The sequence below is a fragment of the Kitasatospora purpeofusca genome (assembly GCF_036010405.1).
In the GTDB taxonomy this organism is placed as follows: Bacteria; Actinomycetota; Actinomycetes; order Streptomycetales; family Streptomycetaceae; genus Kitasatospora; species Kitasatospora purpeofusca.
The window spans coordinates 626163-682365 of sequence record NZ_CP108561.1 but is presented as its reverse complement, the minus strand read 5'-3'; the positions used below and the strand labels follow the sequence as shown (position 1 = coordinate 682365).

The 56203-nt window shown below is 74.9% G+C and carries 51 protein-coding genes and 1 riboswitch (2 of these 52 only partly in view); of the genes, 31 read left to right on the top strand and 20 right to left on the bottom strand.

Annotated elements, in window-relative coordinates; translation table 11 throughout:
- On the bottom strand, positions 1 to 217 hold the beginning of the coding sequence (locus tag OG715_RS03130) for a right-handed parallel beta-helix repeat-containing protein (protein WP_327063940.1). It extends 1091 nt beyond the left edge of the window; only the first 217 of its 1308 coding nucleotides appear in the window; it begins with the start codon at positions 215 to 217; its stop codon lies off the left edge, out of view.
- 58 nt (positions 218 to 275) lie between these two features.
- On the opposite strand from OG715_RS03130, the gene OG715_RS03125 reads away from it, so the two are divergent.
- The 3 genes from OG715_RS03125 to OG715_RS03115 all read left to right on the top strand — a co-directional run bounded on the left by OG715_RS03125 (position 276) and on the right by OG715_RS03115 (position 3370).
- A complete protein-coding gene (locus OG715_RS03125) occupies positions 276 to 1529 on the top strand; it encodes a Dyp-type peroxidase (protein ID WP_327063939.1) in 1254 nt (417 codons plus the stop codon).
- A 120-nt stretch (positions 1530 to 1649) separates the two neighbouring features.
- Entirely contained in the window at positions 1650 to 2786 is a 1137-nt protein-coding gene (locus OG715_RS03120) for an AAA family ATPase (protein ID WP_327063938.1), read from the top strand.
- Between the two features lie 68 nt (positions 2787 to 2854).
- A complete protein-coding gene (locus OG715_RS03115; protein ID WP_327064219.1) occupies positions 2855 to 3370 on the top strand; it encodes a tetratricopeptide repeat protein in 516 nt (171 codons plus the stop codon).
- 24 nt (positions 3371 to 3394) lie between these two features.
- On the opposite strand, the gene OG715_RS03110 is transcribed toward OG715_RS03115, so the two are convergent.
- Positions 3395 to 4537, bottom strand: coding sequence for a GDSL-type esterase/lipase family protein (locus OG715_RS03110; RefSeq protein WP_327064218.1), 1143 nt, complete (start codon positions 4535 to 4537; stop codon positions 3395 to 3397).
- Between the two features lie 151 nt (positions 4538 to 4688).
- Positions 4689 to 5636: a molybdopterin-dependent oxidoreductase gene (locus OG715_RS03105; RefSeq protein WP_327063937.1), complete on the bottom strand. Its 948-nt coding sequence runs from the start codon at positions 5634 to 5636 to the stop codon at positions 4689 to 4691.
- Positions 5637 to 5812: 176 nt separating this feature from the next.
- On the opposite strand from OG715_RS03105, the gene OG715_RS03100 reads away from it, so the two are divergent.
- Positions 5813 to 6583: a TIGR04222 domain-containing membrane protein gene (locus OG715_RS03100; RefSeq protein ID WP_327063936.1), complete on the top strand. Its 771-nt coding sequence runs from the start codon at positions 5813 to 5815 to the stop codon at positions 6581 to 6583.
- Between the two features lie 67 nt (positions 6584 to 6650).
- On the opposite strand, the gene wrbA is transcribed toward OG715_RS03100, so the two are convergent.
- Together wrbA and OG715_RS03090 are read right to left on the bottom strand one after the other, a co-directional pair.
- Positions 6651 to 7319, bottom strand: a complete 669-nt coding sequence (gene wrbA, locus OG715_RS03095) for an NAD(P)H:quinone oxidoreductase (protein ID WP_327063935.1) — start codon at positions 7317 to 7319, stop codon at positions 6651 to 6653.
- A gap of 147 nt (positions 7320 to 7466) precedes the next feature.
- The gene (locus OG715_RS03090; protein ID WP_327063934.1) at positions 7467 to 7763 is read right to left on the bottom strand and encodes a hypothetical protein; all 297 of its coding nucleotides are present in this window, start codon (positions 7761 to 7763) and stop codon (positions 7467 to 7469) included.
- A gap of 153 nt (positions 7764 to 7916) precedes the next feature.
- Here OG715_RS03090 and OG715_RS03085 point away from each other — a divergent pair, with 153 nt between their 5' ends.
- The 5 genes from OG715_RS03085 to OG715_RS03065 all read left to right on the top strand — a co-directional run bounded on the left by OG715_RS03085 (position 7917) and on the right by OG715_RS03065 (position 12485).
- Positions 7917 to 8648, top strand: a complete 732-nt coding sequence (locus OG715_RS03085; protein ID WP_327063933.1) for a sulfite exporter TauE/SafE family protein — start codon at positions 7917 to 7919, stop codon at positions 8646 to 8648.
- A gap of 282 nt (positions 8649 to 8930) precedes the next feature.
- Positions 8931 to 9830: a hypothetical protein gene (locus OG715_RS03080; RefSeq protein ID WP_327063932.1), complete on the top strand. Its 900-nt coding sequence runs from the start codon at positions 8931 to 8933 to the stop codon at positions 9828 to 9830.
- A 78-nt stretch (positions 9831 to 9908) separates the two neighbouring features.
- Positions 9909 to 10274: a DUF5990 family protein gene (locus OG715_RS03075; RefSeq protein WP_327063931.1), complete on the top strand. Its 366-nt coding sequence runs from the start codon at positions 9909 to 9911 to the stop codon at positions 10272 to 10274.
- A gap of 63 nt (positions 10275 to 10337) precedes the next feature.
- On the top strand, positions 10338 to 10799 hold the full coding sequence (locus tag OG715_RS03070; RefSeq protein ID WP_327063930.1) for a hypothetical protein: 462 nt from the start codon (positions 10338 to 10340) through the stop codon (positions 10797 to 10799).
- A gap of 111 nt (positions 10800 to 10910) precedes the next feature.
- Complete coding sequence (locus OG715_RS03065; protein WP_327063929.1) at positions 10911 to 12485, top strand: multicopper oxidase family protein; 1575 nt, start codon at positions 10911 to 10913, stop codon at positions 12483 to 12485.
- A 54-nt stretch (positions 12486 to 12539) separates the two neighbouring features.
- On the opposite strand, the gene OG715_RS03060 is transcribed toward OG715_RS03065, so the two are convergent.
- Positions 12540 to 14663: a HelD family protein gene (locus tag OG715_RS03060; RefSeq protein ID WP_327063928.1), complete on the bottom strand. Its 2124-nt coding sequence runs from the start codon at positions 14661 to 14663 to the stop codon at positions 12540 to 12542.
- 271 nt (positions 14664 to 14934) lie between these two features.
- The gene (locus tag OG715_RS03055; protein ID WP_327063927.1) at positions 14935 to 15630 is read right to left on the bottom strand and encodes an RDD family protein; all 696 of its coding nucleotides are present in this window, start codon (positions 15628 to 15630) and stop codon (positions 14935 to 14937) included.
- A gap of 200 nt (positions 15631 to 15830) precedes the next feature.
- Here OG715_RS03055 and OG715_RS03050 point away from each other — a divergent pair, with 200 nt between their 5' ends.
- The gene (locus OG715_RS03050; protein ID WP_327063926.1) at positions 15831 to 16304 is read left to right on the top strand and encodes a GreA/GreB family elongation factor; all 474 of its coding nucleotides are present in this window, start codon (positions 15831 to 15833) and stop codon (positions 16302 to 16304) included.
- A gap of 265 nt (positions 16305 to 16569) precedes the next feature.
- Complete coding sequence (locus tag OG715_RS03045) at positions 16570 to 17244, top strand: DUF4360 domain-containing protein (protein WP_327063925.1); 675 nt, start codon at positions 16570 to 16572, stop codon at positions 17242 to 17244.
- Between the two features lie 83 nt (positions 17245 to 17327).
- Here OG715_RS03045 and OG715_RS03040 read toward each other — a convergent pair whose 3' ends face one another.
- On the bottom strand, positions 17328 to 18266 hold the full coding sequence (locus tag OG715_RS03040) for a helix-turn-helix domain-containing protein (protein WP_327063924.1): 939 nt from the start codon (positions 18264 to 18266) through the stop codon (positions 17328 to 17330).
- Between the two features lie 255 nt (positions 18267 to 18521).
- Here OG715_RS03040 and OG715_RS03035 point away from each other — a divergent pair, with 255 nt between their 5' ends.
- Positions 18522 to 18935, top strand: coding sequence for a (R)-mandelonitrile lyase (locus OG715_RS03035; protein WP_327063923.1), 414 nt, complete (start codon positions 18522 to 18524; stop codon positions 18933 to 18935).
- 52 nt (positions 18936 to 18987) lie between these two features.
- On the opposite strand, the gene OG715_RS03030 is transcribed toward OG715_RS03035, so the two are convergent.
- The 3 genes from OG715_RS03030 to OG715_RS03020 all read right to left on the bottom strand — a co-directional run bounded on the left by OG715_RS03030 (position 18988) and on the right by OG715_RS03020 (position 21382).
- A complete protein-coding gene (locus tag OG715_RS03030) occupies positions 18988 to 19668 on the bottom strand; it encodes a hypothetical protein (protein WP_327063922.1) in 681 nt (226 codons plus the stop codon).
- Between the two features lie 273 nt (positions 19669 to 19941).
- Complete coding sequence (locus OG715_RS03025; RefSeq protein ID WP_327063921.1) at positions 19942 to 20643, bottom strand: CPCC family cysteine-rich protein; 702 nt, start codon at positions 20641 to 20643, stop codon at positions 19942 to 19944.
- A gap of 85 nt (positions 20644 to 20728) precedes the next feature.
- The gene (locus tag OG715_RS03020) at positions 20729 to 21382 is read right to left on the bottom strand and encodes a GOLPH3/VPS74 family protein (RefSeq protein WP_327063920.1); all 654 of its coding nucleotides are present in this window, start codon (positions 21380 to 21382) and stop codon (positions 20729 to 20731) included.
- Positions 21383 to 21709: 327 nt separating this feature from the next.
- Here OG715_RS03020 and OG715_RS03015 point away from each other — a divergent pair, with 327 nt between their 5' ends.
- The 5 genes from OG715_RS03015 (at position 21710) to OG715_RS02995 (ending at position 26645) form a co-directional block, all read left to right on the top strand.
- A complete protein-coding gene (locus OG715_RS03015; protein ID WP_327063919.1) occupies positions 21710 to 22954 on the top strand; it encodes a hypothetical protein in 1245 nt (414 codons plus the stop codon).
- Positions 22955 to 23209: 255 nt separating this feature from the next.
- Positions 23210 to 23656, top strand: coding sequence for a BlaI/MecI/CopY family transcriptional regulator (locus OG715_RS03010; RefSeq protein ID WP_327063918.1), 447 nt, complete (start codon positions 23210 to 23212; stop codon positions 23654 to 23656).
- Positions 23653 to 24594, top strand: a complete 942-nt coding sequence (locus tag OG715_RS03005) for a M48 family metalloprotease (protein WP_327063917.1) — start codon at positions 23653 to 23655, stop codon at positions 24592 to 24594. Before OG715_RS03010 ends, OG715_RS03005 begins: the two co-directional genes overlap by 4 nt.
- A 196-nt stretch (positions 24595 to 24790) precedes the next feature.
- Positions 24791 to 25306 carry a MarR family winged helix-turn-helix transcriptional regulator gene (locus OG715_RS03000; RefSeq protein ID WP_327063916.1) on the top strand — a complete coding sequence of 172 codons (516 nt, stop codon included), beginning with the start codon at positions 24791 to 24793 and terminating at the stop codon, positions 25304 to 25306.
- Positions 25307 to 25466: 160 nt separating this feature from the next.
- Positions 25467 to 26645 (top strand): copper resistance D family protein, encoded by a 1179-nt coding sequence (locus OG715_RS02995; RefSeq protein ID WP_327063915.1) that lies wholly within the window; start codon positions 25467 to 25469, stop codon positions 26643 to 26645.
- Positions 26646 to 27057: 412 nt separating this feature from the next.
- Here the strand turns inward: OG715_RS02995 and efeU are convergent, their stop codons facing one another.
- Complete coding sequence (efeU, locus tag OG715_RS02990) at positions 27058 to 27924, bottom strand: iron uptake transporter permease EfeU (protein ID WP_266277057.1); 867 nt, start codon at positions 27922 to 27924, stop codon at positions 27058 to 27060.
- Between the two features lie 40 nt (positions 27925 to 27964).
- Positions 27965 to 29104 (bottom strand): iron uptake system protein EfeO, encoded by a 1140-nt coding sequence (efeO, locus tag OG715_RS02985; protein ID WP_327063914.1) that lies wholly within the window; start codon positions 29102 to 29104, stop codon positions 27965 to 27967.
- Positions 29105 to 29483: 379 nt separating this feature from the next.
- Between efeO and OG715_RS02980 the strand changes: the two genes are divergently transcribed.
- From OG715_RS02980 to OG715_RS02970, 3 genes are all read left to right on the top strand, one after another.
- On the top strand, positions 29484 to 32321 hold the full coding sequence (locus tag OG715_RS02980; protein WP_327063913.1) for a M4 family metallopeptidase: 2838 nt from the start codon (positions 29484 to 29486) through the stop codon (positions 32319 to 32321).
- A gap of 377 nt (positions 32322 to 32698) precedes the next feature.
- Positions 32699 to 32819, top strand: a riboswitch (cobalamin riboswitch).
- A 107-nt stretch (positions 32820 to 32926) separates the two neighbouring features.
- A complete protein-coding gene (locus OG715_RS02975) occupies positions 32927 to 34048 on the top strand; it encodes a prenyltransferase/squalene oxidase repeat-containing protein (RefSeq protein ID WP_327063912.1) in 1122 nt (373 codons plus the stop codon).
- 55 nt (positions 34049 to 34103) lie between these two features.
- Positions 34104 to 34574, top strand: coding sequence for a flagellar hook-length control protein FliK (locus OG715_RS02970; protein ID WP_327063911.1), 471 nt, complete (start codon positions 34104 to 34106; stop codon positions 34572 to 34574).
- A gap of 88 nt (positions 34575 to 34662) precedes the next feature.
- On the opposite strand, the gene OG715_RS02965 is transcribed toward OG715_RS02970, so the two are convergent.
- Positions 34663 to 35355 carry a hypothetical protein gene (locus OG715_RS02965; protein ID WP_327063910.1) on the bottom strand — a complete coding sequence of 231 codons (693 nt, stop codon included), beginning with the start codon at positions 35353 to 35355 and terminating at the stop codon, positions 34663 to 34665.
- 158 nt (positions 35356 to 35513) lie between these two features.
- Positions 35514 to 36599, bottom strand: coding sequence for an NAD(P)-dependent oxidoreductase (locus tag OG715_RS02960; RefSeq protein WP_327063909.1), 1086 nt, complete (start codon positions 36597 to 36599; stop codon positions 35514 to 35516).
- A gap of 546 nt (positions 36600 to 37145) precedes the next feature.
- On the opposite strand from OG715_RS02960, the gene OG715_RS02955 reads away from it, so the two are divergent.
- From OG715_RS02955 to OG715_RS02940, 5 genes are all read left to right on the top strand, one after another.
- Positions 37146 to 38165 (top strand): SigB/SigF/SigG family RNA polymerase sigma factor, encoded by a 1020-nt coding sequence (locus OG715_RS02955; RefSeq protein WP_327063908.1) that lies wholly within the window; start codon positions 37146 to 37148, stop codon positions 38163 to 38165.
- A 264-nt stretch (positions 38166 to 38429) separates the two neighbouring features.
- Positions 38430 to 38627, top strand: a complete 198-nt coding sequence (locus tag OG715_RS02950) for an STAS domain-containing protein (RefSeq protein ID WP_327063907.1) — start codon at positions 38430 to 38432, stop codon at positions 38625 to 38627.
- Positions 38624 to 38809 carry an STAS domain-containing protein gene (locus tag OG715_RS42350; protein WP_407661085.1) on the top strand — a complete coding sequence of 62 codons (186 nt, stop codon included), beginning with the start codon at positions 38624 to 38626 and terminating at the stop codon, positions 38807 to 38809. Before OG715_RS02950 ends, OG715_RS42350 begins: the two co-directional genes overlap by 4 nt.
- On the top strand, positions 38806 to 38928 hold the full coding sequence (locus OG715_RS02945) for a hypothetical protein (RefSeq protein WP_327063906.1): 123 nt from the start codon (positions 38806 to 38808) through the stop codon (positions 38926 to 38928). Before OG715_RS42350 ends, OG715_RS02945 begins: the two co-directional genes overlap by 4 nt.
- Before the next feature lie 225 nt (positions 38929 to 39153).
- On the top strand, positions 39154 to 39426 hold the full coding sequence (locus tag OG715_RS02940) for a hypothetical protein (RefSeq protein ID WP_327063905.1): 273 nt from the start codon (positions 39154 to 39156) through the stop codon (positions 39424 to 39426).
- A gap of 121 nt (positions 39427 to 39547) precedes the next feature.
- On the opposite strand, the gene OG715_RS02935 is transcribed toward OG715_RS02940, so the two are convergent.
- Positions 39548 to 39772, bottom strand: a complete 225-nt coding sequence (locus tag OG715_RS02935; protein ID WP_266309204.1) for a hypothetical protein — start codon at positions 39770 to 39772, stop codon at positions 39548 to 39550.
- A 349-nt stretch (positions 39773 to 40121) separates the two neighbouring features.
- Here OG715_RS02935 and OG715_RS02930 point away from each other — a divergent pair, with 349 nt between their 5' ends.
- Positions 40122 to 40601: a hypothetical protein gene (locus OG715_RS02930; RefSeq protein ID WP_327063904.1), complete on the top strand. Its 480-nt coding sequence runs from the start codon at positions 40122 to 40124 to the stop codon at positions 40599 to 40601.
- Positions 40602 to 40968: 367 nt separating this feature from the next.
- Positions 40969 to 41769 (top strand): VOC family protein, encoded by an 801-nt coding sequence (locus OG715_RS02925; RefSeq protein ID WP_327064217.1) that lies wholly within the window; start codon positions 40969 to 40971, stop codon positions 41767 to 41769.
- A gap of 172 nt (positions 41770 to 41941) precedes the next feature.
- Here the strand turns inward: OG715_RS02925 and OG715_RS02920 are convergent, their stop codons facing one another.
- Entirely contained in the window at positions 41942 to 42793 is an 852-nt protein-coding gene (locus tag OG715_RS02920; RefSeq protein WP_327063903.1) for a DUF6328 family protein, read from the bottom strand.
- A gap of 209 nt (positions 42794 to 43002) precedes the next feature.
- Between OG715_RS02920 and OG715_RS02915 the strand changes: the two genes are divergently transcribed.
- Together OG715_RS02915 and OG715_RS02910 are read left to right on the top strand one after the other, a co-directional pair.
- Positions 43003 to 43515 (top strand): STAS domain-containing protein, encoded by a 513-nt coding sequence (locus OG715_RS02915; protein WP_327063902.1) that lies wholly within the window; start codon positions 43003 to 43005, stop codon positions 43513 to 43515.
- Positions 43515 to 43979: an ATP-binding protein gene (locus OG715_RS02910; protein WP_327063901.1), complete on the top strand. Its 465-nt coding sequence runs from the start codon at positions 43515 to 43517 to the stop codon at positions 43977 to 43979. Before OG715_RS02915 ends, OG715_RS02910 begins: the two co-directional genes overlap by 1 nt.
- Before the next feature lie 10 nt (positions 43980 to 43989).
- Here OG715_RS02910 and OG715_RS02905 read toward each other — a convergent pair whose 3' ends face one another.
- From OG715_RS02905 to OG715_RS02895, 3 genes are all read right to left on the bottom strand, one after another.
- Entirely contained in the window at positions 43990 to 44934 is a 945-nt protein-coding gene (locus OG715_RS02905) for an ABC transporter ATP-binding protein (RefSeq protein ID WP_327063900.1), read from the bottom strand.
- A gap of 143 nt (positions 44935 to 45077) precedes the next feature.
- The gene (locus OG715_RS02900; RefSeq protein WP_327063899.1) at positions 45078 to 47909 is read right to left on the bottom strand and encodes a hypothetical protein; all 2832 of its coding nucleotides are present in this window, start codon (positions 47907 to 47909) and stop codon (positions 45078 to 45080) included.
- A gap of 169 nt (positions 47910 to 48078) precedes the next feature.
- A complete protein-coding gene (locus OG715_RS02895) occupies positions 48079 to 51441 on the bottom strand; it encodes an FtsX-like permease family protein (RefSeq protein WP_327063898.1) in 3363 nt (1120 codons plus the stop codon).
- A 927-nt stretch (positions 51442 to 52368) separates the two neighbouring features.
- Between OG715_RS02895 and OG715_RS02890 the strand changes: the two genes are divergently transcribed.
- On the top strand, positions 52369 to 56058 hold the full coding sequence (locus OG715_RS02890; RefSeq protein ID WP_327063897.1) for a HAMP domain-containing protein: 3690 nt from the start codon (positions 52369 to 52371) through the stop codon (positions 56056 to 56058).
- Positions 56055 to 56203, top strand: the 5' end (the start) of a protein-coding gene (locus tag OG715_RS02885) for a SpoIIE family protein phosphatase (protein WP_327063896.1). 2257 nt of this gene lie beyond the right edge of the window; the window shows 149 of its 2406 coding nt (coding positions 1–149); its start codon is at positions 56055 to 56057; its stop codon lies off the right edge, out of view. The genes OG715_RS02890 and OG715_RS02885 overlap by 4 nt, the downstream gene beginning before the upstream one ends.

Here is a 56203-nt window from a genome sequence, read left to right as displayed (position 1 = left end):
TGGCGACGCGCACGCTCTCGCGGTAGGTGCCCGGGCCGATCAGCACCGTGTCGCCGTCGCGCGCGACGTCCACGGCCCGCTGGACGGTGGGGAAGTCCTCCGGTACCCGGACCACGTTCCCGGCCGGGTGCGCGGCGTCGCCGGAGCCGGAACCGCTGGAGGAGCACCCGGTGACCGTCCCGGCGGCCAGCGCCGCCACCACTACCGCAAGAGTCAACTGACGAACACGAAACGTGATTTGCATAGGACGTGTTCTATCGTCTCCAATAGGGCGCATGCCCACCGAACCGGAGAACGCGCCGCCGTCGGATCCGCCCGCCGGTTCGCCCCCCGGTCCGCTTGCGAGCGCTCCCGGACGGCGCCGGGCCCTGCTGACGGCCGGGGCGGTGCTGGCCGCCGGCCTCGGCGCGGCGGTCGGTGAACTCGCTCACGGCGGCTCCCTGTTCGGCGGTTCTACCGGCTCGGGCCGGACCCCTGACGCCGCGCCGCCGACGGAGGCCGCGATCCCCTTCCACGGGGCCCGCCAGTCCGGCCTGACCGGCCCTCAACTCCCGTCGACCAGGCTGCTCGCCTTCGACCTCCCGCCGAACTCCCCGGCCGCCGAGCGGGCTTCCCTCCGCACCCTGCTCGCCGACTGGACCGGTCTGCTCTCCGCCACGGCGGCCGGCACGTCCCCGGACCCGCGACTGCGCGGCGACGACGGCCCGCCCCGCACCGCCTCATTGGTCGGCCTCGGCCCGGCCCTCGCCGCCAGGCTGGCCCTCGCCGTCCCCGGCGGACTGGCCGAGCCGCCCGCCTTCCCCGGCGACCGCCTCGACCCGGCACGCGGCGGCGGCGACCTGCTGCTCCAGCTCTCCGCCGCCGACCCCTGGACGCTCGCCGTCCTCACCGAACTCGCCGCCGAGGCCGCCCGGTCCGCCGGTGCCGTGCCCCGCTGGTCGCAGTCCGGCTTCCTGCCCCCGACCCGCCCGGGCGCCACCCCGCGCAACCTGTTCGGCTTCAAGGACGGCACCGCCAACCCGGACGAGGACGCCGCCCGGCAATGGGTCTGGGGCCCGCCAGGCCCGCACGAGAACGCCACCGTGCTGGTCTACCGGCGGATCCGGATGGACACCGCCGCCTTCGCCGCCCTCCCCGCGGAACGGCAGGAGGCCGCGATGGGCCGCCGCGCCATCGACGGCGCCCCACTGACCGGCGCCGCCGAGCACGACGAGCCCGACCTCTACGCCAAGCACCCGGACGGCGCCTACGTCATCCCGGCCACCGCCCACGTCCGGCTCACCGGCCCCCGCCTCGACGGCGGTGCCCGGATGCTCCGGCGCGGCTACGGCTACGACGACGCCCCGGACGACCGGGGGCTGCTCTTCGCCGCCTTCGTGCGCGACACGGCCCAGTTCACCCGCGTCCAGAGCCGCCTGGCCGAGCGCGACGCCCTCAATCCCTTCCTCACCCACACCGCCTCCGCCGTCGCGTACGTCCTGCCCGGCGCCCCGCCGGGTTCCGTTCTCGGCGCACAGCTGCTCGACTGACGGTCCGTCACGGGTTTCGCCGGGGGGCCTGGCGGGGATCTCGCCGTTCTCCGGTCGACGAGTCACCGGTGCGCCAGGATGTAGGCCGACGAACGCGCCTGTCGGGGTTGGGAGTTGTGAGTGGGCGGCGAGCAGGAACAGGCGGTCGGCGCGGTCGGCGCGGGCGACCGGGCGGACAACCGGCTGACCGGCGGCACCGTGCACGGCCACGTCGTCCAGGCCGGCCGGGCCGACATCACCCTGCGGATGTCCGATCCGGCCGCACCGGCCCCCGTGGCGGTGACCGTCGCCCCGCCCCTGGGGCTGCGCGACCCCGGCCGACCACTGCGCGGCCGCGAGGAGACCCTGGAACGCCTGGAGGCCGAACTCGCCGCCGAGCCGGGCGCCGAGGGCCGGCTGCTGGCGCTGTGCGGCATGGGCGGCTGCGGCAAGACCGCCATCGCCCTGGAGGTCGCCGCCCGCCGGAGCGCCGCCGGTTGCCGGGTGTGGTGGGTCGAGGCGCGCAACGGTCCGGCCCTGGAGGCAGCCCTGCGCGCCGTCGCCCGCCAGGCCGGTGCGACGCAGGAGGAACTGGAGCGCGGTGACACCGCCGACCTCCTCTGGTCCCGGCTGGCCCGCCTGGACACGCCGTGGCTGCTGGTCGTCGACAACGCCGACGACCCCGCCCTGCTCGACGGCCCCGGCACGCTGAGCGCCGGTACGGGCTGGATCCGGCCCGCCACCGGCCCCGGCGCCGTCCTGGTCACCACCCGCGACAGCACCCGGGCCACCTGGGGCCAGGTCGCCCGGCTCCACCTGCTGCGGCCGCTGACCGGCGGCCGGCTCGACGCCGCCGCCCGGATCCTGCGCGACCACGCCTCGCGAGCGCGGGCACCCCCGACGAGGCGCACACGCTCGCGGCCCGCCTGGGCGGCCTCCCGCTCGCCCTGCGGCTGGCCGGCACCTATCTCGACCAGGCGAACCGGACCCCGCCGCCGTTCCGGGCCCCCGCCACCCCGACCACGTACACCGGCTACCTGCGGGCCTGGGAGGAGGGCCTGGACCGGCTGGAGCCGGGACACGCCCTCGCCCGGACCTGGGCGATGTCCGTCGCCCTGCTCGAACAGCGCGGCCACGGCCACGCCCGCGCCCTGCTCGAACTCCTCGCCGCCTTCGCCGACGCCGACCTCCCCTACACCCACCTCCTCTCCCCCGACCGCCTCACCGGGGCCGGACCGCTCGCCGCCCTCGACGGCCCGGCGATCTGGCAGCACCTGACCGCCCTCGCGGGGCTGGGCCTGGTCGAGCTGCTGGAACCGGTGCCCGGCACCCCCGCGGTGCTGCGGATGCACCCTCTCGTGCGGGACGCCTCGCGCACGCCTGGGACGGTGCCTGTTGCCAACGGAATCGTGACTGCGGCGGCGCTCGCCGACGGGCTCAAGGACGGAATGGACTCCGAGGTCACGGCCGCCCTGCGGTCGCTCGCCCCGCACATCCTGGATGCCTTCGAGCAGGCCGACCTCGCCGGCCTCGACGAGTCGGCCCTGTTGGAGCTCACACTGGCCGTGAATGTGGCCGGCCGTCAGCTGCTGACCGACGGTCTCCACGCCCGGGCCCGGTCAGTGCTCGGTGCCGTGCGCGCCGTCGAGTGCGAATATGTCGAACCCGCTCACCCCTACACCTTCATCACTCGGCACAACCTCGCCGTGGTCCTGCGCGACCAGGGAGAGCTGACAGCGGCCCGCGAGGAGTTGGAGGCCGTCCTCGCTGTCGAGACCGAGCGACTGGGTGCCGACCACCCCGACACACAGATCACCCGCCGGAGCCTCGACGGCGTCCTGAGGTTGCTCGAAGGACACTAGCCACGCGGTGGCCCGCGTCTGCGGTCAGCTGCGGAACGGACCCCGGTCGGCGAAGGCGTGGCGCGCGAACCGTTCTCCCATCCGGCGGTACGCGGCTGCGGACGGGTGCAGCCCGTCGGGAAGGTCGTCCACCTCGGCGGGGCCGAGCAGTTCGCGTCCGTCGAGGTAGTGCAGGTGGGGGTCGCGGGCCCGCCGGGCCGCCACGATCCTGGCCAGCTCGTCACGGACCACCTGGAGCGACAGCGCCCCGAGGGCCACCTCGGCCGGGTCCCCGAGCGCCGTGATCCTCCCGTCCCGGCCCACCGAGGTCGGGCCGGGACACCCGTCGAGTGCCGGGCAGCTCACCGGTGAGACCACCAGCAGCGGAGTGTCCGGGTGCCCGTCGCGGATCGTGTCCAGGAACCCGTGCACCGCCGGGCCGAAGGTGCGCAGCCGGAAGGTGGCCCGGGCCACGATGTTGACGCCCGTCTCAAGACTGATCAGGTCGGCGGGCAGGTCGCGGATCGTCCGGGCGACGTAGGGGTCCAGCATGTCGTTGCCCGGCTGGCTGAGGTTGGTCACCTCCGCGCCGCCGAGCGACGCCGCCACCACCGGCCAGGTGCCGGTGGGGCCGTCGGCTTCGAGGCAGTGGCTGATGGAGCTTCCGTGGTGCACCCACCGGGGCCGGCCGTCGGGCAGGGGCGCCAGGACCTCGCCGTCGGCGCGGAGCGCCACCAGTTCGGTGGGAGTCTGCTGCGGCAGCCACAGCTCGACGTCCTTCATCCCGGCCGGCAGGGCGTCGAAACGTGCCGTTGCCGGCTCGCCCGGTACCAGCCGCTGTGCGCCGCCGGGGCCCGCCATCCGCACCACGTGGCCCAACGGTGCCCGCTGCCGCGCGACCAGGGCACCGTCCACCCTCAGTTCGAGCATCCCGGTCGGCCGGGGCTCCGGGGCACCGTCGAGCTGCCCCGTGGAGGTGAGCACCACGAATTCGAGCACCCGTGCGTCGGTGCGGAACACCAACCGCACCCCCGAAGGCATCACCGTGCCTCCGAAGACCGTTGGATCCTGGTACTGCTCCTTGGTCCATGCCGGCAGTCGGCGCGGCATCACTCCCACAGGTGTCGCCTCCAGGTCCAGCGCACCCCGGATCTCGACCGGCCCGTCCACCAGCGGATAGTCCCGCATCGCCACTGTCACCGCTCCTCGGCTCTGCCCGTCCGGCCGGGCAGGTGCTCGACCGGGACCAACGGGCTTCTCCCCGACCCTACGTACGGTGGCCGCAGTTGTCGCGGCCGCTGTGTCGGCGGCACGTTCGGGCCCGGGACCCAACGGGGATTCAGCGGGCCACCACCTCGATCCCGTGCACGGCGTTCCGCGCGCCGCCGGGCGGCTGGACGCGGCCCCGGGCGTCGGTGGCCCGGCAGCGGATCAGGTGCCGGCCCGGGGCGAGCGCGCAGGGCAGGGTGAAGCGCTGCCAGACCGGCTGCGGGCCGCGCGACTCCAGCCGGGCCGGGCGCCAGCCGTCGTCGTCGACGGCGACCTCCACCGCGACCACCGGGTCGAAGCCCCAGGCCCGTCCGGTCACCTGGAACGGCCCGGCCGGGACGGCGTCCCCGTCGCGCGCCCCGACCAGCCTGCTGTTGACCTCGACCTCCCGCACCGGCCGGGCGGCGCCGCCGCCCGGCGGGACCCGGGTGTACAGCCGGGTGGTGAAGAGGTGATCGGGCCGGTGGTCGGCCAGGACGACGCGGGTCAGCCACTTGACCGAGTTGGTGCCGAAGAACCGGGGCACCACCGCGCGCAGCGGGAAGCCGTGCTCCGTCGGCAGTGGCGCGCCGTTCACGGTGTCGGCGAGCAGCACCTCCGTGCGGGCCAGGTCCAGCGGCAGGTCCTTGAGGTAGGCCAGGCCCTGCTCGCCGGCGAACGCGCCCCGGTCGGCGCCCTCCAGCCAGATGTGACGGGCCTGCGGGCGCACACCCGCCAGGTCCAGTACGGCGGACAGTGGCACCCCGGACCAGGCCAGGTTGGCGACGGCCCGGGTCGGTACGTCGGGGTGGGAGGGGTGGCCGAAGCACTCGTGGAAGGCGGTGAGGTCCGTGCGCGGCAGTGCGCCCAGCGCCGGGAGGTCCAGCCGCAGCGGCCGGTCCACCAGGCCCTCGACGCTCAGTGTCCAGGCGTCGGCGTCGAGTTGGGGCGGCGGCCCGAGATGGCTGCGGCGGAAGACCTGGCCGACGGGGGTGAGGAAGGCGTCGGGAATGCTCGGATCGACGGGTGCTGCCTGCACGCGGGCTCCGTACGTCGTCGGGCGGCCCGGGAGGACCGGAAGGGCGGAATGCTCCACCCCCGAACGGTCCGTGTACCCCTGCGGCCGCCCGCCGATGCGGAACCGGGCCCGATACTCTTTCGGGCGTTCGGTGCCGACAGGTGCGCCGGCGGACGGACGGGGCGGGGGTGGTGGCCGTGCGCGGACCGGGGGACCGGCCGGCGGGCCGGCGGGCGGGGGAACTCGAGGAACTGACGCTCCACGAGTTCGCCCTGCTGGCCGGCGGGGCCTGGCGGGTCGCCGAGACGGCGCTGGCCCGGATGCTCCTGGACGCCAGGGTGGAGATCGACCGGCACGGGACGGTCCGGGTCGTCCGTCCCCGCCCCCGCGACGAGGTGGAGGCCGTGCTGCTCGCCGCGCTGGGCCCGTCGGGCACCGGGTGGCTCGGCGCCCCGCGCGCGGCCTTCGGCACCAGCGCGCCGGCCTGCCGGCTGGAGGACGGCCTGCGCGACCGGGGTCTGATCGTCGGTGGCACCACCGGCCCCGAGCGGGGACGTCCACTGCTGCTGCGGACCTGGCTGGTCGTCCCGCTGCTGGTCCTTCTCGCGGTCGGTACCGTCCGGGTCGCCGCGGCCGCCGGAGCGGACCCCGGCCCGGCCTTCCTGCTCGCCGCCCTCGTACCTCTTCTGGTGGCCTTCGTCCTGAGCCGCTTCGGCACGCCCCCTGACCCGCCGGGCCCCTACTGGCGCCCGGCCGCCCGGGTCGAGCCCCTGCTCGCCGCCCTCCGTACCGGCGCGCCCCTCCCACCGGGTTGGCGGCTCTCCCCGGACGCGCTCGCCCCGGCCGGCCGCATCATCTGGGCCGCCGTCGCCGTCGACGGCGTCCCCGCCCTCGGGCGGCACCACCTCACCAGCGCGTTCCACGGGGCCCGCTCCCGCCCACCGCGTCCGCGCCGCGACCCGTCCTGAGATCCGGACCCGGTGGGGCCGCCGCCCGGCGGCGGCCCCGTACGTCCCGGAGGTCTCCGTGGGCCGGTCAGCCGCTGTGGGTGGGGAGTTTGCTGTCGGCGTCGTCGGGGGCGTCGACGGAGGCGAGGGCCTGGGTGCCCGCCTGGAGGCGGAGCGTGGTGCGGGCCAGGCGCTCGCCCTGGTAGCGGGCTGCGGCCAGGATGGAGGCTTCGGGGCCGCCCTCGGCGTCGCCGGTCGCGGCGGTGCCGTACGGGTTGCCGCCGGCCGCGAACACGAGCGGGTCGGTGTAGCCGGGCGGGACGATCAGTGCGCCCCAGTGGTAGAAGACGTTGGACAGCGACAGGATGGTGGCCTCGGCGCCGCCGTGCCGGTTGTACGCGGCGGTGAAGACCGTCACCGGCTTGTCGGCCAGCTGCCCCGCCTGCCAGAGCCCGCTGGCCTGGTCGATGAACTGCTTGAGCTGCGCCGCCGGCGCGCCGAAGCGCGAGGGTGTGCCGAACGCGTAGGCGTCGGCCCACTCCAGGTCGTCCAGGGTGGCCTCTTCCAGGGCCGCGGTGGCGTCGGCGTGCTGCCGCCAGAGCGGATTGCTGTCGATGGCCTTGTCGGGCGCCAGTTCGGCGACCCGCCGCAGCCGGACCTCGGCCCCGGTCGAGGCCGCTCCTTCGACGACCGCCTGCGCGAGCGCGTGCACGGTACCGGTGGCGCTGTAGTGGATGACTGCGACCTTTACGGTCATGTCCCTGTCCTCGCCTGTCAATTGATGATCGGTTGTGCGGATCATGTTATGGGCAGAGCAAGATCACCGGGGTGGGAGCAGGGGGGTCGTTTTTGTCGATCGCCGTCCGGCCCGCAGGTCCGAGCGGATTGCCGGCCGGTCGCCGGTTCAGGTCCCGCAGGCCGGGAGCAGCAGCAGGCGCTCGGGGTCGAACGGCACCCAGGTCGGAGCCTCGCCCCGGCCCATCGCCCGGACCCGGCACCAGGCCCGCTCGCCGACCGACGGCCGCCACCAGCCGTTGATCCGGCCGACCGTCCAACTGCCGTCCGCCCGGTTGATCTGCACCGGCTGGTACTCCGGCTCGACCTCGTGCTCCGGCGGCTGCCACCCGGCTCCGCCGGCCGGGCCGGTGATGGGGCGGACGGTGGGGCGGGTGCGAGTGTCGTGGTGCGGACGGTCTGCCATGTCTCCCCCTGCTGGCTGCTGCCGGCTGCGGCGCGGGTCGTCGGAATGACTCTACAGACCTGTAGTAGTTCGTGGGGGTCCAACACCGGACCCGGTGCACGGTGCCCGGCCGGGCATACGGTTGGGTGGCTGCACACGGGTGAAGGGGGAGACGTGGCTGACGGCTGGGTTGCCGCGGTGCTGCTGGGGCTGTTGGTGCTGGTGGGGTCGTCCGTACAGCGACTGGCGGGCATGGGCTTCGCGCTCGTCTGCGGACCGGCACTGGTCCTGCTGCTGGGGCCGGGCGACGGGGTGACGCTCTCCAACTGCGCGGCCTGCGCCATCAGCGCCGTCGGCCTGGCCGGCAGTTGGCGGCAGGTCCGGCTCGGCCGGATGCTGCCCCTGATGGCGGCGGCCGGCTGCACCGTCCCGATGGGAGCCTGGGTCGCGGACCGGATACCGCCGCCGACCCTGCTGATCGGCATCGGACTGCTGGTCACTGCGGCGGCCCTGCTGGTCATCCGCGGAGTCCGGGCCTCCTCGCTGCGCGGCCTCCGAGGCGCGGTGGCGGCCGGCGCGGCGAGCGGGTTCATGAACTCCGCCGCCGGCGTCGGCGGCCCGGCCGTGTCGCTCTACGCGGTCAACACCGGCTGGACCGCCCGCGAGTTCGTGCCCAACGCGCAACTGTACGGAGTGGTCGTGAACGTCTTCTCGATCGCCGCCAAGGGCGTGCCCCACCTGGCCGCCCCCGCCTGGTCCACGACCGCCGCCGGCATCGCCCTGGGCGCCGTCGTCGGCCGCTCACTCTCCGACCGCGTGACCGAACGCCCTGCCCGCCTCGTGGTCCTGACCCTCGCCCTGGCCGGCGGCCTGGTCGCCCTCGCCAAGGGTCTCTGGGGGCTCTGACCCTCAGGGGACTCATAATCCCTTGGTCGATTTCGTTTCCCGTCCAACCATGTAAAGATCGTCAGCTGTCGCTGCGGCGGCGAGACCACGGCTCAGGGAGTCCGAGTCACGGATCGTGGCGAGTGGCCTCAGTCTCACCCCACTGCCTGGGGCAGGACTGCGCGTCGGCAACTCTGTCCCCCAGTGCGGTGTCCGACCCTGCCTCTACGGTGGCCACGTCACCGCAGGAGGCCGCAGGCGCGCCGACAGCTCCAGCGTCCGGTGACGGCTAGGAGGAGAAACATGGCGCAGTTCACGTTCCCGAGAAGCACCTGGACGCTCAACCGCCGCCGGGGAACGGCCGCCGCCCTCAGCCTGGGCCTCTGGACGGCTCTCCTGGGACTGACGACGTACGGCGCCTCGCCACGGATCTGGGTTGCTGGCGTTCTGTGGCCCGTCGTCGTGATGTTCGTCCTCGAACTGCTCCCACGTCGGGCGCGCCGCCCAATCAACTGGACCCTTGGCTGGCTCCCCCCGTTCATCTGGGGGCTCTTCGGTGCAGTGCTGGTCTACGAGGTCGTAGCGAGGAGGCAGCCGAACGATGAAGGGGCCGGTGGAGGTGCTGTGATGGGGATCGCACTGGTCCTGTGGTTGAGCGCACCCCACATGGAACCGTGGAAGGACTGGCGCGCTTCGCTGCGCTCGCGCGTCCTTCGCTCCACCGGCTCCCACGTGATCTGCATGAGCCTGTTCGTTGCCGGCTTCCTGTGGATGCTCCGCGCGCAGCCGGCTGTCCCCCCGGCGACCCGGCTCGGGCTCATCGTCACCCTATCTACTGCCACCGTCGCGTTCGCCATCAGAGCGAAGGCTCGCGCTCACAAGATCTGCACCGCCACGGCGAAGCTCGCCGAGCAACTTGCCGACGACTGCCGAGCCCTGGCTGCGGGGGCTGAGTCGGACCTCGACCGGATGCGTCAGCAGAGCCGGGACCTCGACCGTTACCTGCGCGCGCCGATTCCCACTTCCTTCAAGATCTTCGGGCTCACCCTCCTCCCGGCTCAGGCTCGCACTGAACTCGTCCACGACATGCTCCTTGGTCCCTCGGAGCATCCCTACCGTCCCCCGCAGCGGTGGACCGAGGCGGCCGAGGACCTCGACCGGCTGGCCGGAAGCCTTGCCCGCTGGACAGACCCCGTGGTCTAGAGGACAGGCCACGTCGACGCAACCTGCACGAAGGGGTGGGGCCCGCGCGCATCACGGGCCCCGCCTCCACCCGGTGAGTTGCTGGACCTCCACCCCGGTGACGCGGCCTCGGCCGTGTGGACGCTGGAGTGCACGGCGAGTCCGCTGGCGGAGGGCATCGACGTCAAGGGCCCCTATGTGCAGGGGCGGCCCGGGCAGCGCTTCGTCTACCTGGTGTGGGGGAACGTCGACCCGGACGGGCAGTTCACCATGTTCCGGCGGGCGAAGCTCATGTTCGACGGGGTGGACGGGCAGGTCCTCGCCGAGGCGGTGGCCGCCGGGCGGCTGGTCGCCCGGCTCGGGCTGACGGACGTCAAGGGGCTGCCGCTGCGCGCGGCGGTCCGTCCGCCCCTGGTGACCTGGTCGGCGGAGAGCGCGACCGGAGCCGGCGCGGGGCGGGCCTGACCGTCGTGGCGGGTCCGTAGGTCTTACGGCGCGCATATACCGGGGTGGGGTATGGTGACCGCCATGTGCCGCCCGGACGCCGAAACCTCCCCCCACGGGCCCGCCGCCCGTACCGGGGCGGCCGGGCGTTCGTACCGGACCCACCAGCGGTGGACGGGGGCGGCCGTCCTGGTGCTCCTGCTGACGGCCCTCGGGCTGATCGGCCACCACACCCTGCCGGCGGGCACGATGCCGGCTTCGCACGCTCCTGCCGTCATGGCGCACGGCGTGGCGGCACACGCCACGTCTGCAGGGGCCACCGCTGCGCCCGTCGTCACCGACCCCGTCCGGGCCTGCGCCGAACACCGGGTCTGCTCCTCGACAGTGCCCGCGCGCGGAGCGGCCCTCGCCGCCCCGCCCGCCGCCACCCTCGCCGCACCCGGTCACCCCGACCCGGCGCCCCGCCCGGCGCTCGCCCACCCCGGCCTGCCCTGGCCGGGCGCACCGCCCCCCGACCTCGACGTCCTCTCCGTCGCGCGCAAATAGGCGCCCCTCGGCGGCCGGGAGCCGGAACTCCGGCCCCTCGCCGCCGGGCGGACCCGTCCACCGGCACGGGCGACCACCGTGCCACCACGCGCACACACCCGAGAGACCTCGATGCCCGAGTTCACCGTCAACCGTCGTTCCCTCCTGCTCGCGGGCCTCGGCGCCGCCGGCGCCGGCCTGCTCGCCGCCTGTTCGGACAGTCCCGCGCCGCCGCCGCTCGTCGACCCCTCCGGCAGCCCCGTCGCCCGGGCGGAGGCCGCCCGCGGCGGCACCGGCCGGGAACGCCCCGTGACCGTCACCGCGACGGCCGACACCGTCGACCTGGGCGGCGGGGCCACCGCCCGGACCTGGACCTTCGGCTCCCTGCCGGGCACCCCGGTCCGCACCACGGCCGGGGACACCCTGGTCGCCACGCTCAACAACCACCTGCCCGACCCGACCTCGCTCCACTGGCACGGTCTGGCGCTGCGCAACGACATGGACGGTGTGCCCCCGGTCACCATGCGTCCGGTCCCGCCGGGCGGCAGCTTCACCTACCGCTTCGTCACTGACCGGCCGGGCACCTACTGGTTCCATCCGCACGTCGGCGTCCAGCTCGACCGGGGCCTGTACGCGCCGCTGATCGTCGAGGACCCGAGGGAGCCGCTCGGCTACGACGAGGAGTGGGTGGTCGTGCTGGACGACTGGCTGGACGGCGTCACCGGCACGCCCGACCAGGCCTTCGCCGAACTCCGCAAGGGGATGGGCGGCGGCGGTGGCTCCGGCGGCCACGACATGGGCGGCCACAACATGCCCGGCAGCGGCAGCGGGAACAGCACCAGCGGCAACGGCAAGGCCGCCGGTGCCGGGCCGTTCATGCTCATGGGTGCCACCAGTGCGCTGCTCGGCGGCGACGCCGGGGACGTCCGTCACCCGCACCACCTGGTGAACGGCCGGATCGCCGCCGACCCCGAGGTGTACCGGTCGGCGCCGGGCCGGCGGGTGCGGCTGCGGATCGTCAACGCGGGCGCCGACACCGCCTACCGCCTCGCGCTGGGCGGCCACCGGCTGACCGTGACCCACACCGACGGCTACCCGGTGCGCCACGAGGAGGTGGACGCCCTGCTGGTCGGGATGGGCGAGCGCTACGACGTCCTGGTCACCCTCCAGGACGGCGTCTTCCCGCTGACCGCGCTCGCCGAGGGCAAGGACGCCGCCGGACGCGCCCTGGTCAGCACGGGCGCGGGCGAGGCGCCCGCCCCCGCGTTCCGCCCCGCCGAGCTGGACGGCCGGATCCTCGCCGCCACCGATCTGCGGGCGGCGGAGGAGGTCGGGCTGCCGAAGCGGACGCCCGACCGCACCCATCGGATCGAACTGACGGGCGGCATGGCCGAGTACGACTGGGCGCTGAACGGGCGCCGCTTCGACATGGCGGACCCGGCCGCGCGCCCCTTCCCCGTCGGCAGCGGTGAGCGGGTGCGGCTGGAGTTCGTGAACCGGACCGACATGTGGCATCCGATGCACCTGCACGGCCACACCTTCCAGGTGGGTGGCGACGGCCCGCGCAAGGACACCGTGATCGTGCTTCCCGGGCGGACGGTGGTCTGCGACTTCGAGGCGGACAACCCGGGGCAGTGGATGACGCACTGTCACAACGCCTACCACGGCGAGGCCGGGATGATGGCGCTGCTCGCCTACCGCGCCTGACCGGGGACGGGGACCCCGGGGGCGGCGGGCCGCCGGCCCGCCGCCCCCTCCGGGTCAGTCCTCCCGCACCACGATCGTGCACAGGCGCTTGGTGGCCCGGGTGAGCGCGACATACAGGTCGCGGTCGCCGCCGGGCCGGGCCGAGGCGATCGCGTCGGGGTCGAGCACGACGGCCGTGTCGAACTCCAGGCCCCGCGCCTCGGAGGCCGGGACCAGCCGGGCGAGCCGGTCCGCGCCCGCCGCCGCCAGCACGTCCACCGAGCCGTCCGGGCAGACCACGCCGATGAGTTCGCCGGGGTGGGCGGCCGACTGCTCGCGCAGTTCGGCGAGCAGGGTGTCCGTCAGCCCGGCGGGCGAGGCGTCGCGGCTGCGGGGCTCCTCGCCGTGCCGGATCGAGCCGATCGGGGCCTGGTCCGGCGCGATCCGGGCCAGCAGCTCGCGGGTGGTGGCGAGGATCTCCTCGGTGGTCCGGTAGCTGACGGTCAGTGTGCGCAGGTCGAAGCGGCCCCCGAGGTGCGGATCCAGCGCCTCGTGCCAGCCGCGCGCGGTGGTGGCCGGGCCGGCCTGGGCGAAGTCGCCGACCAGGGTCATCGACCGGGCCGGGCACCGGCGCAGGACCGTCCGCCACTGGAGCGCGGTGAACTCCTGCGCCTCGTCCACCACCACATGGCCGAAGGTCCGGGCCGGCGGGCCGTCCAGCAGGGCGGCCGCCTCGTCCAGCAGCGGCAGGTCCGCGTCGGTCCACGGCGAACCCGGGGTCCGCAGCAGGACGCGGTGCTCCTCGGCGGTGAACCCCGGCAGGCGCGCGGCCAGTGTCCCGAGGTCCCCGAGCAGGGCGTCCACCACCGCGTCGGGCGTCAGGTGCGGCCACAGCTCCTCGACCTTGCGCTCGACCAGGTCGTCGTCGAGCAGGGCGGCCCGCATCGCGTCCGCGTCGAACTCCGCCCCGCCGGCCACCGGATCGGCCTCGATGCCCAGGTTGCGCAGGTCCGCCGCCGTGGCCCGGTCGAGGTCGAGGCCGGTCAGCTCGGCCACCTCGGCGTCGATCCGCTCCAGCGTCTCGGCGGCCCCTCGGGCGAGGTCCCTGGTCACCGCGTCGACCAGCATCTCCTTGAACAGTCCGCGGGCCCGGTGGTGCGGGAGACCGCCCAGCAGTGCGGCGTCACGGGTCCGGGCGACCTCCGCCTCGCCCAGACGGACGTCGTCCTGCCCGACCCGCACGGCGAACTCCCCGCCGGGTGCCTGCCGTTCGCGCACCGTCGCCGCCAGCGCCCCGACCAGCGCGCCGTCGCCCTTGAGTCTGGCCGCCTCCGGCCGCTCGACGGCGGCACCGGGAGCCGCCGGAGCCCGCGATCCCGTCCCGTTCCCCCAGCCCGGTGCGGCCAGTTCGGCGCAGGTCGCGAGGACGACCTCGCTCTCGCCGAGCGAGGGCAGCACCTGCGAGATGTACTCCAGGAAGCGGGCGTTGGGACCCAGCACCAGCACGCCCCGCTCGGCGGCCTTCGGGAAGGCGTAGAGCACGTAGGCGGCGCGGTGCAGCGCGACCACCGTCTTTCCGGTGCCGGGACCGCCCTGGACCACGGTGACACCGCGGTGCTGGGAGCGGACGATCGCGTCCTGCTCGGTCTGGAGGGTGGCCACCGCGGTGCCCATCCGGCCGGTGCGGCGGGCCTCCAGCGCGGCCGCGAGCGGGCCGTCGCCGACCACGTCCTCCGCGGTGGGCTCGGAGCCGTCGAGCAGTTCGTCGCTCACCCCGACCACCGTGCGCTCCGTCAGCCGCAGGTGGCGTCGTCGTCGCAGGCCCATCGGGTGCACGGATGTCGCCTCGTAGAACGCGCGGGCGGCGTCGGCCCGCCAGTCGACCAGGGCGGGCAGCTCGTCCTCGTCGCGCTGGAGGCTCAGCCGGCCGATCCGCAGCGCCGTGCCGTCCACCAGGTCGATCCGGCCGAACACCAGGCCGCCCTCGGCCCCTTCGAGACGCCGCACCTCCCGGGCGAGCTGTTCGGCGGCCAGGTCCCTCTCGTACGCCCCGGTGGTGCCGTCCGCCTTCGCGGCGAGTGTCCCGACGAGCCGGGCCCGGGTGTCGGCGAGGCGTTCGTCGAACAGCGCGACGACGGCGGCCACCTCCGCCCGCTCCAGCTCCACTTGGTGTACCACGTTGTCCTCGACCTGCGGCAAGGCAGCGCTCCTCTCGGGTTCGGCCTGTCACTATGCGAGGACGCGCGGGGAATGTAAATGTTGACGTTCCGGCTCGAATTGTGTCCACGGGCCGTCTCCGGGCCCGGCGGTCCGACGCCGTGTCACCTCTTCGGAGGCTCCTCGGAACGTGCCGGTGCCGGTGCCGGGTCCGGCATCGCAACCGGGACCGGACGTCGGGCGGGCCACCGGCCGAGGACCGGACCGGCGTCCGTCCCGACGTCCGGCCGGGGGCGTTCGCGGGAGGCCGGGCTCAGGACTCCTTGACCACCACGGTCTTCGCCGCCTTGTCGTGCAGGGCCTGCTGGAGCGGCTTGTCCCACAGCGGGAACAGGACGTTGACGAGCGCGAAGAGGGAGCCGATGCAGTAGACCGCGTTGGGCAGGGTGTACACGGCCGCGCGGATCAGCAGCGAGTTCTCGGCCGGCTTCCCGCCGTGCCCGAGGTCCACGACCCGCAGCTTCATCACCTTCTTGCCGACCGTCTGGCCGCCCTGGGTGAGCAGCATCGCGGCCTCGTAGCCGAAGGAGAGCAGGCCCGCCACGACGTAGTAGAGGATCGAGGCGCCGAGGACCACGAAGACCAGCACGGTCGGGACGATGAGCACGGCGACGTCGATCAGCCGGGCGACCAGGCGCTCCCCGATCGGCGCGAGCTGGCGCGTCCCCGGCACCGGGGCGCCGCCGTACCCGCCGGGCTGGCCGAGCCAGTGCGGCAGGCCGGCCTGCGGCTGCTGGCCGTAGGGCTGCTGCGGGGGAACGCCGTAGCCGGGCTGGCCGTACGGGGCCTCCTGCTTGTACGCCTGCTGGTCGTACGGGGCCTGCTGGCCGTAGGGCGGCTGCTGGCCGGCCGGGGGCTGCTGTCCGTAGGGGTTCTGCTGTCCGTAGGGGTTGGACCCGTCGTACGGGTTCTCGTTCTGGCCGTACCCGGTGGGGCCGTTGGTGCTCATCCTGGCTGGTTCCCTGCCTCGGAAGTGGTGGTACGGCTGTTCTACCGATCATCGGACGGGTGCGGGAAGACGGACGGGCAAGTCGTTACCGATCAGGGGCGACCTTGTCGCCGAGCCGAGCACCGAGGAGTCCTGTTATGTTCGGATTGCCGGAATCAGCCTGCGCCGCCCGATCGGGCGGCTCGACCAGGGAGGCCGGAATGACCGGTGCACCCGAACCCATCAGCGACGCCGGCCGTGCCGTGCTGGAGCGGGACCTGGCCGACTTGCGCACGGAACGCGAGGCCGTCGCCGCCACGCTGCGGGGCGGTGAGGAGGTCGGCGACCGGGCCGACCAGGCCGACGAACTGCAACGGGCCGACGTCCTCGACCGGTTGGACGACAGGATCACCGTGATCGAGGGCCGACTGCGCGAGGCGGCGGTCGCGGGCGCGCCGAGCACCGAGACGGTCGGCGTCGGCAGCACGGTGACCCTGCGCTTCCAGGACGCCGCCGAGTTGACCGTCCGGATCGGCGAACTGGCCGAGGAGCTGGACCCGGAGCTGGTGACCGACGACAGTCCGCTCGGTCAGGTCCTGCTCGGCCGCAGGGTCGGCGAGACCGTCGAGTACGACGCTCCCGGCGGTCGGACCAGCGCTGAGGTGCTGTCGATCGGCGGCGACGCCGGAGCGTGACGACGGCTCCTCCCGCGAGGAGTCGGTCCGGCGGGTGTCCGTGCGGGTGTGCGGAGGGCCCGGCGGGCGCGCGGTCGGCGTGCGCTCCGGGGCGCATGGCGCGCGCCGGGCCGGGGGGGCCCGCCAGGGCGCCCCGGTGTGCGCCCCGCCGCGCCGCTGTACGGGGCCGGGAGTGCATGCTGACATGGACGCGTCAAGCTCGTCGGTGGTCCCGCACGAGGGGGTGCGCGGCCAGGAGCCGACGGGCGAGAGGGAGGAATCGCCCATGTCCCTTCGCACCCTGTCCGCCGGCACCGCCGCCGCAGCGCTGCTCGGCACGGCCCTCGTCGGTTCGGTCGGTACCGCCGGCACCGCCTTCGCCACCGGGTGGGACACCCCGCCGCCGGACAAGATCGTCATCTCCGTCGCCACCGTGAACGGTTCCGGCTGCCCGGCCGGGACGGCCGCGGTCGCCGTGTCCCCGGACAACACCGCGTTCACCGTCACCTACAGCAACTACGTGGCCCAGGTCGGCCTCGGCTCCAAGCCGACGGACTTCCGCAAGAACTGTCAGCTCAACCTGAACGTGCACGTTCCGCAGGGCTTCACCTACGCCGTCGCCGCCGCCGACTACCGGGGCTTCGCCCACCTGGAGAAGGGGGCGACCGCCGTCCAGCGCGCCAACTACTACTTCCAGGGCTCGCCGCAGACCACCTACTCCAGCCACAGCTTCACCGGCGCGCTCGACGACAGCTGGCAGGCGACCGACACCGTCGCGGTCGAGGCCCTGGTCTGGGCGCCGTGCGGCGAACTGCGCAACTTCAACATCAACACCGAGCTGCGGGCGGCCGCCGGCAGCTCGGACCCGACCAAGACCACCAGCTTCATGACGATGGACTCCACCGACGGCAGCATCAACACCGTCTACCACTTCGCGTGGAAGCGCTGCCCCCAGGGCTGACCCGGGCAGTCGCCGCCGCCCCGGCCGGGCACTCCGGCCGGGGCGGCGGCCGTACTGCTGCCCGGGCCGGCGGGCGGTGCGGCTCAGGCCGGCCCGGGTGCGCCGTGGGGGGTGCCGGCGGTCGGGTCGGTACTCGAATCGGCGACCGGGTCGGTGACTTGGTCGGCGGCCGGTCCCGGGGGAGCGGCGGCAGTGCGCGCGGCGAGCGTGTGCAACCGGTGTTCGGAGGCACTGCCGGGCTCGGCGGTCCAGACCACGATGTGCTGGTCCGGCGCCGTGGCACTGGTCAGGGTGTCCCAGTCCAGGGCGAGGTCACCGACCAGAGGGTGCCGGAACCGCTTGTTCCCGGAGGCGTGGACGGCGACCTCCCGGGCCTGCCACCAGCGCTGGAAGTCGACGTGGTCGGCCATCCGCCCGAGCAGGCGGTGCAGTCGCGGGTCGTCCGGGCGACGGGCCGTGTGCATCCGCAGATGGGCCACGCAGGCACGGGCGCCGTCCGCCCAGTCGCGGTAACGGGACCGCAGCACGGGGTCGTTGAAGAGCAGCCACACGTAGTTGCGGTCCCGGACGGGGTGGCGGCCGAAGTCGGTGAGCAGGGCGGCGGCCGCCGGGTTCCAGGCGAGCACGTCCATGGTGCGGGTGAGGACGAGGGCCGGTCCGGTGGCGAGCTGGGCGAGCAGCCGGCGGTTGTGCTCGGTGACCTCCGCCGTGGCGCGCGCCGGGGGTTCGGCCGGCGGCCGTCCGGCCAGGCCGAGCAGGTAGGCCCGCTGGTCGGAGGAGAGGCGCAGGGCCCGGGCGAGGGCCTCCAGCACGGGGGTGGAGGCGGGCATCCGGCCCTGCTCGATGCGGGTGTAGTAGTCGGTGCTGATCGAGGCCAGCCGCGCGACCTCCGCGCGCCGCAGCCCCGCGACCCGCCTCGGCGCGCCGTCGGACGGCAGCCCGACCTGCTGGGGGGTCAGCTCGGCCCGGCGGGTGCGGAGGAACGCCCCGAGTTCCTTCGGGCGGCCGCCTGAGGTGCTCATGGCCCCCAGTGTGGCAGCGGTGGCCGTTGGTGGGGCGGGATCGGCAGCGAGAAGCGTGCCCGCGCACCGGTGCCTGCGGCAAGTCCGCTGGGAGGGAGAGTTTTCTCCCCCGGAGAAATCCGCGCGTGACGGAAGTGTCCCCTTTTCGGCGGCCGTGCGGCGTGCGAGCGTCATGGCGCGACCGGCGGCGGGTGTGGACGACGGCGGTGCGAACGGCGGAGTTCCTTCGGCACGCCCCTTCTGGAGAACATGATCATGGAGTTCGCGCAGCCCCCGGCCACCGGCAGGGCCCCGGCCGAGTGGTTCACCGGCGAGGTGTGGTGGGACGTCGTCCACCCCGGCGGGGCGCCGTCCCGGAAGCGCGCCAACCTGGTCCGCTTCGCGCCCGGGGCACGCACCCACTGGCACTCCCACGCGCTGGGCCAGAGCCTGCACGTGGTCTCCGGGACCGCCCTGATCGGCACCCGCGACGGCGTGCTCTTCGCGGCCCGGCCGGGCGAACTGGTGGTCTGCCCGCCGGGGGAGGAGCACTGGCACGGCGCGGCGCCGGACGGCTCCATGGAACACCTGGCGACGTGGGAGGGCACCGAGGACGGCAGTCCGGAGACGACCTGGCTGGAGCCGGTCACCGAGGAGCAGTACACCTTCGCCCTCGGCACGCCTGCCTGAGCTCCGCGCCGCCCGAACCGTGCGCGCCCGAGCTCCGCGAGTGGTGCCCCGCTCAGCCCGCGAGCTGGCCCGGCCGGCCCGGGACCCACAGCGGCACCGGGGCGGTGGGCGCCATGTGCCGGGCGGCGTGCTCGTCGAGAACGGCCAGCGCCCGGTCCCGGTCGCCGTCGCTGAGCTCCGCCAGCGTCGCGGCCGCCGAGCGGGCGCAGGCCAGGACGAGCGCGAGCATGTCCTGGCGCCGCCGGTGCTCGCGGACATAGGCCCGGGCGCGTTCGAGGATGCAGGCGCCGAGCGTCTCCCGTTCGGCCGCCGCGACCGGATCGGCACCGGCCATCGCCATCTTCACCCCGTACCAGACCAGGACGAGCGCGTCCGGCTCGGCCGGGTGCGACACCTCGGTGAGCCCCGCCCACTCCCGGGCGCCGGCCGACTCCCGCCCCAGCCGTTCCAGCGCCGCCGGACCGTCCCCGTCCTCGCGCCGGAGCACCAGCTCGGCCGCCCGCAGCACCACCGCGCGCAGCACCGTCTCGGCGGGCACCCGCAGCCCCGGCGCGGCCGGGTCGGCGAAGGCCAGCCAGGCGTCCGCGAACGAGGCGGCCCGCATCTGCCCCAGCCACGGCGGTGCGCCCTCCGCGAGCCCCAACCGCTCCTCAACGGCCAGTCGGACCAGCCCCACGGCCACCAGATCCGCAGCCCCCGCGTCGGGCCCGAGCCCGAACAGTCCGTTCCGCATGGAACACCCCCTGTCCAACGGTCATCACCTTGTGTGCGCACATCCCACCACATTGAGACGGAAACGAACTTGGTCGGGCCTGTGATGAGACGCACGCCACGCCGCCCACGGCCCGGTGGAGGATCCCCGCATCATGGCTCTGACCTGCGGCTTTCTGCTGACGGAGTCAAGGTCGCCCGGCCTCGGACCCCTCGAAAACATTGACGCGGACCTGCGGACCGGGCCTCGGCGGCCCTGGTGGCCCCGGCTGGCCCCGGGTCACCCTGGAGCCGGTCAGTTCGGCGCCGGTGCGTCGGGTCCGCCGTCGTAGTGGACGACGCAGCGCCCGAAGACCTCCTGGTACCGCGCCAACTGCTCGCGCAGTCGGGCCGCCGAGCGCGGGGCACGGCGCTCCAGGGCGGGCCAGCCGGTGAACCGGAGCTCGGCGGGGAGGACGACCAGACCGGTGACGGCGTCCCGGAAGGCGTCCCAGTTCCTGCCGTAGAACGAGGGGAGACCGAGCCCCCGCTGCAAGGCGGCGTGCAGGTCCCGGTCGTCGAGGACGGCGCCGACGTCGATCACCACCCGCCGGTCAGGGTCGGGGTCCGGGTCCTCGGGGGCACCCCAGAAGGTGGGGAGCCACCAGCACAGGACGGACCGGTCCTCGGGCCACGGGCGGGCGGAGCCGTCGTCCCGGCCCTCCTCGAAGACGTCCGTCGCGGGGTCGATCGGACGCCAGTCGGGTTCGAGGGGCTCGTCCGCCGACGGCGGACGGGCGTAGAACCGCCCGCGCTGGTCGCAGGCGCCGTACGCCCGGACGTTGCGCTGCGCCTCGACGAGCGGAACGCTGTTGGCGCCCCGGGCGAACGGCCATCGGAGCTGCACCGCGTCGTCCTCCCAGGAGCAGACCGGGCAGACGACGGAGGAGCCGGGCCAGCCCTCCCCGGCGTCGAGGACGAGGCGGCCGCAGCAGGGGCAAGGGCGACGGGTGTCCACCGGGACAGTCTGGTCCCGAGGGTCCCCGAGGGCGAGCAGGTTTCGCCGCGACGGCGCCGGGCCGCGCGGCGGGTCGGTGGTCCGGTCAGCCGCCGCCCATGCCGCCCTGGGCGGCGATCATGGTCAGGTTCAGCCCGGACACCGCCCGGGCCAGGCCCGGTGCGTCGGTGGCGAGGCGGTCGGTGAGGGCGGTGACGCGGTCGGCGTGGGCCTTCCGGTCGTGGCGGGAGAGGACCAGGCGCAGGTGTCCGTGGGCGGCCAGGGCCGCGAGCACCGCGTCCGCGAACGGTGCCTCGGCGGGCGGGGTGCTGCCGCGGACCAGCTCCGCCACCCGCACCTGGAGGTCGAGGGCCTCGCGCGGGTCGTCCATCGCGACCGGCCGCCTCGGCACGACCCGGCCGTGGGGGTCGCGGTCCGCGACGGTCAGCACGCCGAGCACCGCGAGCCGCTGCTCGACGGCCTCCAGGGTGTCCTCGCGGTCGCGCCGGATCCAGGACTTCCAACTGCGTGACGCGCCGCCCGCCTCCGCGAGCAGGGCATCGAGGACGCCGTCCCCGGTGGGTTCGGCGGAGACGACCCGGACGTGCCCCGCCCCGTCCTCGGCGACGGCGCCCCGGTGGGCGAGTTCGGCGAGGGCGGCGGCACGGACCAGGAAACCGGCGCGGGTGCGGTCCTGCAAGGACTGGGACCGGGTGTCGAAGGCCAGCAGGTAGCCGGAGAGATGCAGGGCTCGGCTCATGCCTTCGACCATACGGCCGGTGACCGCCATGGCCCGTCACCCCGCGGTCGGAGCCGTCGTCCACCGTCAGGACTACCCGGAGGCCGGCTGCGGATGGCCGATTCCGGCGCGGTGAATATCGGGCAACTGCGGGGGAATTACCGCATTCCCGGGGGCGGGCAGCCGAATCACCGGCGAATCACCGGCGAATCCCCGAGCGAATCAGGACAACTTTCGGTGGGGGATCGGAATCCGGGAGTCCCAAGGGAGTTCGCGCGTTGGAATGGCAGCTGCGGACCCTTTTCACCCGAGCCTACCCCGGTGGCCGAAGGCAGAGAAAGAGATGCCATGGATGATTTCGACGGCGAAACCTCCAAACGCAAACCCGTCTTCTGCGCTCTCGTCGATGCTCCCCTGGATCTGGACCGCGACGACCTCGGGCACCCTGCCCACCCCGGCCTGTGGGAGCGGCTGATCGGCGACCGCAGGCCGGTCGACCAGCGCGGACTCCACTGCCCGGAGTGCCGGGCCGCCCGGGGTGCCCGGGTCTGGATGTACGTCTTCGAGCGGCAGGGCCTGCGCATTGCCGCGCACCACAATCCGCACCGCCGCCCGTCCGGTGCGAGCGACGTGTCCGACGCCTACCGGGAGCGGTACGTCCGGGCGGCCGAGAGCGCCGGTCACACCGCCGAGGTGGGGGTGGTCGACGCGAACGGCAGGCGGCGCACCGATGTGCTCGTCACCGGAGCGGGCGGGCAACGGTACGGGTTCGAACCACAGGTGTCGTACCTTTCCGCCGCGACGGCCCGCAACCGTGCCGCCGCCGCCCGGGCCGACGGCATCACGGCGGTCTGGCACACGGTCGACCCGAGGTCGCCGCTGATCGACGCGGTCCCCTGGACGAGGACGGACGACCTGCCCGCGGCCGCCGTGCGCGCGGAGCGCGACCTGCTGGTCCGCGGCGGCGTCCGGGCCCTCACCCTGGAACTCTGCGACCGGATGCCGACGCCGTGCCCCACCCGCAGGCAGGGCAGCTGCGGGCGCCGCCACGCGCGGTGGGGCCCCCGGCCCCGGCAGTTCGACGACCTCGTCCGCGACATCGCCGCCGGGAACTGCGTCCCGCTCACGGTGAGGGCGGGCCGTGCCGTGCACCGCTTCTGGTCCTCGGCCGAGGACCGCGAGGCCTTTCTCGACAGCGGTGGCACACTCGCGCCCGCCGACGAGGCGGACGCCGGCACCGCCGGCCGCGCGCCGGCGCCGCACCGCTCCACCGCGTCCGCTCCGCGCCACCACCGCAGCCGGGGCAGCCGTTGCGTCGTCGACCGGGCGGACCGGGCGGACCGGGGGGAGTGGGTGGACCGGGCCGAGCGGCGGCAGCGGCGGTTCGCGGGTCTGCCCGCCCGCGACAGCGGAGAGGCGATCTGGTTCCCCGAGCCGACAGCGGCCCCCGCGCGGATCCCGCGCCCGGAGATCGGCCCGGTCCGGCGCGGGGTCTGTTCGGCGGGACACGGCCCTGCCTGCGGCCAGGGCGCCCGGCTCTACCCCGGGGGGTGGTTCTGCGAGGAGCATCGCCCGGGCGCGGCCCGCGCCTGAACCGCCCGGTCCGCTGAACCGCCCGGTCGGCGCCCGGGCCGCCCGGGTCCGGCGAGTCCGGCCGGTCGCCCGCCGGGGCCGACTGCCTTGCGGCGTGCGCTGACGGTCCGCGTAGAGTCGACCGAGGCACACCTCACCTGCGTCGGCCGCGCTCTTTCTTCACCGCGCCGGTCCGGGGCTCCGGTCGCCAGCCGTGTCGGCACGGGGTGTGCCGGTCGAGCGCATCGGGACAGGGCGGGAACAGGGAGCGAGATGGTGAGGGGCAGGCAGGAGGCGAGGCGTCCGCACGGGGAGCTGGTCGCGGACGTCCTGGCGGTGCTGTGGGCGTCGGCCGAGCCGATGACCGCCCAGGAGGTCAAGGGCGCGTTGCCGCAGGACCTCGCCCGGACGACGGTGGCGACGATCCTCGCCCGCCTGCACGAGAAGGGGACACTGGACCGGACGCGGCCGGGGCGTTCCTTCGCCTACGCGCCGGTGGCGGACGCCGCCGGGCTGGCGGCGGGCCGGATGCGTCGGGAGCTGGAGAAGGAACCGCAGCGGGATCTCGTCCTGAAGCGGTTCGTTTCCTCGTTGTCCGCGGACGACGAGGACGTGCTGCGAAGCCTCCTGCTCGCCGCGGAGGGCGAACAGCTCTCGGCGGCGGAGGATCCGGCGGGCGAACAGCTCTCCGCGGAGGAACCGGTGCGGGCGGACGAGGGATGACACCGGTCCTGGTGGTCGTCGCGCTGGCCGTCCTCCTGCCCTGGGGTGCGGTACCTGCGGCGTCGCGGCTCGCGCGGCTGCTCGCGCCGCGCGAAGCCTCCGTGGCGCTCGCGGGCGCTGCGGTCCTGCTGGCGGGCGGCACCGTCGCGGTGCTGGTCGCCCTCCTCCATGTGCCGTTCCTGGCGGGCCTCGAACAGCTGCCGCTCACCGGGGTGACCACGCACTGGCCGGCGGTGCTGCCGGTCGCGGGTGTCGCCGGGGCCCTGCTCGTCGTGCAGGCCGTCCGGCTGGTCCGGGCCGTGCGCCGCCACCGCGCCGTGCTGTCGCGGGCGTGGCAGCTGACCGGCGGGGCGACGGCGGAGGGCGATGTGCTCATCGTGCCGGGGGCCGAGGCGGAGGCCTTCGCCCTGCCGCGCCACCGGGGGCGGGCGGGCCGGGTGGTCGTGACGGAGGGCATGCTCGAATCCCTGGGGGCGTCGGAGTGCGCCGTCCTGCTCGCGCACGAGCGGGCCCACCTGCGCGGGCGCCACCACCTGTTCTCGGCCGCCGCCGACCTCGCCGCCGCCGTCCATCCGGCCCTCGCCCGGCTGCGGACCGGCCTGGAGTTCCATCTGGAGCGGTGGGCCGACGAAGCGGCCGCCCGCTCGGTGTCCGACCGGAGGCTCGCCGCGACCGCGATCGCGCGTGCGGCCCTGGCCGGCGCGGCCGGGCCCGGCGGACACGGCGCCCGGCCGCTGTCCGTGAGCACGGGACCGGTGCCCCTGCGGGTCCAGGCCCTGCTGGCACCGGCGCCCGCCGGACCGGAGGGACGGGGCTCCCGGCTCGCCGTCGCCGGACTCGTCGCCGCGGTGGTGGCCTCGACCGTGCTGGCGCTCGGCCTGGCGTACGGCCTGCACGAGTACGTCGAGTACGCGGCGGAGGCACTCACCGGTCGGTGACGCGGGTCGGGTGGCGATGCAGACCCGGGGGCGACGCAGCTCGGGCAGTGTCGTAGGTCGGACGGTGCCGCAGCTCGGGCGGCGAGGCGTGTGACGACATCGATGTAGACCAATAGTCGGAAGCGCGGATATGGTGAGCCTCGGCTTACCGCCCCGCCCGCGGGGCGTCGCACGCTCTCGACGACAGGGACACGGTTTGTACGACGGACGGAAGGGATCCTCGAGTCCGTTCGAGCAGACCGTCTACCTCCTCTCCGAGGCCGGCCGTGCCGTCGACCGCCTGCTCGCGGAACGGCTGGAGCACCGCGGACTGACCCCGGCCCACCAGGCGCTGCTGTCGACCCTGGCCACCCTGGGACCGCACGGTCGACGGGATCTCGTGGAACGGCTCGCGCTGCCCGGGACGGACGCCGACCGGGTGCTCGACGACCTGCTCTCCCGGCACCTGCTGCAGTCGACGGTGGTCCACATCGGGGGGCGCCAGGAACTGCTGGCGATCACCGACCCGGGCCGCACCGCGCTGGACCTGCTCCACTCCGACGCCTCCGCCGCGCAGGACGGCCTGCTGGCCGCACTGACGCGGGGCCAGCGCGTCGAGCTCAACTCGCTGCTCCGGCGAGTCTGCGCGGCCGCCGCCCGAGGGGCCGGCGGACTGGGCGAGACCCCGGCCGACGAAAGCCGAACGCTGATCGCCGGCCCCCGTTCCGCCTGAACGTTCCGGATGTCCGAATGCCCTGGTCAAGGCCATGGCGGCCGGTTCGCGTCCGACCGGTTCCAGGGGTCTTCGCGGGGCATTGCAGCTTGATTCCAGTAGAACAATCAGTCCGTAAAAAGTGAGGGAAGGCTAACCTTTCTAAGGTTAGCCTTCCCTCATGAATAGCCTGATGCTGGCCGCGGACACGGCCGGATACACCATGCCCCAGACCTGGCGGATCCTCACCAAGGCCGGTTACTTCCTCGGCCTCAGCGGTGCCATCGGCGCCACCGTCGGTTACGCCGCCGCGGTGCGCCCCGCGCTCAGGAACGCCGAGCGCAACGGAGCCGGACCCGACGCCTCGGTACTGAGATCGAGATCGGCGGCCTACGTCGCCCGGGCGGGCGTGGTGCTGCTGATCGCCGGCTACTTCCAGCTCGCCGCCCGCGTCGCCCGCTCCGGCAAGGGGATGCCCTTCGGCGACGCCCTGGCCCCCGACCGGATCTGGCACTTCCTCCGCCTCCCCGCCGCGAAGGGCGCCTGGATCGCCCAGGGCACCGTCTACCTCGTGCAGAACATCGTCCTCGTCGCCACCGCGGCCGTGATGATCGCCCTGTTCGTCCCGGCCGTCCGCCGGCACACCGACCGCGTCGTCCTCGCCGCGCTGCCCGCGGCGCTGGCCGTGACCCTGGTCGGCGCCGTCCCCGCGACTGCCCCGACCACCTTCGACCGCTGGCTCGACCTCGTCCTCGACCAGGTCCACATCGTGTCCGGCACGGTCTGGCTCGGCGGACTGGCGCTGCTGGTCGCCCTGGCCGGCACCCGCGGCCGCCTCGGCGACGGCGCCGGGCTGCTCTGGGCCCAGCTGTGGCAGCGCTTCGGCCTCGTCGCGATGGTCTGCGTCGGCGCGATCACCGTCTCCGGCCTGTGGCTGAGCTGGAAGCACGTCGGCAGTGTCCCGCAGCTGTGGACCACCGGGTACGGCATCGCGCTGCTGGTCAAGGTCCTGCTCGTGGCCGGGCTGGTGACCGCCGGTGCCTTCAACCAGTTCTGGCTGATGCCCCGGATCACCCGGGCCCGCCTCGCCGACAACACCGCGACGCTGCGCGACCTGACCCTCGGCCACTTTCCCAAGGTCGTGTGGGGCGAGGTCGCGCTGGGTGTCGCCGTCCTGCTGGTCCTGCCCTTCCTCGCCGGCTCGGCCCGCACCGAGGCCGGCAGCCCCAAGGCGGTCTTCTCCGGCAGCATCCTCGCCGCAGGTGCCGCGCTGGTGGTCGCCCTCGCGGTCTCCCTCTACGCGACGGCCAAGGTCTCCGACCTCCTCGCCCGCCGTCCGCTCCCCGCCCCGGCGGTCTGACGGCCCGACCGCGTTCGGCGGTCCGCCGCCGCCCCGCTGCCGGCGGGGTTGCTCGGCGGAGCCGTTCGGCAGGACCGGTGACCCCCGGCCCGGCCACCTCACGGAGGTGGTGGGGCCGGGGGTTTCGTGTTCCCGGGGAGCGTCGGTGCAGGGTCACGCGGAAAGGGTCGGGGAGTTGCCCGGCCAGGCCGCCCGGGTCGCCGGGGAGGGCCTTCGTCCGGGCCGGCGGAAGCCGCCTGCCTCGGCGAACCTGTGGTTCGTCCGGGCCCGTTCCCCGCCTCGCCCGCCCGTCCGCCGGGTGGCCCTCGACCGGCCCGGGCATGCGAACGCCCCGTCCGGGGGTCCGGGCGGGGCGTGGTGTGGTGCGGCGGGTGCGCCGGGTGGCGCGGGCCGGTGGTTTCAGGCGGTGGTGTCAGGCGGTGGGGCGTGCCTCGGTGGTGCCGGTGGTGCCGGTGGGCTTGGGGGTGGTGGGTTCGGCGGGGCCGCCGAGGAGGCCGAAGAAGAAGGCGAGGGTGGGGGCGAGGTAGGCGAGCCAGACGACGAGCTGGAGGACGCTGGGGTCGGGCTGGAAGTTGAAGACGCCCTTGAGGAGGGTGCCGTACCAGCTGTCCTTGGGGATCGTGGTGGAGATGTCGAAGGCGAGGTTGTGCAGGCCGGGCAGCCAGCCGGCCTCCTGGAGGTCGTGGACGCCGTAGGCGAGGACGCCGGCGGCGACGACGACGAGCATGGCGCCGGTCCAGGTGAAGAACTTCGCGAGGTTGATCCTCAGTGCGCCGCGGTAGAACAGCCAGCCGAGGAAGGCGGCGGTGAGCAGGCCCAGGGCGGCGCCGACGATCGGGTTGTAGCCGTCCTCGGTGGCCTGGACGGCGGTCCAGATGAACAGCGCGGTCTCCAGGCCCTCGCGGCCGACCGCGAGGAAGGCGGTGGCGACCAGCGCGCCGGTGCCCATCGCCAGGGCCGCGTCGAGTTTGCCCTGGAGCTCGCTCTTCAGGTGGCGGGCGGTGCGGCGCATCCAGAAGACCATCCAGGTGACCAGGCCGACCGAGACGATCGACAGCGAGCCGCCGAGGGCCTCCTGCGCCTCGAAGGACAGCTGGGAGGAGCCGAACTGCAGGACCGCGCCGAAGGCCATCGACAGCAGCACGGCCGCGCCGACGCCGGTCCACACCGGCGGGAGCTTGTCCCGGCGGCCGGTCTTGACCAGGTAGGCGATGAGGATGCAGACGACCAGGCTGGCTTCGAGTCCTTCGCGCAGGCCGATCAGATAGTTGGCGAACACGCCGGCTCCATCGAGGTTGTGGTGGGACGGTCTGCGGTGGTTACTTGACGACCACGGCGGCGGCGAGCTTGGAGAGGGGCTCGCCGAGGGAGTTGACGGCGTCGGAGAAGGTCTTGCGCTCGGTGTCGGTGACCTTGTCGTAGGAGGTGTAGCTGCCGTCGGTCTGCTTGTACTTGGCGAGCAGGGCCTGGATGGCGGCGAACTCGCTGTCGAGGGTCTTGGCGAGTTCGGCGTCCTTCTCGGCGGCGACGGGCTTGAGCAGCTCGTAGGCCTTCTTGGCGCCCTCGACGTTGGCGGCGAAGTCGGAGAGGTCGGTGTGGCTGTAGCGGTCCTCCTCGCCGGTGACCTTGCCGGTGGCGACCTCGTCGAGGAGTTCCTTGGCGCCGTTGGCCATGCTGGTGGCGGTGATCTCGGCCTCGGGGATCTTCTTCTGCCAGTCCTTGAGGTCGGCGACCAGCCGGTCGGCGAGCTTCTTCTCGGCGTCGCCGATGACGGCGTCCGCCCACAGGGACTTCTCCAGCTTGTGCCAGCCGGTCCACTCCTGGCCGGGCTCCAGGCCGTCCTCGCGGGTGTCGGTCTTGGGGTCGACGTCGCCGAAGCTCTCGGCGACGGGCTCGGTGCGCTCCCAGCCGGTGCGCGAGGGCGCGAAGAGGGACTTGGCCTTCTCCAGGTCGCCGGCGTTGATCGCGGCGGCGAAGGCCTCGACGGCGGGGACGGTGGCGTCGGCCTGGCCCTGGGCGTAGGCGCGGTAGGAGTCGACGGCGGCGGTCAGGCGGGGGTCGGCGGGGGCGGCGGAGGTGTCGCCGGTGACGGTGATCCTCTGGCGGATGCCGTCGCCGACCATGCCGGGCTTGCAGGCGACCTCGTAGGTGCCGGCCTTGATCTCGGCGGTGACGGTGGCCTTGGTGCCGGGGCCGATGTTCTCGCGCTCGGTGACGATCCTGTCGCCGGCGGCGTAGACGTAGACCTCGGTGACCTTGGATCCCTTGTTGGCGATGTCGATGCTGACGTGGCCGGCCGGGAAGGTGGTCCTGGAGACCTCGCAGGCGGTGTCGGTGGCGTTGACCTTGACGGCGTCGGCAGCGGCCTTGTCGTCCTTCTTCTGCGAGCAGCCGGCCAGTGCGGCGGTCGCCACGGCGAGGGTGAGCAGCGTGGCTGCGGTGGAACGACGGGCGGACATGCGGGCTCCAGCGGTCAGGGTCGGGGCGTGCTCGGTGACGTCGCGGTCGACGTGCGGACGGCGGCCGGGAAGATTAGGTGAACCTTACTAAGGGCGCCCTAATTCGTCTACTTATATGTAGACCTCCGAGGGGTGGCGGTCGCTCGCCGGGTCAATCGGCCCGATGGGGCGAGGTGGTGGGTGCGGATATCGATCGACGGCTGGAGGCTTCGGTCGGTCTGCATATGCAGTCAATCGACATATGCAGAGAGATGGCCTATGTTGATCGCAGGACGGACCGTCGGCTCCGGAGAACGGACGAGCCGTGGGGGTGGGCGTCCGCCGTCCATGCATGGCCTGGCATGCCGTCAGGCCGGCCGCTTCCCGTGGGAGGACCGCAGTGCATCACCGTTCCCGTACACCCGGACCCAAGCTGCTCGGCGTCGCGATCGCCGCCGTGCTCGGCCTCGGGGTGGCCGTGCCGCCCGCGTTCGCCGCACCGTCCGCAGGGCCCTCCGCCGGGCCGTCGGCCGACGCCGATCCGGTGCCCGGACTGGTCGCCGGTTCCGACACCGCAGCTCCGCAACTGGTCACCGGCCTCGCCGAGGCGGCCCCCGGCGACAACCCGGCCGAGGCGGCCCGCGCCCATCTGGCCGCCCATCAGGACCGCTACCGGGTCGACCCCGAGCAGCTAGCCGAGGCCGGAGTGGAGGGCGCCACCGACGGCCGGCGCACCGTCAGGTTCGAGCAGCGGCACGGCGGTATACCCGTCTTCGGGGCCCGGTACCTGGTCCACCTGGTCGGCGAAGGCGCCGGGCAGCGGGTCGAGTCGGCCGGCGGCAAGTACTTCACCGGGCTCACCGCCCCGACCGTGCAGAGCGTGCCGGACGAGGCGCTGCGACGGCTCGCGATCGACGCGGTCCAGGACCCGGCGGCCCGCGTGGGCGCGGCGGCCGAGGACCGCGGCCTGGTGGTGCTGCCCGGCGGCGCCGGCCGGCTCGCCCGCCACTTCACCGTGCGCGGGAGCGACCCGTCGGTCTGGGCGACGAAGGCGCAGGAGGTGTTCGTGGACGCCGCGGCCGGGGAGGTCGCGCTCTCCTACGAGGTGCGAGCCCCCTACCTGCTCGACGCCCCGGCTGCTGCTGCCGCCGCCCCGGCCCCGGCCCTCGAACCTGCCGCCGCCCCGGCCCCGGCCCTCGAACCTGCCACCGGTACCGCGCCCGACGCCCTCGGCCGCCCCGCCCGGGTGAACATCGGCCGACTCCCGGACGGCACCTACCAGCTCGTCGACCTCACCCGCCCCGCCACCGTCACCACCTACGACGCGGCGGGCCGGGACGAGCTGGACTTCCGCACCCTGCCCGCCGACGCCCGCCCGGCCGCCTCGGCGACCACGGACTTCCCGGCGGCCACCGGTACCAGCGGCGCCACCGACGCCCACCTCAACTCCGCCGCCGTGTACGACTTCTACCGCGACCGCCTGGGCCGCAACGGGATCGACGGCAAGGGAGGACCGATCGTCTCCGTCGTCAATGTCACCAGCTTCGGCGAGCCCCTGGACAACGCCTACTGGGACGGCCAGAAGATGATCTACGGGGGCGGCACCGGCAACAACCGCCCGTTCTCCGCCGCGCGCGACGTGGCCGGCCACGAGATGACCCACGGCGTCGTCGAGCACACCGCGGACTTCGTCGACTTCGGCCAGTCCGGCGCCCTCGACGAGGCCGTCGCCGACTACTTCGGCAACGCCATCGAGGTGACCAGCCGAGGCATCCCGATGACCGACCCCAGGGCCGCGCTGCTCGGCGAGGACCTCTGCCGCACCGGCACCCCCGAGGCCTGCGCCGGCCGCAGGCTGGACGACCGCCGCACCACCGTCGCCGACTACCTCGGGGTGCCCGCCGGGGTCGACAGCGGCGGCGTGCACCTCAACTCCACCATCGTCTCGGGCGCGTTGTGGGACATCCGGCGCACCCTCGACCCGCTCCTCGCCGACCGCCTGGTCTACCGCGCGCTCGCCGAGTACCTCACCCCGCTGGACGACTTCGTCGACGCCCGCAACGCGGTGCTCGCCGCAGGCCGCGCGCTCGGTCTCGACCGTGCCCAACTCCGCACCGTGGCCGGGGCCTTCGACGCCCACGGGATCAAGGACGGCTGGCAGCGCCGGATCGGCGTGGACAGCCGGCCGCTGCTGCGCGAACTCTCCACCGAGAGCGTGGCACCGGATGTCGCCGCCGGCCGCTGGGTGGTGGCCACCGCGGGCAAGGGGGCCAAGGGCAGCATGGCCGTGTACACGGGCGCCGTCGTCGGCTCCGCCGAGCCCGCCCGGCTCAGCCCGGAGGACGGTCGCTCGCACGGCTGGCCCGCCACCGACGGCACGACCGCCGCGTGGGTGGCGATGGGGCCGGGGGCCGACGGGGCCTGGGGCATGGAGGTGCTGGCCCGGCCGCTCAACGGTGGCCCGGTGCGCAGCGTCCACCGCGGCCCGAACCAGTACCTCGGCGACGTCCGGGTCTCCGGCGGAGATGTCGCCTTCCTGATGTCGGACCACACGACCGGCCGCAGTGGGCCCGTACTCTCCCGAGACGGGGCCCCGGAGACGCTGATCGCGCTGCCCGAGGGCCACCAGGCCGCCGGTCTCGCGCTCCATGACGGCCTGCTCGCCTGGACCGAGAGCTGGCAGGTCGGTGAGCGGACGGTGAGCGCGCCGACCGTCTACTCGCTCGCCGCCGGCAAGGTCGTCGCCCAGTACGTGGTCGACGACGCGAACGCCACCGCCGGGACCTCGGTAGCCAGCCTCCGGATGGCCGGCGGCCGCCTGCTGTGGGTCGAGACGCCCTTCGACCGGACGAAGGGAAGCACGATCCGCTCCGGGGCGCTGGACGGCTCCGGCGTGACCGACCTCCTGCCTGCGGGCCCCCGACCCGGCACCGGCACCGGCACCGGCACCGGCACCGGCACTGGCGCCGAGCCGCGCCGGATTGCCGGCCTCACCGCCTCGGACCGGGCGGTCACCTTCGCCGAGGCCGCTCGCCAGGTGACGGGTGGCGTCAAGAACACCGACCTGCCCAAGCTCTGGCAGCTCCCGCTCACCGGCGGCACCCCCGAGCGGATGTCCTGCAACCGGGGCGGCCAGTACGCCCCGGTGGCCGACCGGGGCACCCGGGTGGTCTGGCTGGACGCCACGGCGGGCCGCACCGATCTGGTCGTGCGCGAGCGCGCGGCCGGCACCTGCTGACCGGAGGCGGCTGCCCCGGAGTCCGCACCAGGGCTCTCGACCCCGAAGCCCGGACCCCGTCCGCCCCGGTCTCCCGCCCGGTCGCCGCATCCCTGCGGCGGCCGGGCGGATCCTTGCCGTCACCGGGTCTCCGGACCCCGCCGTGGCAGCGCCGGTCCCGGACCGCCGCGGCGCGGCTCCCGGGCTGTCGCGCGCCGGGCACGGCGCCCCGGCCGCTGAGGTCCTGCCACCGCGCCCCCGCCCCGTCACCACGTCCCCGTCCTGCCGCCGTGCCCAGGCCTGCTGCCGTGCCACCGTGCCAGGTGCCGCTGCACCGATGGCGATCCGCCCTCGAACCGGCCTTGACCCCCTCTCAGCCGAGCCGACATCATGAGCCGTCATGTTCTGACTCCGCCGTCGGGGGAAGTCCGGTCGAATTCCGGCGCTGACCCGCAACGGTAGGCCGCCGACGGCAAGTCGGTGGCGAGCCCGAGTACCCGTCGGCGGAGGTGTGTGTCCCCTCCTCCCGTCGTGGTCTGCGGCCAGGGGCTCCCGGAGCCGTCGGGCAGCTCGCCCCGCACGGCCGCCGGTGGCCGCCCGTGCGCCCAGGCCCGGAAAGGCCTCGCATGTCCGCCTCCGCGCTCCGCCGCCGCCCGCTCCGCCTGCTCGCGATATCCGCGCTGGCCCTGACCGCCACCCTCCCGGCGGCCACCGCCGCCCGGGCGGCAGCCCCGGTCCCGGCCGTCACCGCCCCGGCTTCCTCGACCTCCGGCGACACCGCCTCCACCTACCGTCCGGACGCCGCGGCAGCCGGTTGGCTGGCCCGCCAGCTCGTCAACGGCGACCACTTCGAGTCGGTCTTCGACGGCACCGCCTACCCCGACCAGGGCCTCACCATCGACGCCGTGCTCGCCTTCGCCGCCGCCGGCAGCGCCGACCAGGCCGCCGCCCGCGCCACCGCCTGGCTCGCCCGGCCCGACATCCTGAGCGGCTACCTCGGCGACGGCACCACCGAGGCCTACGCCGGTGCCACCGCCAAGCTCCTGCTGGCCGCCGAGGTGCGCGGCACCGCCCCGTCGGCCTTCGGCGGCGTCGACCTGCCCGCCCGACTGCGCTCCCTGCTGACGCCGAGCGGCCGCTTCTCCGACCGCTCGCAGTGGGGCGACTACAGCAACGCCTTCGGCCAGTCCCTGGCCCTGATCGCCCTCCAGCGCACCCCCGGTGGCGCCCCGGCCTCCGCCGTCGACTTCCTGGCCGCCGCCCAGTGTGCCGACGGCGGCTTCCCGATCGCCTTCGGCCAGCCCACCTGCACCGCCGACACCGATGCCACCGCCCTCGCGGCCCAGGCCCTCGCCGCGACCGGCCGCAGTGCCAAGGCCAAGGCGGGCCTGGACTGGCTGACGGCCCACCAGAACACCGACGGCGGTTTCGCCGCGGCCGGTGCCACCACCTCCAACGCCAACAGCACCGGCCTGGCCACCTCCGCCCTGCTCCCCGGCGGCCGGTTCATCAGCGGCCTCAAGGGCTGGAGCAGCCTGGTGAAGCTCCAGCAGGGCTGCTCGGCCGACCCCGCCGTGCGCGGCGCCGTCGCCTATGACGCGAGTGGCTTCAACCCCGCGAACGCCACCCGGGCCACCGCTCAGGCCGTCCTCGGCCTCTCCGGTCAGGGCCTCGCCGGCCTCAGCGCCCACGGCGCCCGCCCGTCCGCCCCCACCCTGGCCTGCCCGGCCCCGGCCGCGCGCCCCTGACGGCCGCCCGTCCGTGACCCCGCACCGCCGCCCGCCGTACCCGAGGAGCACGCCCATGACCACCTCCGCCCGTCCCGCCCGCCGTACACTCGGCGCCTTCGCCGCCGCCGCGGCCCTCACCGCCGGCCTTCTCGGCGTCTCCACCGCGACCGCCCCGCCGGCCCGGGCCGCCGCCTGCACCGGCACCTCCGGCGTCACCGTGGTCGTCGACTTCACCGCCCTCGGTGGCGGCATCGAGACCGGCTGTGCTTCGGGAGACCCGGCCAGCGGCCTCGCCGCGCTGACCGGCGCCGGTTTCTCCTACTCCTTCCACCCGCGTTTCCCGGGCTTCGTCTGCAAGATCAACACCCTGCCGACGACCTGCACCAACCCCACCGGCACCGCCTACTGGTCGTACTGGCACGCCGCGCACGGCGGCCCGTGGTCCTACAGCAACCTCGGCGCGGGCTCCTACAACCCGGCTCCGGGCGAGGTCGAGGGCTGGTCCTTCGGCGCCGGTGCCCAGCCGGGCATCACCGCGCCCTGACCTCGGACCGGCTCGGCGGGTTCTCCGTACGGACGCTCGGCCGGGGGGTCGGCCGGGCGTTCCCACGGCGCTGCTACGGTGTTTTGCCCTACCGGCCGGGCGTCTTCGGGGCCTCCAGCTCGACGTGGTGGACGCTGAAGCCGCCCCGCAGCACCGGGGCGAACGGGGCAGGGGCCATGCAGGTGCCGACCACCGGCTGGTAGGGCTGCTGGTCGGGGCCCATGTCGAGGTTGGCCACGCCCCAGGAGAAGCCGAGGCGGTCGCCGTCGCGGCCGCGGCCCTGGTAGACGCTCAGACCGATCCTTTCGTTGGCATTTCCGATGTCCGAGGTGGTGACGACGGCGGTCACGGTGGCGACCGGCCCGCCGGTGCTCAGGCAGTCCACCTCGGCCACGGCGTTGTAGACGACCCCGGTGGCGGCCACGCGGTGGGAGTAGTGGATCGTGCCGACGGCGTCGGTGGGCAGTCCGTCGGGCGCTTTGGTGCCCGGGAGGGGGCGGGAGTACGGCTTCGCCCGGGCGTCGACGGTGAACCAGATCTCGTCGTCGGGGGAGAAGGCGTACGAGACCCGGGCCTTGCCGCTGACGCTCGCCGGCCGCGCGGCCCGGCCGTCGTGGCCCTCGCGGCCTTCGGACCCGGAGCCGCCGACGGACAGGGCATCGGCGGAGGCCGGCGCGACGCCCGTGAGCGCCGCGAGGGCCAGCCCGGCGGCAGCGGTGGCCCGCGCCGTCCGGACGGCGGCACGGTTGCGGGTGCGGATGCGGGTACGAATGCGGAACATGGTGGGTCTCCCTCCCCGGCGGCCCGGTCGGCCGCCCTCTCGATGCCCCCGATCCTGGTCGACGCACCCCCACCCGCACATGTGCCGATCGGCACATTTACCGAGCTCACCCGCCCGCTCCACCCCTGCCGAACGACAGGGCCGGATCCGACGGCCCGTCAGCCGGTCGCCACCGGAACGCCGTCCGGGCGGCCGTCCAGCAGCGCGGCCACGTGGTCGGCGCAGCGGACGGCGGCCTCGGCCATGGCACTTCGGGTCGTCCCGGCGACGTGCGGCGTCAGCAGGGCGTTCGGGAGTCCGAACAGCGGTGAGTCGAAAGCCGCGTGCTCGTGCTCGAAGGTGTCGACGGCCGCTGCCGCGAGCGGGTGCCCGGGATCGCGCAGGGCGTCGGCCAGGGCCCACTCGTCGACGATCCCGCCCCGGGCGGTGTTCAGCAGGATCGCGCCCGGCCGCAGCAGCGCCAGCTCGCGGCGGCCGATCAGCCCCCGGGTGCCTGCGGTGAGCGGCAGGTGGACGGAGACCACGTCGCTGGTCGCCAGCAGTGCGGTGAGGGAGTCCGCCCGTCGGAGACCGTGCCCCCCGGCCGGGCCGCGACCGAGGCCCTGGACGGTCAGGCCGAGGGCGCGGGCCCGTCCGGCCAGTGCGCGGCCGATCCGGCCCGGGCCGAGGATGCCGAGGGTCAGTTCGGACAGCGCCCGGGCCGGTGCCGCCGGACTGCGCCAATCACCTTGGTGCGCAGCCGTGTTGTGGCCGACCAGGTCCCGGGTCAGGGCGAGCAGCTGGGCCAGGGCGAACTCGGCGACCGCGTCGGCGTTGGACCCGGGCGTGTGGGTGACCACGACTCCGTGGCGGGCGGCCGCGGCGAGGTCGACGTGATCGGTGCCCGCCCCGGCCCGGCCGATCACCCGCAGTGGTCCGGCGGCGGTGCCGGCCGCCCCGGAAGCGGTGGCGTCACCGGCCGCGGCGGCGAGGAACGCGGCGCGCAACGGCACCCCGGCCCGGGACTTGACGGCCTGGTGCCCGCCGTCGCGGAGGGTCTCGGCGATCAGGGTCGCCTCGTCGAAGGGGTCGAAGTCGGTGAACCCCACGCGCCCGCCCCAGGCGGCCCGCGCGGTCGCCCGGTCGGTGACCCGCCGCAGGTTCAGGGTGACGGCAAGGCCGTGGCCGAGCAGGCGCTCCAGTTCCACGCCGAGCAGGTCACCGGGCGCCGCGTCCAGCAACAGGATCCGCTGCCGCTCCAACACGCCCCCGTTCCCGTTCCCGGCCGGAGCCGCACGAGCGCGGTACGGCGCGCGGCTGTCGGCGGATGATCATCGCCACTGCCAAGCTACAGCGGACCGGGGGGCTTGCGACAAGACCCCGGTGACGTCGGAGAGTCACACACCGGGGCCGGAACGGCGCTGCGGAGGCACCGGAGAACCGGAAGCGGGAGGGGAGCGGGACGCCCGTTGTGCGTCGGCGTCGGAACTCTTCGCGGTGGTTCGGTTGCCGTCCGCGTTCCTGCTGTCAGCCCGCTGCCGCGTCCGTCGCCCGGCCGAGCCGGGAAGACTGACCGGGTCCGCGAGAGTAAAACGGGATAAAGCGAATGAAACGCCCCATGTCGGGTACCAGAACCGATGGAGCAGCCGCACAGCACCGCAGGCTGCTCCCGCGCCCATGTCGGGCGCCACCTGGACCGTGGCTTTGAAGAAGCCGGGCAGAGGTCTTCGGGAAGAGGGGCCGCAGTGCGCGGGCGATCACGCCCACCCCTCCCGCGGTCCGAGGCGTTCCCGCTGCCCAGGAGAATCGCCGTGTCCACAACCATTGCGGGAACCGGCCCCCGGACCGGCCCGCCGCCCGTCTCCTCCGACGTCCCGCAGGTCGTATCCCTGGCCGACCTGCCCCCGGTCGACCTGCCTCCGGACATCCCCCCGCGCCCCAGTGAGGCGCAGTTGCGCGCCATGGGCAAGACCGAGGCGCGCCGACTGAGCGACGCGCTCTTCGACCGCCTCGCCGGGCTGGCCCGCGAGACCCACGCCTACAGCTACGTGCGCGGCACCATCATCGAACTCAACATGCCGCTGGTGCGGTTCATCGCCGGCCGCTTCCGTCACCGCCGCGAGGACATGGACGACATCCTCCAGGTCGGCACCGTCGGCCTGATCAAGGCGGTCGACGGTTACGACCCCGGGCGCGGCGTCGAGTTCGTCACCTACGCCATCCCCACCATTGCCGGTGAGGTCAAGCGGTTCTTCCGGGACACCTCCTGGCCGGTGCGGGTGCCGCGCCGGATGCAGGAGTGCTACCTCAGGGTCGCGCGCGGCTCGGACCGGCTGGAGCAGGAACTCGGCCGGCTGCCGCACCCCGAGGAGATCGCGGAGGCGCTCGACCTCGGCGTGGAGGAGGTCGTCGAGGGCCTGATCGCCGGCCGGGTCTACCGGCCCGACTCCCTCGACGCCTTGCGCGAGCAGGACACCGACGAGTCCGGCAGCGCACTGCTGGACCGGCTCGGGGCCTGCGACCCGGGCATCGAACTCGCCGAGTTCCGTACCGCCGTCCGACCCCTGCTCGGGCAACTGCCCCGGCGTGAGCAGCTGGTGCTCGAACTGCGGTTCTGGGAGGACCGGACGCAGTCCGAGATCGCCGAGCGGATCGGCGTCTCCCAGATGCACGTGTCCAGACTGCTCTCCACCACCCTCGCGCTTCTGCGCGGACAGCTGGACGACCGCGACGCGCCCGGTTGGAGCGACGTCCCGTCCGACCCCGACGCCCGGTCCGACCCCGAGGGCCCGCCCGGGCCCGGCACCTGCCGGGACCGCGGGCCCGCGTGAGAACGTGCCGACCCTGGTGGCCCGGAACCTCCGAGGGCCCCGAACCCCCTAGAAGCCGACAACCTGCCCCCGTCCCCGTGTTTCCGGCCCCCCGCAGCGGTTAGCCGCTCTGTGGGGGGCCGCCGGTACGAAGGAGCACGAAGGAGGAGGAGAGCGCGTCGGCTGCGCCAGGTTCTCCGGCCCCCGGACCCGACTCCGGGACCGGCCGTCCGCCCAGAACGAAGAGGCCGAGTACGAAGAGGCCGAGCACGAAGAGGGACCGTCATGAGCCGCCGCCCGCCCCGACCGCCCGCCGCCGGCACCGCGACCGCCCCGGACCGTCCGGTCGGACTCACCACCCACGCCCGGCCGTGGGCCGACGGCACCGTACTCACCCTGAACGGCGAGCTCGACCTCGACTCCGTCGCCGTGCTGCGCGAGGCGCTCGACCCGGCGCTGGCCCCCCCGGCACGGTCGTCCTGATCGACTGCGGCGACCTCGCCTTCTGCGACTCCACCGGCCTGTCCGAACTGCTCGACGCCGCCATCAGGGCGCGCGAGCACGGCAGCCGGATCGAACTCGCCCGCCCCCGGCCGATCGTCCGCCGTGTCCTCGAACTCACCGGTGCCACCGACGCGTTCCCCGTCCGCGACGGCTTGCCGTGACCGCCACGCCCCGCCCGGAGCACCCGGGCCGGGGCACGACTGTCCTCTCCGAGGAGGCGGCGCTCCTCGACGTCGACGGAACGTTGCTGGGGATCACCTTTTTGCACACCCTCGCCTGACGGGGGCGCTGCGACCGGACGACCGTGCCGTCCCCGGGCTGGTAAGAGGCGGGGTTCACCCGATCGTGGAGCCGGCGCGGGATTGCGGAGGCGGTGGGGCGATGCCGGGGCGAAACGGTGCGGCGGCGTTCAAGGGCCGCCGTTCGGGGAACCCGCAGGGCCGGGGACCAGGTGGCGCACGAGAAGAGGGAGACCGGCGGGATGAGGCAGCAAGGACGACGGATCGTGGCCGGAGCACGCGCCCGGGGGCTGGTGGTACGCGGGCGGGTGTGGGCGGTGACGAGCGGGACGCGCCCACGGGCCCTGCCCGCGCTGGGACTCCTGCCGCCGGTGCTGCTGGCCGGAGGGCTCGCCGCCGAGCCGGCGCCGGTGCTGTGGGCGCTGATCGGAGGCTGGGTACTGGCCCTCGGCCTGGCCGGGCTGCTGCTCCGGCGACCGGCCGGGAGCGGTGGCCGGATCCGCGCCGTGCGCCGTTCCGGCGGCGTGAACGGACGGTGAGGCGGCTGCCACCGGCCGCCCGGGGACCGTTGTCCGCAGCCGTGCTGGACCTGGTCAGGGCCGGCCCGACCGACGGGCCCGCCCACCCGGAACCGGCCGGTGGCGGCGACCCCTGGGGCGCTCAGTTGCCGGCGGCCGCCATGGTCTCGCGCACCGACAGCAGGCACGGATCGCAGTAGCGGTCCGGCGCCCCGAGGGGTGTCTCCATGCCGTTCGGCACGACCCGGCGGGACAGCTCCAGCGACTGCCCGCAGAGCGCCGTCGACGCGTCGTCCTTCGACACCACGTGCCACATCAGACCCGACGGCTCCTCCGCCGCATCGGTCTCGGCCCACATCTCGTACACGACTGCCTCCCTGAGCAGGGGTTCGGGCTCTCCCATGCAATCCCGGGCCGGGCCGGTCGGCCACCGGGTGGCACCCAGTGGGACGGTTCGGGGGTGTCGAGGTTTGAGGTTCGGGGGGTTGCCGGCGGGCGGTCGGGCCAGGCGCGCGGTCGGGCCCGGGGAGCGGCGGTACTCCCGCGCCGCCCCCCGGGCCCGTCCCCGTCGGTGACCAGGGGGCGGCTCCGTGTGCGGCCGGAAGTGTGCGGCCGGAGGCGTCCGGCCGGAAGGGCTGGGCCGGAACCCCGGGCGGATCCGCCGGGCCTCCCGGACTGCGGCGGTTGTTCGGCGGTTCACCGGGTAGGCGTCGTGCGTGGAGCACTTCGAACCCCCGGCGGACGGCAGCGACGACGCGGCCGACGCGTCGGCGTACGACATCTGCGACCACTGCGGCCTGGCCGTCCTCGCTCAGGACCTGCTCGGCGCGCTCGTCCCGGACTCCTCCGCCGTTCACGCCTCCGATCCGGAGCTCGACGGCAAGCGGGTCGTCACGGCGTGTTCGGCCGGGCACCTGGCCATGCTGGTGGAGGTCTACCGCAGCCGCCCCTTCGTTCCCGAGGAACAGTACGCGGGCAAGGTCAGCCGCACCCTCGCCGACTACGACGAGCCGGTGCCGCTCAGTGTGGTCGCCGCCCTCTGCGGCCTGTCCGAGCAGCAGGCCCAGCAGGGCGTGGACTGGCACAACGCCCGCGCCCGCGAGTGGCGCGCCCAGTACGGCGACCCCGAGAACCTCGGCCACTCGGAGGGCCTCGGCGACCCGGAGGACCCCGGCGGCGACCTCCCGGACCGATGACAGCACGCCGGCCCGGCGACAGCACATCGCCCGGCCCGTCGCCCCCACCCCCGGGGGCGATCGATCCGGAGGAGAACCCTGCTCCGAGCGAGGTCGACCCCGCGGGCTACGACCTCCTGCTGGTCCCGGCGGCACGGACAACGCCGACGCCCTCCGTCTGCACGGGAGGCGGTCGAGTTCGTGCGTGCCTTCAGCGGCAGTGGCCGTCCGATCGCCGCCACCTGCCACGGTTCGTCACTGCTGGCCGAAACCGCGCTCGGCGCCGAACGCGGTTTTCACCCGTGCAGCCCGATTCCGGGGCCTCCGGGCGGGTACGGGACCGCCCGTCCGTCCCCCGAACGCGCCCCCGGAGGCATCCGTGCCCGACATGAACGGCCCCTACAAGCCCGGCACCCCGTGCTGGATCGACCTGATGGTGCCCGACCAGCAGGCGGCCCTCGACTTCTACGGCGAGGTGTTCGGCTGGCAGGGCGAGATCGGGCCCGCCGAGCAGGGCGGGTACTCGGTCTGCACGCTGAAGGGCAAGCCGGTCGCGGGGATCATGAAGGCGATGAACCCGGACGGCACCGTCCCCGACCCGATGCCGCCGACGGTGTGGACCACGTACCTGTCCACGGACTCCCTCGACGGCGCCCTCAAGACCGTCACCGACGCGGGCGGCTCGGTCGTGGTGGGGCCGATGGACGTCATGGACCTCGGGCGGATGGCCGTCATCGCCGACCCGACCGGGGCCGTCGTCGGCCTCTGGCAGCCGGGGACCTTCGACGGCGCGGGCATCGTCAACGAGCACGGCGCGCTCATCTGGAACGAGCTCGCCACCCGCGACCGCGCGGCGGCCGCCGCCTTCTACTCCGCGGTGCTGCCGGTCACCGCCGGCCGCTCCGAGGCGCCCGGTGCCGAGGGCTACATCGAGTTCCAGGTCGACGGCCGCGCGGTCGGCGGGATGATGGACCTGTCCACCTTCCCGCCGGGAGTCCCGCCGCACTGGCAGCCGTACTTCAACGTGGACGACGTCGACGCGATCCAGGCGGCCGTCGTCCGCGCCGGCGGCACCGTCCTCACCCCGGCCTTCGACATGGCCACCAACCGGCTGGCCGTCCTCGCCGATCCGCAGGGCGGGGCGTTCTCGGTGATCACCTGGCCGACGCCGGAGGACCCGGTCGGCTGACGGCGGCAAGCCGTGCGGCCCCGGTGCCAGGCCTGGTACCGGGGCCGCACGACGTGGTGGGCCCGAATCAGTCCGGCGCCGGCGCTCCGGCTGGTCCGCCCGGGTCGGTCCCGGCGTACTCGGGTCCGTCCGCCGGGCCCTTGTCCTCGTCGCTCTCCGTCGTCCGCGGGCGTCAGTCCTTGCCCGCGTCCTTGATCTTCTCGGCGGCCTGCTTGAGGTCGCTCTTCATCTGAGTGCCGCGGCCCTTGGCTTCCATCGTCCCGTCGCCCGTCGCCCGTCCGGCGACCTCCTTGGCCTTGCCACGGGCCTTCTCGGCCATGTTGCGCATCTTGTCGTCGGTGGCCATGGTCCTGCCTCCCTTCGCTGGACGGGCCGGTGCCCGCCCGAGCCGCGTCTGCCCCCGCCGGGCCGTTCCATGCGTCTGCCCGGCAGCGGAACGGCGGCGGTCGGGACCGGCCTCGGCGGCGACCTCCCCGGCCCCGGTCCCGACTCGGTCCACCGGCCTCCGGTCGGTCCGGTCGCCGCGGTGGCGGCGCAGGTGGAGCATCGGCAGCAGCAGCCAGCAGGCCGCGAACCAGGCCATCACCCCTGCCACGATCCAGGCGGCCGCCGCGCTCCCGGTGGCGACCCGCAGCAGCAGGAGCAGTGCGGAGCCGACGGTCAGCGCCAACAGCAGCAGGCCGACCACGACCAGCTGGGCCGCGGCGTCGACCAGCTGCGGCTTGAGCCGGTGGCCGGCGAAGAGCCGGTGGTAGGAGACCGGTGCGGCGAGCGCGCCGGTGGCCAGCGCGCCGAGGACCACGGTGACCACGTAGAGGCCCCGGTCGAAGTCGCCCAACTGGGCGAAGCGGGGCATGAAGGCGACACTCAGCAGGAAGCCGAACAGGATCTGCGAGCCGGTCTGCGCGACCCGCACCTCCTGGAGCAGGTCGTTCCACCGGCGGTCGGCGCGCTCGTCGGCGGACTCCCGCCGCCCCGTGCGGGTCGCGGCGGGGTCCTGCGGCCCGGTCGTGCCCGGTGGCATCCTGCTCACCTCCGCCCCGGGTTCACTTCGCGTGTAGCCGCACCGGGCCCGGGTAAACGCGCGGCATGGACGTGACGACCCGGCCACCGCCGGGGAAGCCCTGCCGGACGGGCCACCGGCCGGTGGCCGCCGTCCGTGCGGTCCGACGGGCCGCGCGGCATCATGGTCCGGACGGCACGAGGCCGTTCCGACCGGACCGGGAGCCAGCCATGCATCTGTCCGCCGGGGATGCCGGGGGAGCGGGCGACGATCGGGACGAGGGGGAGCTGCGCATCGACGTGCGGCGCGCCGGACCGGTGCGGATCGTGTCCGTCGGGGGAGAGCTCGACCGCGACTCCGCGGACGGGCTGCTCGCGGCGCTCGCCGGGCTGCCGGAGGAGGGCCTGACCCGGATCCTGGTGGACCTCGCCGAGCTGAGCTTCTGCGACTCGACCGGGCTGAACATCCTGCTGCGGGCCCGGCAGGACGCCGAACGGGCCGGTGTCCTGCTGGAGCTCGCGGGGCCGCGCCCCGTCGTGGTCCGGCTGCTCGCGCTCACCGGGGCGGACACCGTCCTGAGGGTCCGTCCCAGCGTCGCCCTCGCCCTGGCGGCGGACGACAGCCGGCAGGACGCCGACCCGACCGACCCGACCGACCCGACCGACCCGACCGACCCGACCGACCCGGACGACCCGGACGAACCCACCCGTCCCCCCGGACCTGCGGCACCCGAGTGCCCGTGATGAACGGCTACGGAGCCACCGCGCCGGATCGGGACCAGACCCGGCGGCTGCCCCTGAGCAGCAGCGAGGGCGCCGTGCAGCGGTGCCGGGACTTCAGCCGCGAGGCCCTGCTCGACTGGCACTGGCTGGCCGTCGACGGCGCGGACTGGCCCGACGAGGAGCAGGTGGCCGTCTTCGAGGACGTCCTGCTGATGGTCTCCGAACTGGTCACCAACGCCTGCCTGCACGCGCCCGGCGGGCCGCGCGAGCTGCGGCTGCGCTGGGACACCGTCCGCCTCCGGGTAGAGGTCAGCGACGCCAGCCCGGTCCCGCCGGAGCTGCGCCCGTTCGCCGACCCGGCGCAGCCGGGCGGCCACGGCCTGCGGGTGGTCGACCGGCTCGCCCGCGCCTGGGGCTCGCGCCCCGAGGACGGCGGCAAGGAGGTCTGGCTGGAGGTGCCGTCCCCCTTGGAGTACCGCTCCTGAGATTGTCGCCTCAGCCCCGAGTGCGTCCGCCCTCGCCCTCGACGCCGCCGGTGCCCCCGGTGTCGGCCCCGGTGCCCGCCGACGGGTGGCCGAGGTCGGCCCACACGGAGACGTGGTCACGCTCCAGGACCAGCCGCACGCGGTGCGCCAGGCCCAGTGACTCGGTGAACTCGCGCGGCAGTTGGAGCCGGCCGACGCGGTCCAGCACGGTGTACTCCTGGGCGGTGAGCGCGCCGTCTGTGCCGGTGTCGGCCGTGTGGCGCAGCACCTCGGTGGAGGTGCGCCCGTCGCGGATCCGCACCGTGCGGCGGACCTGGTCGGCCACCAGGGCGTCGTGGGTGACGATCAGTACGGTGGTGCCCAGCTCGGTGTTGGCGGTGCGCAGGGCGGCGAAGATCTCCTCCGAGGTCGCCGTGTCCAGTTCGCCGGTGGGTTCGTCCGCGAGCAGCAGCCGGGGTTCGTTGGCCAGGGCGACGGCGATCGCCACCCGCTGCTGCTCGCCGCCGGAGAGCCCGGCCGGGGTGCGGTCGGCGGCCGGGGCGATGCCCATCAGGTCGAGCAGTTCCACTGCCCGGGCGGCGCGACGGCGGCGCGGCACGCCGATGTAGCCCATCGGCAGCTGCACGTTCTCGCGCGCCGTCAGGTAGGGCAGCAGGTTGCGTGCGGTCTGCTGCTGGATCACCCCGACGGTCCGGCGCCGGTAGGCGGTCCGCTCGCGGCGCTTGAGCCCGCCCAGGTCGGTACCGGCCACCTCGACGGTTCCGGCGCTGGGGGTGTCCAGGCCGGCCAGGATGCCGAGCAGGGTGGACTTGCCGGAGCCGGAGGCGCCGACCAGGGCCGTCAACTCGCCCTCCCGCACGGTCAGGTCGAGCCCCTGCAGGGCCTGCACCTCGACGCCGTCACGGGCGCGGGTGCCGGTGCGGTAGATCCGCACCAGGCTCTGGCACGCCACCATCGGCCGGTCGGTCCCGGGTGCGGGCGGCCGTTCGGCATCGGATACGGGTCCTCCGGTCCCGGTCCCGGTCCCGGACGCGGGTCCTCCGGTCCCGGTCCCGATCCAGGTCCCGGCGGACGCGGGTCGTTCGTTCGGTCGGACGGTCACAGTGCCTCCCCCAGTCGCAGCACGGCGCCCAGTCCGCGCCGGCGGCTGATCGCCGCCTCCAGGACGGCAGCCGCCGTCATCACTACGACCAGCGCGAGGCCGAGGCCCGCGGTGATCGTCCAGTCGATGTGCACGGCGGGCTCGAACGGCCCGCCGGTGAGTGCCCCCAGCCGCAGGCCGGAGCCGAGCGCGGCGGGCAGCAGCAGGCCGAGCGCGGTGCCGCCGACCGCCGCCGCCAGCACCAGCGGCAGCAGCTGGAGCAGTTGCAGCCCGAGCACCGCTCGGCTCCCGATCCCCAGGGTCCGCAGGTAGGACGTCGTCCGGGCGCGTTCGGTGGCGCTCAGCAGCAGGTCCAGGGCGAAGGTACCGAGCGCGAGCAGCAGGCCGAGCGCGGTGGTGGCCCGGAAGGCGAGCCGGGCCGAGCGGGCCAGCCCGTCCGCGCGCAGCGCGTTGAGCTCCTCGCCCCGGTCGCGGAGCTCGACCTGCGGCCCGGGCACGCCGGTGGGAGCGAGCTGCACGCCGGCGGCGGCCCGCACTGCGGCCGGGTCCAGGGGCGGTCCGCCGGCGGCCGGGTAGAGCAGGAGGGCGGACGCGTGGTTCTTCTGGGCGGGCAGGCGCTCCGCGGACGGGCCGGTGAACACCAGCAGGGCGCCGGACCGGGGTCCGCCGCCGAGCACCGGCCCGAGGACCGGGTCGCGCAGCGCCTCCTCGGGCAGGGCGCCGACTACGTGGACCAGGGAGCGGCCCGTCCCCAGCGCGGTCAGTTCGAAGGTGCCGTCGGGGAACCGGGCGGCGAGTGCGGGGTCGGCCAGCGCGGTGAGCACGGGGACGTCGCCGCCGGTGCCGGTCCGCCCGACCGCCGCGTCGGCCCCGGCGGCGGCCAGCAGGGCGCGGGCCACGGGGGAGGACGGATCGGCGGCGCCCAGGGCGGCGGCGTCGAGCCCGACGAACCGGGCGCCGGGGAAGGTGGTGCCGTCGTCCTGCGCGGTGAGTTCCCCGCTCGCGCCGGTGACCGTCACCCGGTGCCCCAGGGCGGGGACCGGCGGCAGCTCGTCGGACAGCCGGTCCTTCGGCCCGACCAGGGCGACGGGTGCCCCGCCGGTGCGCCGGTCGGCGGTCTGCGTCTGCCCGTCCGCGAGGGTGCGCGGTATCAGCCCCCCGTAGACCCCGTAGCCCATGGCCAGGACCAGGACCAGCAGGGAGAGCGCGGCGGCGCCGCTCTGCGCCCCGGCCCGGGCGAGCGCCACCAGCGGGACGAGGCCGCGCGAGCGCCGTGCCGAGCGGGTCGCCCGGCGCACCAGCGGGGGCAGCAGCCGGAGCAGGACCCCCACCGTGACCAGCGCCAGGAGGACCGGTGAGAGGGCGAGCAGGGGGTCGGTGCCGGTGCCCGCGTAGGCGCCGCGGGTGCGCAGCGCGACCAGTCCGGCGGCGGCCAGGAGCACCACCAGGGCCTCCAGGACGATCCGGCGCGAGCGCGGCGCGGGCCGGGTCCGTCCGGCGGAGGCGAGCAGCACCGCGGCGGGCGCGCACCAGACCAGCACGGCGGCGACCAGGGCGGGCACCGGCGAGCCGAGGGCGGCGCCCGGCGGCGCGAGCGCGCGGCCGACCGCCCAGCCCGCCGCGACCCCGGCGCCGACCGCCACCGCGGCCTCCGCCAGCAGTCGGCCCGCGATCCGGGGCAGCCCCGCCCCGCGGGAGAGTTGCAGCGCGAAGGCGCCGGCCCGGCGGCGGGCCCCGAGCCGGGCGGCGGCGACCGCGGTGGCCACCACCATGGCGAGCAGTCCGGCGAGCGCGAAGCCCTGCAACTGCTCGGTGCGCCGACGCTGGACGGCGAAGGTGTCGAGTTCCGGGCCGAGTCGCTCGGTGACGTCGATCGACGGCACGATCTGGCCGGCCAGCATGCAGGTGTCCGCGAGGCTGGAGCCGCACAGCCGGTCCGGCCCGGCGGCGCGCAGTGCCCGCAGGGCGGACTGCATGGCGGCGGTCCCGGCCGGGGTGGCGGCCGGACCGGACCGGTCGGTGGCCGTCGGCAGCTCCCAGGCCACCTTGAGCGCGAGGCCGCGTTTCGCGATCGTCTCGATCCCGTCGGCACTGGTCAGCAGCTGGCCGTTCAGCTCCTGGCCGGGGTCCACCGCCACGGTCCACGGGGAGACCAGCATCGGGGACTGCTGCCAGAGCCGGCCCGCGCCGCGGTCGGTCCGGAAGACGCCGACCAGGACGACCGGGGCGGTCCAGCCGCGGCCCGACAGGTCGAACCTCCGGCCGACCGCCAGGCCGAGCCTCTCCCGGGTGCCCTCGGAGACCGCGACCTCGACCGGGACGGCCTCTGCGGGCGGGACGCGCAGCTCGGCCCCGGGCTGCCGCGGCGCGCGGCCCTGGAGGTACTCGACCGTGCCGCCCGGGCCGTCGGGCTGGGCGTACACCAGAGCGAAACGCGGCGGTTTGCCGTAGGGACTGGGCAGTTCGGGGCCGCTCGCCGATACGTCGAGGGTGGTGACGCGGGCCTGCGGCCGGCCGAGCACTGCGGCCAGTCCCGGACCAGCCGCGGTGCGGACCCGTTCGCCGAGCCGGTCCAGATCCCGGTCGAGCGAGCCGGTGTCCGGGGGCACCAGCCCGTCCAGCGGGACGGTGGTGGTGGCGGCGGAGACCAGTGGCACGTCCCGCTGGGCGCGGACCACCCGGTCCGCGAGCGTATCGGCCGCCAGCCGGTCGAACCTCGGCGGCCAGCTCAGCGGGACCGCTGTGAGCAGTGCGGCGAGCAGCGCGAGCACGGCCGAGACCGGCCAGGCGATCCGCGCCTCGCGGCGGATCAGGCGCAGTGTCAGCATGTGGGGCTCCCCCCGTCGAAGCGTCCGTCCTCGCGCACGCCGCGGTGGACGTCCGGGCACGGTCGGACCGCGCGCCACAGGACCGCGTGCCACAGGACCGTGTGCCACAGGACCGCGCACCACGGGACCGCGCACCACGGGGCCGTGCCCCGCCGGTCCTCCGCCGGGCTCATCCGTCGTCCCCCGCGCGCAGGGCCCGGACCAGGTCGACCCGGGCCAGCAGCCGGGTGAGGACCAGCACGGCGAGGGTGAGCAGCAGGCCGCCGGCCAGCGCCGTGAGCGCGGCGGCGGGCCGCCCCGGGGCGGCGGCCATGGCCGGGAAGACGGGGCGCGCGTAGTCGTCCAGCACGGTGAGCGTCAGCAGCAGGGCCGCCAGCAGCAGGCCCAGCAGCCCTCCGAGCAGCACCGGCAGCACGGTCACCGCCACCTGTTCGGCGCGCAGCAGCGAGGTCAGCTCGGCGCGCCGCACGCCCAGCGCGCGGAGCACCGCGAACTCCCGCCGGCGGGAGCAAACCGTGCTCACCGCGTGCAGGGTCAGCGCGGTCACCGCGAAGAGCGGCGCGGTGACCAGGACCAGCAGCCAGGCGCAGCGCAGTCCGGCCCGGAACGGGTCGTCCGCCAGACCGTCGGCGACCCGCAGGGCGCTCTGCGGCCGGCCGAACTCGCCGTGGCCGTCGACGGCGGCCCAGGTGGCCGCCGGGTCCGAGCTGGCCAGCCACCAGTGGGTGGCGGTGGGCGGGGCCGCGCCGGTGAGCGTGCGGTTGGCGGCGAGCGCGCGCAGGTCCAGCAACAGGTGGCCCTGGCCCCGGGCGTAGCCGGGCAGCACGTCGACCTCGCCGGTGATCAGGACCTGTTGGGTGCTCCGCCCGTCGCGCTCCCAGTTGAGCGGAAGGGTGTCGCCGACCCTGGCGTCCGCCGCGTCGAGCAGTGCGCGGTCGGCGACGGCGGGCAGCGTGGGGGGCGTCGGCAGGACGGCGCCCCCCGGCAGGGTGCGGAGTACGGGCGCGCCGCCGGTCACGGGCTGGACGGCGAGGACGGCGTCCGCGCCCGCCGGGTCGGGCGGGACCGGCGGTTCGTGGGAGCGCATCACCGTGTGCAGCAGGTCGGCCCCTTCGCTCTGCCAGCTGCAGGCCTCGGCCTGGTCGGGGGCTTCCTCCGTGCGGCCGCGTTCGGTGCCGGGGCAGCCGAGCGCGGACGGGGCTGCGAGGACCTTGCCGGAGCGGGCCCAGCCCTGCCCGGGCGGCAGCGCGAGGTCGGTCCGCTCGCCGGCGGCGCCGACGGCCGTGATCGTGGGCAGGCGCAGGTCGAGGGTGGAGCGCACCGCGACCGTGCCCGGGAAGTGGACGCCGAGCCGGCTGAGTGTCAGCGGGCGGGCGCGCCGGTCGCCGTCGGCCAGGGGGAAGGTCAGGGAGTGCGGGCGGCCGTCGGCCGGCAGCGGGAGCGTCAGCTGCTCGGTCAGTCCGTCGGCGTCCTGGATCCACAGCGTCAGGAGCAGGCCGGGGGCCGGGACCGGCCGGTCGGTGCTCGCCCGGACGGTCGCCTCCAGCGCGGTCGGCCCGCCCGGCAGCGCGAGCCCCTGGGCTGGCACGGCGGTCAGGGGGGCCAGCAGCTCCGGGACCGGGCGGTCGGTCTGGTCCGGGCGCAGGCGCGGCAGCCCCGCGGCGGAGGCCGCCGTGCTGTCGAGGGCGACCGTCCGCACCAGGGTGGTGCCCAGGAAGGCCGACTGCTCGGCCACCGGGGTGAGCCCCGTCACGCCCGGCAGGGCGGCCAGCGTGGCGTGCCGCTGCCCGGGCGGGCCGGACACCCCGGACAGCCGCAGGTCGGCGCCGACCGTGTAGGCCGCCCGGTCGCGGTCGCTGGTCGGCAGCGCGGCCAGCACCCCGGCGGCCAGGCTGCTGCAGGCCACCGCCAGCAGCGTCACCAGCACCGGCACCGCCTGGCGACCGGTGTCGCGGCTCAGCCGCCAGGCGCCCAGCGGCAGGACCAGCCCGCGGGCCCGGCCGGCCGCCCGTTCCAGCAGCCGCCCCACCGCCGGCAGCACCCGCAGCAGCAGGACGCCACCGGCCACCGCCATGACCACCGGGGCGAGCACCAGCGTCGGGTCGGCCCAGGAGTCGAACCCGGCGTCGGCGTTCCTCACCACCACTCCCTCGTAGTGGCGGAGTTGGAAGAATCCGAAGGCCGCCAGGGCGAGCAGTACCACGTCCGCCCCGGCCCGCTGGAGACCCAGTCGGCGCGGGCTGCGCGCGCGCAGCGCCCGCTGGGCGCCCGGGTCCACCGCCTGCCGGGCGAGCGGCAGCAGCAGAGCCGCGCCGTGCACCAGGAGCGCGAAGCCCGCGGCCCACCGGGCGGCCCGGCCGTCGCCCGCCGCCGGGCCCTGTGCCCCGACGGCGCGCAGCACGGCGGCGAGCAGCGGCTCGGCCAGCAGCAGCCCGCCGACCGCCGCCGGTACCGAGGCCAGCGCCCACTCGCCGGCCGCCGTCGCGAGCAGCCGCGCCGGGCCGGCGCCCCGGGAGCTCCGGAGCGCCTGCTCACCGGCGAACGCGTCGGCCAGCCGACGGGCGGTCAGTACGAGGACCACGGCGGCGAGCAGCGCGAGCAGGCCGAGCGGTACGGCGATCTCCGCCCTGGCCGTCAGGACCGGCAGCACCTGACCGTCGACCGCACCGGGCAGGTCGCTGCGCACCGAGGTGTCGGCCAGTGCCGGTTCGGCGCCGCGGTAGACCGAGCGGGCGGTGTCCGAGCGGGCGAGGACGGCCACCCGGTCGCGCAGCGCGGCGAGTTCGGCGAGGCTCGACCGCCCGGTGTCGGGCAGGGCCAGCCAGACGGCGAGCATGCGGTCGGCGAACCCGGGCAGCGCGGCCAGCCGGGCACCGTCGACCAGTACGAGGGGCTGGTTGGCGGCCTCGGCGCCGCCGAGGCCGGACCAGAACGCGGCGGCGTCCGGGGCCGGTCGGTAGACACCGGTGACGGTGAGTGCGAGCGGTTCGCCGGTTCCGGGTGTGCGGATCACCGTGCTGCCGCCGCTGTCCAGGCCGAGCCGGTCGGCGGCGGCCTCGGGAAGGGCGACGCGCAGCCCGCCGTCGGCGGCCGGGGCGGCCCCGGGCGCGTCCGGCCAGCTGCCGCTGCGCAGTCGGGCGTGGCGGCCGGGGTCCGGCAGAACCGCCAGGAGGGAGGGGAGCGCGGTCTCGGTGGCCCAGCGACGCCCGGCGGGGGGCAGGGCGAGGTCGACGGTGCTGATGCCGCGCTGTGCGGTCGTGGTGCGGAACGGGGTGCCGGCCATCGTCCGGACCAGTGCCGAGTGCACCGCGCGGTCGGCCTCGGACAGGCCCGGCGCCGCCCAGCGCGCGGTGACCTCGACCGAGCGGCCGGCGTCGGCGGCGAGCCGCTGGCGGACCCCGGCGGTGGCGGCCGACTCGGCCAGCCCGGCGACCGCGGACAGCACCGCCGTCGCCACCAGGATGCTCACGGCGACGGCTGCCAGCACCAGACCGTGGCGGCTGATCCGGCGCCACACCCCCGCCAGTCCCATCCACTGCTCCCCTCGGCACCCTCCGCAGCGGAGTTCCGTGCGCCACGAGTCCAACTACTTTCCGGGGGTGGGGTTCTGTCGCAGCGAATCCGCTGTGGTCTGTACCAATCCGATCCCGGGGCCCCATCTTGCACGACGACCCGCCGACTTCGCCCGGTCGGTTTCCGATCGGCCGCCTTTCTGCCTGAAGGGGCAGCCGGGCTGCCCGCCCCGGCCGGGAACGCCCGGTGGGGACCGCCTGGCGGGGACCGCCCGCCGGGCCCGCCACCGCCCGCCCTGACGACGCAGGGCGGGCGGTGGCAGGCAACCCGGGCCGCCGCCCGGGCGTCGGGATCCCGTGGACCGTCGTGCGTCGGCCCGGTGGGCGGGTGCGGGCCCTCGCGGGCTCAGCCGCCGAGCGGCCCGGGCTCCGTCGGCGGGCCCGGCTTCGGCCGGGAGGGTGGCTCGGGGTCGGGGCCCGGTTGGGGGAAGGGCGGTACGGGCGGCGGCGCAGGGTCCGGCATCGGCGTGGGTACGGGGTCGGGGTGCGGGAACGGTTCGATGTCCGGATGGACGGGTGGCGGGACGGTCATGACGACCGCGCCTCCTTTCCGGGATTGTGCCGGGCTCCGGGGTTCTGTCGGGCTCCGGGTGGTACGGGGCGTTTTCGGGTTCCACCGGGCTTCGGGGCCTGCCCGGGCCGCCGGCGGTGCGGGCTCGATCCTCGGGGCACGGCACCGCTCCTTCCGTCGGCCGCGTCCTCGGCGGGTGGCGCCTACCCGGCGGCGCGGGGGCAAAACGGGCCGGGGCCCCGTACGCCGCTCCCGTCCCGCCTGTCACCGGCGGCGGGTCGGTGGCACAGTGGGAGGCGGAGCGGCGCCGCCGCTCCCACCGGTCGGAGCCGCCGCGGAGCGGTCCGGCCGCGCGGTCGATCCGGACGGTGGACGGATGGACGAACACCGGGCGCTGGACACCCCGGCGGTCCGTGCGGACGGGCCCGACCGGCCGGAGCAGGTCCTGCGGCAGCTGCTCGCGGGGCTGACGGCGGTCCGGGACGGCGACTTCCGCACCCGGCTCGGGTCCGACCTGCCGGGGGTGCCGGGGGAGATCGCCACCGTCTTCAACGGCATGGTCGAGCAGCTCGCCCGGGTGACCTCGGAGGTGACCCGGGTGGCGCGGGAGGTCGGCTCCGAGGGGCGCCTCGGCGGCCAGGCCGACGTCCGGGACGTCTCCGGCACGTGGCGCGACCTCACCGAGTCCGTCAACGTGATGGCCGACAACCTGACCGCGCAGGTGCGCTCCATCGCCGAGGTGACGACCGCGGTCGCCGGGGGAGATCTCACCCAGAAGATCCGGGTGGACGCCCGCGGCGAGATCCTGGAGCTGAAGGAGACCATCAACACGATGGTCGACCAGCTGTCGGCGTTCGCCGGCGAGGTGACCCGGGTGGCGCGGGAGGTCGGCACCGAGGGCAACCTCGGCGGCCAGGCCACCGTGCGGGGCGTCTCCGGCACCTGGAAGGACCTCACCGACAACGTCAATGTGATGGCCTCCAACCTCACCGGCCAGGTCCGCTCGATGTCCGAGGTGGCCACCGCCGTCTCCCGGGGCGACCTCTCCCGGAAGATCACCGTCGAGGCCAAGGGCGAGATGGCCGCGCTCGCGGACGCGATCAACACCATGGTCGACACCCTGTCGGTGTTCGCCGACGAGGTCACGCGGGTGGCGCGGGAGGTCGGCACCGAGGGGACCCTCGGCGGGCAGGCCCGCGTCCCGAACGTGGCCGGGACGTGGAAGGACCTCACCGACAACGTCAACTTCATGGCCCACAACCTCACCAGCCAGGTCCGCAACATCGCCCAGGTGACGACCGCCGTCGCGGACGGCGACCTCACCCGCAAGATCGACGTCGACGCGCGCGGCGAGATCCTGGAACTCAAGAACACCGTCAACACGATGGTCGACCAACTCGGCTCCTTCGCCGCCGAGGTGACCCGGGTGGCGCGCGAGGTCGGCACCGAGGGTCGGCTCGGCGGGCAGGCCGAGGTCGAGGGCGTCTCCGGCACCTGGAAGCGCCTCACCGAGAACGTCAACGAACTGGCCGGCAACCTCACCCGGCAGGTGCGCGCCATTGCCGAGGTCACCAACGCCGTCACCGCCGGCGACCTCACCCGCTCGATCACCGTGGACGCCTCCGGCGAGGTCGCCGACCTCAAGGACAACATCAACTTCATGGTGGAGTCCCTGCGCGAGACCACCCGCGCCAACCAGGAGCAGGACTGGCTCAAGACCAACCTCGCCCGCTTCACCGGCACCATGCAGGGGCGGCGCGACATCCGGTCCGTCGCGGAGCTGATCACCGACGGGCTGACGCCGCTGGTCGGCGCCCAGTACGGGGCGTTCTACCTGGCGGAGGAGGGGCCGGAGGGTACGGTCCTGGTCCGGATCAGCGCCTACGGCCGCCCGGCCGACGGCGTACCCGGTGGTACCGCACCTGCCGACAGTACGCCTGCCGGCACCGCCCCTGCCGGCACCGCCCGTGCCGGGACCGCTTCGGCCGACACGGCCCCGGCCGACGACGGCGGTGGCGGACCCGTGCGGGTCCGGCTCGGCGAGTCGCTGGTCGGCCAGGCCGCCCGCTCCCGCCGCGTCGTGACCGTGGACGACCTGCCGCCCGACTACGCGACCATCGGCTCCGGCGCCGGCGCCACCCACGTCCGGTCCGTGCTGATCCTGCCGATCGCCCTGGAGGAATGGCTGCTCGGCGTCATGGAGTTCGGCTCCGTCCACCCCTTCAGCGCCGTCCACCGCGACCTCCTGGAGCAGTTCACCGAGGCCTGCGGCGTCAACCTCGGCACCCTGCTGGCCAACGCCCGCACCGACGAGCTGCTCGGCGAGTCCCAGCGGCTCACCGCCGAACTCCGTTCCCGCTCGGAGGAGTTGCAGGAAGGCCAGCGGGAACTGCGGCGCTCCAACGCCGAACTCGGCGAGAAGGCCGCGCTGCTGGCCGAACGCAACCGCGACATCGAGGCCAAGAACCTGGAGATCGAGCAGGCCCGCCAAGAACTGGAGGAGCGGGCGCGGCAGTTGAGCATCAGCTCGATGTACAAGTCCGAGTTCCTGGCCAATATGAGCCACGAGCTGCGCACCCCGCTCAACAGCCTGCTCATCCTCGCCCAGCTGCTCGCCCAGAACGCCACCGGAAACCTCACCTCCAAACAGGTCGAGTACGCGGGCGTGATCCACTCGGCCGGCTCCGACCTGCTCCAGCTCATCAACGACATCCTCGACCTCTCCAAGGTCGAGGCGGGGAAGATGGAGTTCAACCCCGAACCCTTCGCCGTGCAGGAGCTGCTGGCCTACGTCGAGTCCGCGTTCAAGCCGCTCGCCGACCAGCGCGGCCTCGCCTTCCGGATCGGCGTCGGCGAGCAGGTGCCCGGCGAACTCGTCACCGACCAGGCCCGGTTGCGGCAGGTCCTGCGCAACCTGCTGTCCAACGCGATCAAGTTCACCGATGCGGGCCACGTCGAGCTGCGCGTCGAACGGGTGGAGGCCGACGGACTCCCGGCCGAACTCGACCGGGCCGAGGCCGCCGTGGCCTTCCACGTCGAGGACACCGGCATCGGCATCGACCCCGCCCACCTCGACAGCATTTTCGGCGCCTTCCAGCAGGCCGACGGCACCACCGCCCGCCGCTTCGGCGGCACCGGGCTCGGCCTGTCCATCAGCCGCGAGCTCGCCCGCCTGCTCGGCGGCGTCCTCACCGTCCGCTCCACCACCGGCCGGGGCAGCCGCTTCAGCCTCTACCTGCCGCTCGCCCGCCGGGAGCGGCAGGCCGTCGTACCGGGCGCCGCGACCGGCATCCTGGTGGTCGAGGCCGAACCGCCCGGCCTGCTCACCCTGCTGGCGCGGACCGCCGCCGGGGCGCTCGGCGAGGACCCGCCGGTGGCGGTCCGCGGCGCCGGCACCGAGGCGGACCTGCGCGCCGCCCTCGCCGACGGCCCGTACCGGTGCGCCGTGCTCGACCTCGCCCACGCCGGCGAACTCGCCCCGCTGCTGCTCACCGCGCTCCCGGAAGGCACGCCCGTGCTCGGCCACCAGGGCGAGGGCGGCCCCGTCGGCGCCACCACGGCCGCCATCGCCGGCCTGGAACTCCCTTCGGGACTGGACGGGTTGCGCGAGCGCCTGATCACCCTGCTCGGCGGCCGACCGCCTGCCGGGGTCGGGCCCGGCGAGCACGCCGCCCCCGCCGACGAACCGCTCGCCGGACGCACCACCTTGATCGTCGACGACGACGTCCGCAACGTCTTCGCCCTCGCCGCCGCCCTGGAAGAGCACGGCCTGACCGTCCTGCACGCCGCCGACGGCCGCGCCGGACTCGACCTGCTGCGCGCCCACCCGGAGACGGACCTGGTGCTGATGGACGTGATGATGCCCGGCCTGGACGGCTACGCCACCATCGCGGCCATCCGCGCCGACGAGCGGTTCGCCCGGATCCCGGTCGTCGCCGTCACCGCCAAGGCGATGGCCGGCGACCGGGCCAAGAGCCTCGCCGCCGGCGCCGACGACCATGTCAGCAAGCCGGTGGACACAGCACTGCTGCTGGAGCGGATACGGCACTGGCTGGACGTGTCATGACCGACGGCCCCCGGCCCGCCGGCCGGTCGGGTGTGCCGGTTCCGCCGACAGCGCCCCCGTACGGACCCGACCCGGCGGCGGACTCCGCCGCGGCCGAGGCGCAGGGCGCCGTCGCACGGCAGCTCGCCGGCGCCGTCCGGCGGCT

What these genes read in the sequence shown, in the direction of transcription:
- OG715_RS03125 (WP_327063939.1), top strand. Translation starts at nt 276, where the DNA reads ATGCCCACCGAACCGGAGAACGCGCCGCCGTCGGATCCGCCCGCCGGT.
- OG715_RS03115 (WP_327064219.1), top strand. Translation starts at nt 2,855, where the DNA reads ATGCACCCTCTCGTGCGGGACGCCTCGCGCACGCCTGGGACGGTGCCT.
- OG715_RS03110 (WP_327064218.1), bottom strand. Translation starts at nt 4,537, where the DNA reads ATGCGGGACTATCCGCTGGTGGACGGGCCGGTCGAGATCCGGGGTGCG.
- wrbA (WP_327063935.1), bottom strand. Translation starts at nt 7,319, where the DNA reads ATGACCGTAAAGGTCGCAGTCATCCACTACAGCGCCACCGGTACCGTG.
- OG715_RS03090 (WP_327063934.1), bottom strand. Translation starts at nt 7,763, where the DNA reads ATGGCAGACCGTCCGCACCACGACACTCGCACCCGCCCCACCGTCCGC.
- OG715_RS03080 (WP_327063932.1), top strand. Translation starts at nt 8,931, where the DNA reads ATGGCGCAGTTCACGTTCCCGAGAAGCACCTGGACGCTCAACCGCCGC.
- OG715_RS03070 (WP_327063930.1), top strand. Translation starts at nt 10,338, where the DNA reads ATGTGCCGCCCGGACGCCGAAACCTCCCCCCACGGGCCCGCCGCCCGT.
- OG715_RS03065 (WP_327063929.1), top strand. Translation starts at nt 10,911, where the DNA reads ATGCCCGAGTTCACCGTCAACCGTCGTTCCCTCCTGCTCGCGGGCCTC.
- OG715_RS03055 (WP_327063927.1), bottom strand. Translation starts at nt 15,630, where the DNA reads ATGAGCACCAACGGCCCCACCGGGTACGGCCAGAACGAGAACCCGTAC.
- OG715_RS03050 (WP_327063926.1), top strand. Translation starts at nt 15,831, where the DNA reads ATGACCGGTGCACCCGAACCCATCAGCGACGCCGGCCGTGCCGTGCTG.
- OG715_RS03045 (WP_327063925.1), top strand. Translation starts at nt 16,570, where the DNA reads ATGTCCCTTCGCACCCTGTCCGCCGGCACCGCCGCCGCAGCGCTGCTC.
- OG715_RS03040 (WP_327063924.1), bottom strand. Translation starts at nt 18,266, where the DNA reads ATGAGCACCTCAGGCGGCCGCCCGAAGGAACTCGGGGCGTTCCTCCGC.
- OG715_RS03035 (WP_327063923.1), top strand. Translation starts at nt 18,522, where the DNA reads ATGGAGTTCGCGCAGCCCCCGGCCACCGGCAGGGCCCCGGCCGAGTGG.
- OG715_RS03030 (WP_327063922.1), bottom strand. Translation starts at nt 19,668, where the DNA reads ATGCGGAACGGACTGTTCGGGCTCGGGCCCGACGCGGGGGCTGCGGAT.
- OG715_RS03020 (WP_327063920.1), bottom strand. Translation starts at nt 21,382, where the DNA reads ATGAGCCGAGCCCTGCATCTCTCCGGCTACCTGCTGGCCTTCGACACC.
- OG715_RS03015 (WP_327063919.1), top strand. Translation starts at nt 21,710, where the DNA reads ATGGATGATTTCGACGGCGAAACCTCCAAACGCAAACCCGTCTTCTGC.
- OG715_RS03005 (WP_327063917.1), top strand. Translation starts at nt 23,653, where the DNA reads ATGACACCGGTCCTGGTGGTCGTCGCGCTGGCCGTCCTCCTGCCCTGG.
- OG715_RS02995 (WP_327063915.1), top strand. Translation starts at nt 25,467, where the DNA reads ATGAATAGCCTGATGCTGGCCGCGGACACGGCCGGATACACCATGCCC.
- efeO (WP_327063914.1), bottom strand. Translation starts at nt 29,104, where the DNA reads ATGTCCGCCCGTCGTTCCACCGCAGCCACGCTGCTCACCCTCGCCGTG.
- OG715_RS02975 (WP_327063912.1), top strand. Translation starts at nt 32,927, where the DNA reads ATGTCCGCCTCCGCGCTCCGCCGCCGCCCGCTCCGCCTGCTCGCGATA.
- OG715_RS02970 (WP_327063911.1), top strand. Translation starts at nt 34,104, where the DNA reads ATGACCACCTCCGCCCGTCCCGCCCGCCGTACACTCGGCGCCTTCGCC.
- OG715_RS02965 (WP_327063910.1), bottom strand. Translation starts at nt 35,355, where the DNA reads ATGTTCCGCATTCGTACCCGCATCCGCACCCGCAACCGTGCCGCCGTC.
- OG715_RS02950 (WP_327063907.1), top strand. Translation starts at nt 38,430, where the DNA reads ATGAGCCGCCGCCCGCCCCGACCGCCCGCCGCCGGCACCGCGACCGCC.
- OG715_RS02925 (WP_327064217.1), top strand. Translation starts at nt 40,969, where the DNA reads ATGAACGGCCCCTACAAGCCCGGCACCCCGTGCTGGATCGACCTGATG.
- OG715_RS02920 (WP_327063903.1), bottom strand. Translation starts at nt 42,793, where the DNA reads ATGCCACCGGGCACGACCGGGCCGCAGGACCCCGCCGCGACCCGCACG.
- OG715_RS02915 (WP_327063902.1), top strand. Translation starts at nt 43,003, where the DNA reads ATGCATCTGTCCGCCGGGGATGCCGGGGGAGCGGGCGACGATCGGGAC.
- OG715_RS02910 (WP_327063901.1), top strand. Translation starts at nt 43,515, where the DNA reads ATGAACGGCTACGGAGCCACCGCGCCGGATCGGGACCAGACCCGGCGG.
- OG715_RS02905 (WP_327063900.1), bottom strand. Translation starts at nt 44,934, where the DNA reads ATGGTGGCGTGCCAGAGCCTGGTGCGGATCTACCGCACCGGCACCCGC.
- OG715_RS02900 (WP_327063899.1), bottom strand. Translation starts at nt 47,909, where the DNA reads ATGCTGACACTGCGCCTGATCCGCCGCGAGGCGCGGATCGCCTGGCCG.
- OG715_RS02895 (WP_327063898.1), bottom strand. Translation starts at nt 51,441, where the DNA reads ATGGGACTGGCGGGGGTGTGGCGCCGGATCAGCCGCCACGGTCTGGTG.
- OG715_RS02890 (WP_327063897.1), top strand. Translation starts at nt 52,369, where the DNA reads ATGGACGAACACCGGGCGCTGGACACCCCGGCGGTCCGTGCGGACGGG.